42 protein-coding genes, 4 tRNA genes, 1 pseudogene and 1 riboswitch are annotated in these 54,307 nt (G+C 64.4%); of the genes and pseudogenes, 23 read left to right on the top strand and 24 right to left on the bottom strand.

The genetic code is table 11. The features are described 5' to 3' along the window. Positions 1-267 precede the first annotated feature (267 nt). From FJZ36_02900 to FJZ36_02885, 4 genes are read right to left on the bottom strand one after another with little or no spacing between them, the layout of a single operon-like run. The gene (locus tag FJZ36_02900) at positions 268-849 is read right to left on the bottom strand and encodes a nicotinate-nucleotide adenylyltransferase (GenBank protein ID MBM3213846.1); all 582 of its coding nucleotides are present in this window, start codon (positions 847-849) and stop codon (positions 268-270) included. A 40-nt stretch (positions 850-889) separates the two neighbouring features. Next, positions 890-1,930 carry a Gfo/Idh/MocA family oxidoreductase gene (locus tag FJZ36_02895; GenBank protein ID MBM3213845.1) on the bottom strand — a complete coding sequence of 347 codons (1,041 nt, stop codon included), beginning with the start codon at positions 1,928-1,930 and terminating at the stop codon, positions 890-892. Between the two features lie 47 nt (positions 1,931-1,977). After that, a complete protein-coding gene (locus tag FJZ36_02890; GenBank protein ID MBM3213844.1) occupies positions 1,978-3,513 on the bottom strand; it encodes a YifB family Mg chelatase-like AAA ATPase in 1,536 nt (511 codons plus the stop codon). 25 nt (positions 3,514-3,538) lie between these two features. Beyond that, positions 3,539-4,660 carry a hypothetical protein gene (locus FJZ36_02885; GenBank protein ID MBM3213843.1) on the bottom strand — a complete coding sequence of 374 codons (1,122 nt, stop codon included), beginning with the start codon at positions 4,658-4,660 and terminating at the stop codon, positions 3,539-3,541. Positions 4,661-4,944: 284 nt separating this feature from the next. Between FJZ36_02885 and FJZ36_02880 the strand changes: the two genes are divergently transcribed. The 7 genes from FJZ36_02880 to FJZ36_02850 all read left to right on the top strand — a co-directional run bounded on the left by FJZ36_02880 (position 4,945) and on the right by FJZ36_02850 (position 10,443). After that, positions 4,945-5,556 (top strand): superoxide dismutase, encoded by a 612-nt coding sequence (locus FJZ36_02880; GenBank protein ID MBM3213842.1) that lies wholly within the window; start codon positions 4,945-4,947, stop codon positions 5,554-5,556. 39 nt (positions 5,557-5,595) lie between these two features. Further along, positions 5,596-6,618 carry a PorV/PorQ family protein gene (locus FJZ36_02875; protein MBM3213841.1) on the top strand — a complete coding sequence of 341 codons (1,023 nt, stop codon included), beginning with the start codon at positions 5,596-5,598 and terminating at the stop codon, positions 6,616-6,618. A gap of 2 nt (positions 6,619-6,620) precedes the next feature. Next, positions 6,621-7,862 (top strand): glycosyltransferase, encoded by a 1,242-nt coding sequence (locus FJZ36_02870; GenBank protein ID MBM3213840.1) that lies wholly within the window; start codon positions 6,621-6,623, stop codon positions 7,860-7,862. 209 nt (positions 7,863-8,071) lie between these two features. After that, on the top strand, positions 8,072-9,064 hold the full coding sequence (locus FJZ36_02865; protein ID MBM3213839.1) for a calcium/sodium antiporter: 993 nt from the start codon (positions 8,072-8,074) through the stop codon (positions 9,062-9,064). Between the two features lie 102 nt (positions 9,065-9,166). Next, a tRNA-Ala gene (locus FJZ36_02860) sits at positions 9,167-9,242 on the top strand. Positions 9,243-9,463: 221 nt separating this feature from the next. Further along, on the top strand, positions 9,464-10,072 hold the full coding sequence (locus FJZ36_02855; protein ID MBM3213838.1) for a TetR/AcrR family transcriptional regulator: 609 nt from the start codon (positions 9,464-9,466) through the stop codon (positions 10,070-10,072). Between the two features lie 80 nt (positions 10,073-10,152). Beyond that, on the top strand, positions 10,153-10,443 hold the full coding sequence (locus FJZ36_02850) for a hypothetical protein (GenBank protein ID MBM3213837.1): 291 nt from the start codon (positions 10,153-10,155) through the stop codon (positions 10,441-10,443). A gap of 97 nt (positions 10,444-10,540) precedes the next feature. On the opposite strand, the gene FJZ36_02845 is transcribed toward FJZ36_02850, so the two are convergent. From FJZ36_02845 to FJZ36_02825, 5 genes and pseudogenes are all read right to left on the bottom strand, one after another. Further along, positions 10,541-11,485 carry an RNA polymerase sigma factor RpoD/SigA gene (locus tag FJZ36_02845; GenBank protein MBM3213836.1) on the bottom strand — a complete coding sequence of 315 codons (945 nt, stop codon included), beginning with the start codon at positions 11,483-11,485 and terminating at the stop codon, positions 10,541-10,543. Positions 11,486-11,664: 179 nt separating this feature from the next. Continuing rightward, entirely contained in the window at positions 11,665-11,883 is a 219-nt protein-coding gene (locus FJZ36_02840) for a hypothetical protein (GenBank protein MBM3213835.1), read from the bottom strand. A 19-nt stretch (positions 11,884-11,902) separates the two neighbouring features. Next, a complete protein-coding gene (locus FJZ36_02835) occupies positions 11,903-13,162 on the bottom strand; it encodes an adenosylhomocysteinase (GenBank protein MBM3213834.1) in 1,260 nt (419 codons plus the stop codon). 49 nt (positions 13,163-13,211) lie between these two features. Beyond that, positions 13,212-14,345, bottom strand: coding sequence for a methionine adenosyltransferase (locus FJZ36_02830; GenBank protein ID MBM3213833.1), 1,134 nt, complete (start codon positions 14,343-14,345; stop codon positions 13,212-13,214). 103 nt (positions 14,346-14,448) lie between these two features. Continuing rightward, positions 14,449-14,579, bottom strand: a riboswitch (SAM riboswitch). A gap of 223 nt (positions 14,580-14,802) precedes the next feature. Next, positions 14,803-16,572, bottom strand: a pseudogene (locus FJZ36_02825) (30S ribosomal protein S1). Positions 16,573-16,727: 155 nt separating this feature from the next. On the opposite strand from FJZ36_02825, the gene FJZ36_02820 reads away from it, so the two are divergent. From FJZ36_02820 to FJZ36_02810, 3 genes are read left to right on the top strand one after another with little or no spacing between them, the layout of a single operon-like run. Further along, the gene (locus FJZ36_02820; GenBank protein ID MBM3213832.1) at positions 16,728-17,657 is read left to right on the top strand and encodes an ABC transporter ATP-binding protein; all 930 of its coding nucleotides are present in this window, start codon (positions 16,728-16,730) and stop codon (positions 17,655-17,657) included. Between the two features lie 22 nt (positions 17,658-17,679). Further along, on the top strand, positions 17,680-18,687 hold the full coding sequence (locus tag FJZ36_02815) for a Gfo/Idh/MocA family oxidoreductase (GenBank protein ID MBM3213831.1): 1,008 nt from the start codon (positions 17,680-17,682) through the stop codon (positions 18,685-18,687). A 60-nt stretch (positions 18,688-18,747) separates the two neighbouring features. Continuing rightward, a complete protein-coding gene (locus FJZ36_02810; protein ID MBM3213830.1) occupies positions 18,748-20,394 on the top strand; it encodes a PEGA domain-containing protein in 1,647 nt (548 codons plus the stop codon). Positions 20,395-20,404: 10 nt separating this feature from the next. On the opposite strand, the gene FJZ36_02805 is transcribed toward FJZ36_02810, so the two are convergent. Both FJZ36_02805 and FJZ36_02800 read right to left on the bottom strand, forming a co-directional pair. Then, positions 20,405-21,499, bottom strand: a complete 1,095-nt coding sequence (locus tag FJZ36_02805) for a dehydrogenase (GenBank protein MBM3213829.1) — start codon at positions 21,497-21,499, stop codon at positions 20,405-20,407. Between the two features lie 205 nt (positions 21,500-21,704). Next, positions 21,705-21,995 carry a zinc ribbon domain-containing protein gene (locus FJZ36_02800; protein MBM3213828.1) on the bottom strand — a complete coding sequence of 97 codons (291 nt, stop codon included), beginning with the start codon at positions 21,993-21,995 and terminating at the stop codon, positions 21,705-21,707. Positions 21,996-22,255: 260 nt separating this feature from the next. Here FJZ36_02800 and FJZ36_02795 point away from each other — a divergent pair, with 260 nt between their 5' ends. The 7 genes from FJZ36_02795 (at position 22,256) to FJZ36_02765 (ending at position 31,909) form a co-directional block, all read left to right on the top strand. Further along, positions 22,256-23,926 carry an ABC transporter ATP-binding protein gene (locus FJZ36_02795; GenBank protein MBM3213827.1) on the top strand — a complete coding sequence of 557 codons (1,671 nt, stop codon included), beginning with the start codon at positions 22,256-22,258 and terminating at the stop codon, positions 23,924-23,926. Between the two features lie 48 nt (positions 23,927-23,974). Further along, positions 23,975-25,873: an ABC transporter ATP-binding protein gene (locus FJZ36_02790; GenBank protein MBM3213826.1), complete on the top strand. Its 1,899-nt coding sequence runs from the start codon at positions 23,975-23,977 to the stop codon at positions 25,871-25,873. Beyond that, positions 25,870-27,861: a hypothetical protein gene (locus FJZ36_02785; protein ID MBM3213825.1), complete on the top strand. Its 1,992-nt coding sequence runs from the start codon at positions 25,870-25,872 to the stop codon at positions 27,859-27,861. The genes FJZ36_02790 and FJZ36_02785 overlap by 4 nt, the downstream gene beginning before the upstream one ends. A 205-nt stretch (positions 27,862-28,066) precedes the next feature. Then, positions 28,067-28,630, top strand: coding sequence for a dCTP deaminase (locus FJZ36_02780; GenBank protein ID MBM3213824.1), 564 nt, complete (start codon positions 28,067-28,069; stop codon positions 28,628-28,630). A gap of 283 nt (positions 28,631-28,913) precedes the next feature. After that, positions 28,914-30,329, top strand: coding sequence for a type I glutamate--ammonia ligase (glnA, locus tag FJZ36_02775; protein ID MBM3213823.1), 1,416 nt, complete (start codon positions 28,914-28,916; stop codon positions 30,327-30,329). 124 nt (positions 30,330-30,453) lie between these two features. Continuing rightward, positions 30,454-30,792 (top strand): P-II family nitrogen regulator, encoded by a 339-nt coding sequence (locus tag FJZ36_02770; GenBank protein MBM3213822.1) that lies wholly within the window; start codon positions 30,454-30,456, stop codon positions 30,790-30,792. A gap of 49 nt (positions 30,793-30,841) precedes the next feature. Further along, positions 30,842-31,909, top strand: coding sequence for a hypothetical protein (locus tag FJZ36_02765; protein MBM3213821.1), 1,068 nt, complete (start codon positions 30,842-30,844; stop codon positions 31,907-31,909). Between the two features lie 74 nt (positions 31,910-31,983). Here FJZ36_02765 and FJZ36_02760 read toward each other — a convergent pair whose 3' ends face one another. Continuing rightward, positions 31,984-33,924 (bottom strand): hypothetical protein, encoded by a 1,941-nt coding sequence (locus FJZ36_02760; GenBank protein MBM3213820.1) that lies wholly within the window; start codon positions 33,922-33,924, stop codon positions 31,984-31,986. A gap of 158 nt (positions 33,925-34,082) precedes the next feature. Here FJZ36_02760 and FJZ36_02755 point away from each other — a divergent pair, with 158 nt between their 5' ends. Beyond that, on the top strand, positions 34,083-35,327 hold the full coding sequence (locus FJZ36_02755; GenBank protein ID MBM3213819.1) for a hypothetical protein: 1,245 nt from the start codon (positions 34,083-34,085) through the stop codon (positions 35,325-35,327). Between the two features lie 5 nt (positions 35,328-35,332). After that, positions 35,333-36,376 (top strand): D-xylose ABC transporter substrate-binding protein, encoded by a 1,044-nt coding sequence (gene xylF / locus FJZ36_02750; protein ID MBM3213818.1) that lies wholly within the window; start codon positions 35,333-35,335, stop codon positions 36,374-36,376. Positions 36,377-36,545: 169 nt separating this feature from the next. Here the strand turns inward: xylF and FJZ36_02745 are convergent, their stop codons facing one another. From FJZ36_02745 to FJZ36_02690, 12 genes are all read right to left on the bottom strand, one after another. Beyond that, positions 36,546-38,243: a hypothetical protein gene (locus FJZ36_02745; GenBank protein ID MBM3213817.1), complete on the bottom strand. Its 1,698-nt coding sequence runs from the start codon at positions 38,241-38,243 to the stop codon at positions 36,546-36,548. Between the two features lie 4 nt (positions 38,244-38,247). Further along, positions 38,248-39,219, bottom strand: coding sequence for a hypothetical protein (locus FJZ36_02740; GenBank protein ID MBM3213816.1), 972 nt, complete (start codon positions 39,217-39,219; stop codon positions 38,248-38,250). Between the two features lie 25 nt (positions 39,220-39,244). After that, positions 39,245-41,644: a phenylalanine--tRNA ligase subunit beta gene (locus FJZ36_02735; GenBank protein MBM3213815.1), complete on the bottom strand. Its 2,400-nt coding sequence runs from the start codon at positions 41,642-41,644 to the stop codon at positions 39,245-39,247. 35 nt (positions 41,645-41,679) lie between these two features. Beyond that, positions 41,680-42,696 (bottom strand): phenylalanine--tRNA ligase subunit alpha, encoded by a 1,017-nt coding sequence (gene pheS / locus FJZ36_02730; protein MBM3213814.1) that lies wholly within the window; start codon positions 42,694-42,696, stop codon positions 41,680-41,682. A gap of 402 nt (positions 42,697-43,098) precedes the next feature. Beyond that, positions 43,099-43,461, bottom strand: coding sequence for a 50S ribosomal protein L20 (gene rplT, locus FJZ36_02725; GenBank protein MBM3213813.1), 363 nt, complete (start codon positions 43,459-43,461; stop codon positions 43,099-43,101). Between the two features lie 24 nt (positions 43,462-43,485). Continuing rightward, a complete protein-coding gene (gene rpmI, locus FJZ36_02720) occupies positions 43,486-43,683 on the bottom strand; it encodes a 50S ribosomal protein L35 (protein MBM3213812.1) in 198 nt (65 codons plus the stop codon). A gap of 85 nt (positions 43,684-43,768) precedes the next feature. Next, entirely contained in the window at positions 43,769-44,332 is a 564-nt protein-coding gene (locus FJZ36_02715; GenBank protein ID MBM3213811.1) for a translation initiation factor IF-3, read from the bottom strand. Beyond that, the gene (thrS, locus tag FJZ36_02710) at positions 44,329-46,242 is read right to left on the bottom strand and encodes a threonine--tRNA ligase (protein ID MBM3213810.1); all 1,914 of its coding nucleotides are present in this window, start codon (positions 46,240-46,242) and stop codon (positions 44,329-44,331) included. The genes FJZ36_02715 and thrS overlap by 4 nt, the downstream gene beginning before the upstream one ends. 188 nt (positions 46,243-46,430) lie before the next feature. Beyond that, a tRNA-Val gene (locus tag FJZ36_02705) sits at positions 46,431-46,507 on the bottom strand. Positions 46,508-46,518: 11 nt separating this feature from the next. Then, positions 46,519-46,593: transfer RNA gene (locus FJZ36_02700), tRNA-Cys, on the bottom strand. Between the two features lie 29 nt (positions 46,594-46,622). Beyond that, positions 46,623-46,697: transfer RNA gene (locus FJZ36_02695), tRNA-Gly, on the bottom strand. 116 nt (positions 46,698-46,813) lie between these two features. Then, positions 46,814-48,877: a hypothetical protein gene (locus tag FJZ36_02690; protein ID MBM3213809.1), complete on the bottom strand. Its 2,064-nt coding sequence runs from the start codon at positions 48,875-48,877 to the stop codon at positions 46,814-46,816. 93 nt (positions 48,878-48,970) lie between these two features. Between FJZ36_02690 and FJZ36_02685 the strand changes: the two genes are divergently transcribed. The 4 genes from FJZ36_02685 to FJZ36_02670 all read left to right on the top strand — a co-directional run. Beyond that, positions 48,971-51,601: a hypothetical protein gene (locus tag FJZ36_02685; protein MBM3213808.1), complete on the top strand. Its 2,631-nt coding sequence runs from the start codon at positions 48,971-48,973 to the stop codon at positions 51,599-51,601. A 46-nt stretch (positions 51,602-51,647) separates the two neighbouring features. Beyond that, positions 51,648-52,883 (top strand): hypothetical protein, encoded by a 1,236-nt coding sequence (locus FJZ36_02680; protein MBM3213807.1) that lies wholly within the window; start codon positions 51,648-51,650, stop codon positions 52,881-52,883. Continuing rightward, complete coding sequence (locus tag FJZ36_02675; protein ID MBM3213806.1) at positions 52,798-53,394, top strand: DUF4149 domain-containing protein; 597 nt, start codon at positions 52,798-52,800, stop codon at positions 53,392-53,394. The genes FJZ36_02680 and FJZ36_02675 overlap by 86 nt, the downstream gene beginning before the upstream one ends. Next, a partial coding sequence (locus tag FJZ36_02670; protein MBM3213805.1) for a hypothetical protein occupies positions 53,394-54,307 on the top strand: 914 nt, incomplete at its 3' end. The genes FJZ36_02675 and FJZ36_02670, both read left to right, overlap by 1 nt.

The raw sequence follows: 54,307 nt of genomic DNA, 5'->3' as shown, positions 1-54,307 counted from the left end.
CTTCTTCCCCTCGACCTTGAGGGTCCAGTCGCCCCCGCCGGAGAAGATCGCCCCGGGCCGAACACCGGATACCACCGCGCCAAACGCGATGGCGAAGATGAACGCCATCCCGAACATGATCACGGACTTGAACAGCCGTCCGCGCAGTAACTCCATCATGGCAGCGTGCACTCCGTTCTGGACATCGGTTCTTGAACCCGCGCCAATGCTAACGCGGCGGCGATGGGCATTTCAAGCCGCGCGGACTGAGGCGCACACAGAGCAGCGTCAGAGATAGATGCCTTTCTCGCCGATGTAGTCGGCGACCACACGCGGAGTGCGGAACCGAATCGACCTGCCTGCTCCGACGGCGGCTCGGATCGCCGTCGATGACACGCCGACCGGCGTGAACTCGAAGTGGCGCACGCGGCGCATCAGCTCGTCCGGCATGCCCGACAGCGCGTAGCCCGGGCGCGTCACGCAGACGAACTGGCACAGCGAGAGCAGCGTGTCGTAGTCGCGCCAGGTCCGGATTTCGCGGAACTGATCCACTCCGAGGATCCAGTAGAGCTCGGCGCCGGGGTACTCGGCGGCGTAGTGGCGAACCGTGTCGATGGCGTACGAGGGGCCCGCTCGCTCCAGCTCGACGCGGGAGACCCCCATCCCGGCTTCGCCCTCCACGGCGAGCGCCACCATCCGGTAACGGTCCTCCGGCGACGCTCGACGCGGGTCCTCCGACTTGTGCGGCGGCCTTGCGGCTGGGATGAACCACACGTAGTCGAGCCCGAGCCCATCTCTCACCTCGTCCGCGCAGATGAGGTGGCCTATGTGGATCGGATCGAACGTGCCGCCGAACAGACCGATGCGCATCGCACCTCTCTAGCGCAGTCGTAATCCGGCTCGTGGGTTCCTATAGCGGCAGCGACACCTCGCGCCCTTCGCGGGCAGCCTTGTAGATCGCGTTGAAGAGCTCGACCGTACGCCTGCCCTCGGTTCCATCGCAGGCGGGGCGAGTCCCTTCCCGCAGGACTCGGAGACAGTCCTCGGTTGTGTTCGCCGGTCCCGGCTCCAATGCGACGTCGACGCCTTCCTGATTGAACTCCCAAACGTCGGGCCCGGTTCCGACGATGCCTTCGAGTCCATGCACCTGAACCTGAGTCTGCTGGTGCTTGGGGCAAGTCGTCGTCGTCAGGATGGTCCCCAGCGCTCCGCTCTTGAACTTGACGAGCGCGCTGACCAGGTCTTCGGTCTCCACTTCGCGGTGCTCGTCGCCTCCATAGACGCCGAAGTGACCGGTGACCGAATTCACTTCGCCCAGGAACCATTGCAGCAGATCGAGCTGGTGCACGCCCTGGTTGGCGAGCGAGCCGCCGCCGTCGAGCTTCCATGTGCCGTGCCAGCCGTGGTAGTAGCCGGCTCCACGCCACCACTTCAGACGGATCTCGCCGAGGACGACCTTGCCCAACAGCCCGTCATCGATCGCGCGCTTGATCTTGCGGTTGATCGGACGATAGCGCTCCTCGAAGTCCACCATCAGGCCGACCTTCGCATCGGCGCACGCTGCGGTCAGCCGGTCGCACGCTTCGACGGTCACGTCCATCGGCTTGGTCGTGATGACGTGTTTGCCATGCTGGGCTGCCTGGACGCCGAACTGCGCATGGAGGCCGCTCGGGAGCATCACCCACACGACGTCGATGTCGTCTCGCGCGATCATCTCCGCGTAGTCGGTGTGGGTATCGCAGCCGAACTCGCTCTTGGCGCGAGCCAGGCGATCCTCGACGAGATCGCACGCAGCGACGAGCTTCGCGCCATTCGTGCGGTGGATCTGCCCGGCACGGTTCATCCCCATGCCGAGTCCAACGACGCCGAATCGAACGTCCATCGGGTTCCTCCGGGTTGAGTGTGGATCGTGCCGCCCATGGCGGACCACGAGAGCGTTCCGCTCGCCCATTGTATCAGTGCTTGAGCGTTCTCACACAGCGGACGTGGGCGTGAGGGCTAGTATACGCCCGCAAGTCGGTCGAGGTCGCGGTACTGAATCGCTTCGGCGATGTGCTGAGCCTCGATGCGCTCCGACTCCGACAGGTCCGCGATGGAGCGAGCGACTTTCAGCACTCGGTCATGGGCACGCGCGCTCAGATGCAGGCGGCTCAACGCTGCCGCTAGCAGCGCTTCGGCGTCTGCGCCGAGCCGGCAGAACTCCCGCACCATGTGCGGAGCCATCGTGGCGTTCGAGTAGACGCCGGTTCCGTCGAACCGCCTCGACTGAACTTCGCGGGAGCGCTGAACGCGAGCCCGAACCGTCTCGGACGGCTCGCCCTTCGCCTCGGAACGCAGATCGGACAGAGGAACGGCGGGCACTTCGACATGCAGGTCGATCCGGTCGAGCAGCGGGCCCGAGATGCGAGCTCGGTACTTGCGGACCTGCTCGCTCGAGCAGCGGCACGGCTTCACCGGGTCGCCCAGATAGCCGCAAGGACACGGGTTCATCGCGGCGACGAACATGGTGCGCGCAGGGAACGTCAGCGAGCCCCAAGCGCGTGCGATGGTCGCCAAGCCGTTCTCCAACGGCTGGCGAAGGGCTTCGAGGGTGTCGCGGCGGAACTCGGGCAGCTCGTCCAAGAACAGCACGCCGTTGTGCGCGAGGCTCACTTCGCCCGGACCAGGCGTTTTGCCGCCCCCGACCAGCCCGGCTGTCGAAACGGTGTGGTGCGGGGCGCGGAACGGGCGCGTCGTGATCAGTGGCGAATCGGCTTCCAGCACGCCCGCCACGGAGTGAATCTTCGTCGTCTCCAGCGACTCGTCGAGAACCATGTCCGGCAGAACGGACGCCAGACGCTGCGCGAGCATCGTCTTGCCCGATCCCGGCGGACCGAACATCAGCATGTTGTGCCCGCCCGCAGCGGCGATCTCAAGAGCCCGCTTCGCGTGATCCTGACCCTTGACGTCGGCAAGGTCGGGAGTGGCTCCGACCCGACGCGCCGAGAGCTCTCGCAGATCGACCCGCAGCGGCGGCGACAGATTGCGGCTCCCGACCAGACGGACCGCATCCGACAGCGTGGCGACGCCGTATACGTCGATGCCCTCGGCGACGGCTGCTTCTTTCGCGTTCGCGTTCGGAACCACGAGCGCCTTGCAGCCGTAGCTGCGCGCGTCCGCAGCGATGGCGACCGCCCCTTGCACGGCGCGCATCGATCCGTCGAGGGAGAGCTCACCAAGGAACGCCGTCGATGGGTCGATGGCGAATACGGTCTGCTCCGACGCGACCAGGATGGCGACAGCCATCGCCAGGTCGAACGAGGACCCCTCCTTGCGCACGTCGGCAGGACCGAGGTTGACCGTGATGCGCCGAGCCGGGAGCACGAAGCCCGAGTTGCGGATCGCAGCCGAAACGCGGTCTCGCGCCTCTCGGACCGCGCTGTCCGGCAAGCCCACGATGTTCAGAGCCGGCAGCCCGCCCGCGATATCCGTCTCGACGCGCACCGGGTACGCATCGACCCCGATGACGGCGCTGCTCATCACAACCGCGAACATTCCTGCCTCGGTTCGGCTTGCCGCCTCAGGCGGAGGGTCCAAACAGCTTGTAGACCACGAGCGTCGTGTCGCCCGTGTTGCGGATCACGTGCGGAACCGTCGCTGCGCGATAGCCGACGAAAAACTCGTCGCAGCCGTGGTTGGCTCCCACGATGTCATTCCCGGCGGCTTCGCCGCTGCCGCGCCAGATGAACAGGACGTACGCCGCGTCCTCGCGCGATTCCATCGAGCGCCCGGGTTCCACGCGAACCTCTTTGCCGCTGAACTTCGGCGTCCGCGACGGATGGAACACCCAAGACTCGCGACGACCGTCTTCGTCCACCAGATGGACCGGCTTCGTGTGGTGACGCGAATAGAACTCGGGAGCCCGCGACGACGCCCAGTCGATGAGTCGCACGACCGACGCAACATCCGGCAAGCCCCGCAGCATCAGCGAGCGGTCGAGCTTCCCGCTGCACGTCACGGCTTGCAGGAAGTTGTAGACGTCCGACTCCTCCTGGAGTTCGAGCGTCAGCGCGGTTCCCGGAGCATGGGGGATGCCGGGCGGGACATGGAACCCTTGACCGACGTTCAGCCGGTAGGCGGGCGACAGGTCGAGAACCGAGTCGTCGTCCCATCGTTCCAGAATGGGCAGCAGGTCGGATGCTTCCACGTCCGGATGCACGCCCAGATGCGAGAAGGGCACGGGCCCAGGATTCTCAGTTTCCACGAAGTAATAGGCTTCCTCCTTGCCGCGACAACTCCACCACTTCCTGGCGTCGGTCTCGCGCGCGTGGATATGCCACGGGATCGGCGTGCCGATGTCCAGAACCTTCGACAGCAGTCCGAAGCGCGAACCCGTGCGGGCTGCGTGCTTGGGTCCGAGCAGGCGCTCGCCGGCGAGCTGAAGCGCGTCAGCCAAGCGCGCCGGCGAGCCGTCCGCCAGCGTGAACGTGCTCATCCCCTCGCCTTCGACGAACTCCGCGTTGTCCGCCTGCACCGACGAGCCGATCCAGCGCTCGCAGTAGGACCCTCGCGAGCCGGCATCGGAGTCTGAGAGTCCCAGCCGTCCGAGTCCAGGGTAGAAGGTCCGCGCGACAAACGAGGGTTTCAGCGGGATGACGTCCGCACACGCGTCGAGCGTTCGGTCGAGAGCGGTTCGGTCCATTCTGGTCCCTGCCTTCCGAATCGACTCTAGCACGCCGCCGAGCCTCGATCAAACCGTGCCCGTGACCTTCGAAGCGGCGTTCCGGTTTTGCCCTCGACGAGCCTGCGGGGTATCTTCTGAGTGGCTGGCGATTCGAGGCGACCGAGACTCCTGAGGGACATAGCATGGTAAAGACGAGCACTCGTCGGGACTTCCTGCGCGCGTCGGTGACCGGTATGGGAGGGCTCTGGATGTTGAGCCACTCGCCGTTGAGCGTCGCGCTCGACGTAGACGCCGCGTCACGAGTGCCGCTGGAGCTGCCGGCTCTGCCCTATGGCTACGACGCGTTGGAGCCGTACATCGACGCCGAGACGATGCGGATCCACCACGACCTGCACCATGCCGGGTACGTGAAAGGGCTGCGCGCGGCTCTCGACGGTCTCGCAGAGACGCGCGCGGCGGGAAACTACACGGCTGTGCAGTCGTTGTCGCGGGCGCTCGCGTTCCACGGCGGAGGTCACTACAACCACTCCGTCTTCTGGCAGAACATGGCTCCTCCTGCTGGGCGTCAGCCAGCGCCTTCCGCCGCACTCCGTGAAGCGATCGCGCGCGACTTCTCGTCGATCGAGGTGTTTCAAGCCCATTTCGGGGCGGCGGCAAAGGCGGTCGAGGGCAGCGGGTGGGCGGTGCTTGGATGGCATGGCGGTCTGTCGCGCCTTGTGGTCCTGTCGCTGATGAACCAGCAGGACCTGGGCATTCTGGGAACCGAGCCGCTTCTAATGCTCGACGTCTGGGAACACGCCTACTATCTGAAGTATCAGAACCGCCGCGCGGCGTACGTGGACGCCTGGTGGAACGTGGTCAACTGGGCGGATGTGGATCGTCGGTTCGAGGCTGCCCGGTCGCCGCAGGAGTAGTTCCATCGGCGCTCGTCGAGTTGCGCGACAGTTGATGACATGGTAGGATCGTTGCCTGCACTTGCTCCCGATGCGATGGTCGCGTTCGGGTCCGCGTTCCGATGCGGAGGAGAGCTACCGGTGGCACGACGCGTGACGCTGTCAATCGCCCGCATGGCTCTGAGCTTGGCTCTCGCGGCGGCCGCCTCGTCCGTGCATGCCGCTGATATCCACGGAAGCGCGGGCACACGCGCATTCCCGACCCTGAAGATCGGCGTGGGCGCAGAAGCGATTGGGATGGGGGAGACGGGCGTCGCCCTCGCCAAGGACGCCTACGCACCGGCGTGGAACCCAGCCGGTCTCGTCAAGGTGCGCCGATCCCAAGTTGCGCTGACGAACAACGAGTGGGTTCTGGACCTGCGGCAGCACTACGCAGCCTACGCGGCGCCCCTTGGCGAGAAGGCGGGCGGCGCCATCAGCGCGAGCTTCTTCAACTACGGCGAGATTCAGGGCAGGGACGACTCCGGCGCAGCCACGACGACTTTCCGACCCTATGACGTGACAATCGGCGTTGGCGCAGGACTTCAGGTTGCCGAGGGCGTATCGGTCGGCGCCAATGCGAAGTACCTGCGGCAGCAGATCGACGATGCAAGCGCGCAGGGCGGAGCCGTGGACCTAGGTGTCTCGTACGACGTGCCAGAAACCTCACTGTCGCTGGGAGCCGCCATCCAGCACATCGGGACCTCGCTGGCGTTCGATGCCGAGAGCTTTTCGCTGCCGACGACCGTGCGGACGGGACTAGGGTACCGGGTTGCCGACGACCAGGCGACCATCGCGGTCGATGTCAGCAAGCCTGCGGACAACGACGCTCGGATCGGGATCGGAATCGCCTACGATATCGTCAACGCTCTCACCGTTCGCGGCGGCTACAGGTACGAGATCGGCGGCAACGAGCTCGGCAGTTCGACCGGGCTGACCGGCGGCTTCGGCGTCCGGTACGCCGGATTCGTTCTCGACTATGCTTTCGTGTCCTATGGCGACCTGGGTCCCACCAACCGCGTGTCGCTGATCGCCGAGTTCTAGCGATGCGGCTGCTCGTCGTATCGCTCAGTCTGCCGTTTCCGCCGACGGACGGCGGCAAGATCCGCGTTCTGAACCTGCTTCGCCAGGCAGCCGGCTCGTTCGACATCACCCTGGTCGCCCTCGAGACCGAAGTCACCGACCGGGAAGCCGTAGCCGACCTGTCGTCGGACAGTCTGCGCGTCGTGCTCGTTCCCCAGAACCCGGTGCGCGTCCCGTCGTTGACGGCTCGGTCCGTCCTCCGGGCGATGACCGCCCGAACTCCACTCACCGCCGCGAAGTACGACCTGCCGGAGCTGCGGGCAGCCGTGGTGTCCGAGCTCGCTGGCAGCACGTACGACGTCGTCCACTTGGAGATGATCCATTGCGCACACCTGCTGCCGCTCGTCCGCCAGATGAGCCGGGCGGCAGTCGTGCTCTCGACGCAGAATGTCGACTCCGACGTATGGCGTCGGGCGGCTGACCATCAACCGACGGCGTGGCGACGATGGGCGTTCCGCTGGCAGGCGAACGTCTTCCGGGCGGCGGAGGAGCGCATCGGTTCCGCCGTGAATGGAATCTCCGTGGCGTCGAGTCGCGACGCGGAACTGTTCGGGAAACTGGTCGCCTCGACCCCCATCGAGACCATCGACAACGGTGTCGACCTGGACGGCTATACCCCGGACTCATCACAAGAGGAGGCCGCGACCTGCATCTACACCGGCAGCTACGACTGGCTTCCCAACGCCGACGCAGTCGCCTACTTCTGCCAAGCGGTCTGGAGCCGGATACGAACCGGTCTGCCGGAGTCAAGATTCCTCGCCGTCGGAAAGGAGCCGACCGACGCGATGCGCGCGTTCGACGGGATCGATGGAATCGAGATCGTCGGACGCGTCCCAGAGATACATCCGTACCTTCGACGTGGCACGGTCTACGTCGTTCCTCTGCGGATCGGCGGCGGAAGTCGGCTCAAGATCCTCGAGGCGATGGGCATGGGCAAGGCGATTGTTTCCACGTCGATCGGGTGCGAGGGACTTGACGTCGTTCCCGGTAGGGACCTCGTGGTGGCGGATTCTCCCTACGAGTTCGCGGAGCAGGTCATTCGGCTGATCCGCGACCACGACGCCCGGAGAGCCCTGGGAATCGCCGCCAGGGCACGAGTCGAGCAACGGTACGGCTGGGTCGCTATCGGCGCTCGGATGAACGCCTTCTACGAGCGCGTCGCAGGCGCGGCGGCGCTGCACCAGCCCGTACCAGGTTCTCGGTAGCACGCAGCCCTTCCCTCCAGACAACCTATTGACAGCGAGGCGCAGCTGACGGATGATTCCCATTCGTCAAACGGACCGTTTCGGCGCTATCGTCTAGCGGTTCAGGACGGATGGCACCCGCCATCAAACCGGGGTGGCAACCCCCGTAGCGCACAGGTCACAGTCGCTTCTGCGTCTTGCATGTGCGGTACGAGTGGGAGGTTCACCGCATGGCGTCCGTCCTCAGTTTGCTCGACGCATCGTCATTCCTGCACGCCGCCATCCTCCTCGCCATCGGAGTCGTTCTGCTCGAGTACGGCGCGAACTGGCTCGTCGGAGGGGCGTCGTCGCTTGCCCGCCGTCTCGGGATCAGCCCCGTGATCGTCGGTTCCACCATCGTCAGCGCGGGAACTACGCTTCCCGAACTGATGGTCTCGCTCTTCACGATCTTGGGCGGCACGACGACGAACGCCAGCGACATCGCCATCGGCAACGTCGTCGGCAGCAACATCGTCGATATCGGGTTGATCATCGGGCTCGCCGCCCTTATCGCCTCCATGGCAGCCTTGAGTCTCAAAGTCCTCTTGCCGGAGCTCTGGATCATGCTCGGCACGATGGTCCTCCTCGGCGTCCTGACCATCGATGGCAGGTTGAACTTCCCGCTCGATCCGCTGATCCTCTTCCTCGTGTTCCTCGGCTACATCGGCTTCCAAGTCTGGGAGGCGAAGGCTCATCCGGAGCACGTCGAGGAGATGGACGACCCTCATGGACCGCTGCACGTGCCGCTGCTGATCGTCGGCGGGATCGTGTGCCTCGCCTTCGGCGCCCGCAGCCTCGTGAATGGCGCGGTGTTCTGCGCCCAGCAATGGGGGGTCCCGGAGCTCGTCATCGGGTTGACGATTGTCGCGATCGGCACGTCGCTGCCGGAACTGGCAACCAACGTCACCGCCGCGCTCAAGGGCGAGAGCTCACTGGGCGTCGGTGACGTGGTCGGGGCGAACATCCTGAACATAGCGTTCAATCTGGGCATCGTCGGACTGCTCGCGGGGGCTGCGCGGGAGATCACGGTGGCGTCGGAGTTCTTCGCTCGCGACTACTGGTGGATGCTGGGATTCGGCGTCCTTCTGACGGCGTTCCTGTGGGCAGGCAAACGCGTGCCGCGCTGGGGCGGAGCCGTCATGGGGATCCTCTACATCGTCTACGCGATCACACTGTTCGTCTGACCACCTGAAAGCGAACGCGCCCCGTCACCACCTGTTGTGGACGATGGGGCGCGCACCTTTCCCTTGACGCGACGGCAGCGGAAACGCTAGCATCTGTCGCGTGGGGGATTAGCTCAGCTGGGAGAGCGCCTGAATGGCATTCAGGAGGTCATCGGTTCGATCCCGATATCCTCCACCAACCCACGACCGACCCAACCAGGTTCTGCACGCAATCCGCTGCCGATAGTCCCTACCGGTGTGCCCGTCGCCCCTTTCCCGCGTACCTTGCCAGACGCCGCCGTCCGTCCTTGAAAACCGCTCGCCGGATGCTTCGTGGCGAGCGCCTGCCGATTCGTTGCGCGAAGTATTGACTCGTCAGTCAGTTTATGCTATGCTGATTCCTAAGGAAGGGAATCACCCATGGCGGTTCGCGCACAGAAGAAGGAACGCAAACGCCGAGACATCCTCGCAGCGGCGGTGCAGGTCTTCGCGCGCGACGGCTTCCACGCGGCGCGGATCTCGGATATAGCCGATCTGGCAGGCGTGGGACACGGAACCATCTACCTCTACTTCGAGACCAAGGAAGCCCTGCTCCTGACAGTCTTCGACGAGCTCATGTCCGAGGCGATCGCGGACGTGAAGTCGGCAGCAGACTCTGGAACCGATGCGTCCGACCGACTGCGGCGATTCGTCGACGCGCAGGCGACCATGGTCGAGCAGAACCGGGCGCTGACCGCTCTGCTCCTCCTGGAAGCGCCGCACACGAGCCGTTTCCTTCGGAGCGGAGCGCTCGAACGGATCGGGGACTACGTGCGTTTCATCGAGGGAATCGTGCGCGCGGGTGTCGGCGACGGGACGCTCAGATCGGACTTCGACCCTTCGGCGGCGGCAACCGCGATCTACGCCGCCGTGCACGGCACGTTGACGCAGTGGCTGCTGGAGGGAACCTCAGCAACGCCTAGAGACCGACTGCTCAGCGTCATCGATGTCATGATCCACGGAATGGCGCCATCAGCCCAGACGCGTTGACGACCGAGCTGCGGCGCAGACTCGCCGGTTGGTCTGACCAACGCCGCCAACAAGACCGGCAACGGGAAAGGAACGAAACCGTGTCACGGATCCGCAACGTCAGCTTCTCGCCGAATCCGCTCGTCGCAGGCAAGCAGGTACAGGTTACGCTGGAAGTCGACGACCCGGCTGCAATCGCCTCCGCCAAGGTCTACGACCCGCGAGGCTACGAGCTCGCCATGTCTCCGGCAGAGGAGGGCGATACCACCGTGTTCCGGCTGTCCGAGCTGGTACCGTACGACGCGGATGCCGGCACGTACTACGCGACGGTCGTGCTCAAGGACACGCAGGGAACCGTGGAGCGCAAGAGCGTGGAGATCCGCGTCGCCTAGACGCCGACGCCGCACACCTTTGGCAAGCGAAATAGCCCGCGGACATCATGTCCGCGGGCTGTGTTCTTGACTGCTTGGCGTAGCTGGATGCCGGACGTCAGCTAGCCGCGTCGAGTTCAGCCGTCTGCTGAACGCGCTGGCGCAGCTTCCTCATCGCCTGGGCTTCGATCTGGCGCACGCGCTCCTTGGTGACGCCGAAGCGCTGCGCGATGGCGCGGAGCGTCTGCTCCTCGCCGCCGCTTAAACCGAATCGAAGGGCGATGATCTGCCGTTCCCGAGGAGTCAGCGTCTCGAGCAGGCGGTTCACCTCCTCGCGGCGCATCCACTCGTCGAGATGGCGGTGCGTCTCGTTCTGAGCGTCCTCGACCACATCCGAGAGCGTCGTCGTGCTGTCATCGCCGCCCACCGGCGTGCCCAGCGGCACCGGCTCTTCGGGGAGCCGTTCGATCAGGTGGACGTCGGTGCGCGACTTCTCCATGAACTCGGCGAGCTCATCGGTTGTCGGAGGACGTTCGAGGACCTGTTCCAGTTCGTATGCGGCGCGGTTCTGCTGCGACATGTCGGCGATGATGTACGACGGCAGCCGAATGGTGCGCGCCGTCCGGTCGATGTATCGCGAGACTGCCTGACGGATCCAGTGCACCGCGTAGGTGCTGAACTTGAACCCGCGACGCTCGTCGAAGTGCTCGACCGCCTGCATCAGTCCGCCGATGCCCTCTTGCAGCAGATCGACCAGAGGCACATTGGCGCGACGGTACGCGAGCGCGATCTTGAGGACGAGCCGAAGGTTGCAGAGGATCAGCTTCGTCCGCGCCGTCTCGTCGCCTGCCTTGATGCGCTGGCTCAGCTCGATCTCCTCCTGACGAGTGAGAAGACGATGCGACTGAGCCTGCTCCAGCCAGGCATCGAGGGTATCGCGCTTGCTGGCGTCCCGGCTTGAGGTGACGTACTCCCTCACCGGAATGAAAGAAAGTGTCGTGGATCGCATGGCATCCTCCTGCGCCTGAAATGTCAAGAACGGACAAGCGCAAGCAAGACTCATGCCACGCTAGGGTCATCGACGCAGTATTCCCGATACGCATGTAAAACAGGACTTGGCGCGGGATCGCCGCAATGCCGACGATCCGAAGCCCGTCGGTATGGTAGGAGACCAAACGGCGACCCAGCCCGAATCTGCGCAAAGTGCTCAGAAACGGAGCACAGTGATTGCCCAGTATCCCATCAGAACGGCGGAGTCCGTCGCTGCGCGTCGCGGAATGCGGCACGCAGGCGACGGATGCGCCGGACCGTGATCGCCCCGAGCACGAGTGCCACGACAGCCAGCACCGCGCTGTATCCCGATGGCAGCGGCACGTCGGATCGGAAAGACCGCACCACGGGCCATAGGGCTGGGATGCACAAGATCATCACGACGCTCTCGATGAGCTCGGTTCTGCTCATCGCCTCCCATCCCAGGGTGTCACGTGGTACCCATCGTCCAGGAGTCGAGGTACTCCGACTGTTCGTCCGTCAACTGGTCGATCTCGAGGCCCATGCCTGCCAGCTTGAGCCGCGCGATCATCGCGTCGATCTCGGCGGGCACGGAGTGGACCGTCGGCGACAGATCGGTGGCGTGCTGAACCATGTACTCCGCGCACAACGCCTGATTGGCAAAGCTCATATCCATCACGCTCGCCGGATGACCTTCGGCGGCTGCGAGGTTGATGAGTCTGCCCTCGCCAAGGACACACACACGCTGTCCGCCCTGGAGCGTGTACTCGTCGACGAATGGACGCGCCTCGCGCACGCTGACGGACAGCTCCTTGAGCTCCGGCAGGTTGATTTCGACGTTGAAATGCCCAGAGTTCGCGATCGTCGCGCCGTCCTTCATCGCGAGGAAATGCTCGCGCCGCAGGACGTGCAGGTTGCCGGTCAGCGTGACGATCAAGTCCGCTTCGGCGACCGCCTTCGACATCGGCAGAACTCGGAAGCCGTCCATTGCCGCCTCGAGAGCTCGCACCGGGTCCACTTCGGTGACGATCACCTGCGCGCCCAGACCCCGCGCCCGGCTGGCGACGCCGCGCCCACACCAGCCATAGCCAGCGACGACGACAGCCATGCCGGCGATCAGGAAGTTCGTCGCTCGGATGATGCCGTCCAGCGTGCTCTGTCCGGTACCGTACCGATTGTCGAAGAAGTGCTTCGTCTGCGCGTCATTGACGGCGATGATGGGGTAGCGCAGGACGCCTTGCGTCGCCATGCTGCGGAGGCGGATGACCCCGGTCGTCGTCTCCTCGGTCCCGCCGATCACATGCGTCAGCAGGTCCTTGCGCTCCGAGTGCAGAACGCTGACCAGGTCAGCGCCGTCGTCCATCGTGATCTGGGGTTTGCCGTCCAGCACCGCGTTGATATGGCGATAGTAAGTGTCGTTGTCCTCGCCCTTGATGGCGAACGTCGGGATCCCATAGTCGCTCACGAGGCTGGCGGCGACGTCATCCTGAGTGCTCAACGGGTTGGAGGCGCACAGCAAGACCTGGGCTCCGCCCGCTCGAAGCGTGCGCGCCAGGTTCGCCGTCTCGGTCGTGACATGGAGGCACGCCCCGAGCCGAATCCCATCGAGGGGACGCTCGCGTTCGAACCTCTCGCGGATCTGCCGCAACACGGGCATGGAGCGGTCCGCCCATTCGATTCGGCGCTTCCCCTCACCCGCCAGCTCAATGCTCCTGACGTCGCACTGCATCGACAACTCCTCGGAACGGCGACTCGCGCAACGGCACAGACGCGAGTTCCTATAGGTACTTTGCCAACTGCTCGGCGTGGTCGGCGAGCTCCCACGTGAACGTCGGCTCGGTGCGGCCGAAGTGCCCGTATGCGGCGGTTGCCTGATATATGGGCCGACGCAAGTCCAAGCGCTCGATGATCGCCCGCGGGCGGAAATCGAACGTGTCCTGCACGATCTTGGCGATCTCCGCATCGGAGAGCACGCCGGTTCCGAAGCTCTCGACGAGAATCGACACGGGATCCGCCACGCCAATGGCATAGGCGAGCTGGATCTCGCATCGGTCTGCCAAACCCGCTGCGACGACGTTCTTGGCGGCATGTCGAGCCGCGTAGGCAGCGCTCCGGTCCACCTTGGTCGGGTCCTTCCCGGAGAACGCGCCGCCCCCGTGTCGACTCGCCCCGCCGTAGGTATCCACGATGATCTTGCGGCCCGTGAGCCCGCAGTCCGCCTTGGGCCCGCCTTCGACGAATCGACCGGTCGGGTTCACGTGGAACACGGTGTCCGGCGACAGCATCTCGCCGGGAATCACCTTGCGGATGATCTCTTCGATGACGGCCTCGCGGATCTCAGCCTGGGACACGTCCGCGTCGTGCTGTGTCGACACGACGACGGTCGTGACGACAGACGGCACGCCATCCCGGTACTGCACGGTCACTTGGGCTTTGCCGTCCGGACGGAGAAACTGCAGAGCCCCGCTCTTGCGCGCACTCGCCAGGGCTCGTGTCAGCCCGTGTGCCAACTGGATGGGCATGGGCATCAGTTCGTCCGTGTCGCGGCAAGCGTACCCGAACATCATGCCTTGGTCGCCGGCTCCGTCGCGGTCCACGCCCATGGCGATGTCGGGCGACTGCGTGTCGATGGACGTGACCACGGCGCACGTTCTGGCATCGAACCCGTAGTCGGCGTTCGTGTACCCGATCGCTCTCAAGGTCTCCCGGACGATGTCCGGCACGTGCACGTAGCAGGCAGTCGTGATCTCCCCGGCGACCATCGCGATTCCGGTAGTGACCAGCGTCTCGCACGCGACGCGTCCGCGCGGATCCTGGGCGAGGATCGCGTCGAGGACCGAGTCCGAGATCTGGTCGGCGACCTTGTCGGGATGCCCTTCGGTGACGGATTCGGATGTCAGGATGTAGTCCACGGAAGTCTCCACAGCTCCGGCGGTTAGGCCGGTTGACTCACGAAACGAAACCCCCTACCGGCGACCTTTGCGACGCAACAACTCACCAGAGGGGGTCGGTCAGCGCTCATCTTCCGAAGCCGCCTGCGCTCGGGGAGCGTCGCCGACTTCGCGGGAATTGGCACCCTACTGCACGACGGTGCAGCGGTTGCCGATGCTTCACAGGGCCCGTCCCTCAGCACCTCTGGATGAGATCAGCGTGGTTGTCGGTGTCTGTGCGCTATTCGTCTTCCTTCGTCTCGCTCTCGCTGTCGTCATCGTTGCCGCGTCGGGCGTGTTCGCGCTGCGCAGCATCGATGATATCGCCCAGCGTCGTGCGCTCGGGCCGCTCCTGGCGTTCCGGACGGTCTTGCCGTTCTGCGCGCTCCGGCCGCTCCCGGCGCTCGGCACGTTCTGGCGCAGCCTGCTGAGGCGGGGCTTCTTCCGTCGGCGTGCTTCGAGGCTGACCATACTGCTCGACGAGCGAGCGATCCTGATCCATCAGGTAGGCGCGACGGCTCAGGCCGATGCGCCGCTCCTGCCGATCGAGGTGGATCACCTTGACATCCAACATGTCGCCGACACGGACGATGTCCTCCGGACGCTCGACGTGGTCGAGCCCGAGCTCCGAGATGTGAATGAGCCCCTCGACGCCATCCTGGAGCTTGGCGAACGCGCCGAAACTCGTGATGTTCACGATCTCGACCTGCGTCGCCGTGCCGATCTTGAACCGCTCCGGGACGTGGAGCCACGGATCCGGTTCGACCTGCTTGAGTCCCAGCGACACGCGCTCGCGCTCACGGTCGATGCTGAGAACGACGACGTCCACCTCATCGCCTTCCCGGAGAACCTCGCCCGGGTTGACGACACGCTTCGCCCACGACAGGTCGGACACGTGGATCAAGCCGTCGATCCCATCGCCGATCTCGACGAACGCGCCGAAGTCGGTCAGGTTGCGAACACGTCCGTGGACGCGCGAACCAACCGGATGCTCCCGCTCGAGCTCGTCCCAAGGGTTCTCTTGGAGTTGCTTGAGGCCCAGCGAGATCTTCTGACGCGACGGATCGACATGCAGCACGCGCACCCGCACTTCGTCGCCCACGGTAACCACCGTGTGCGGATCGACGTTCCGTCGGGTCCACGACATCTCCGACACGTGGATCAGCCCCTCGACGCCCTCTTCGAGCTCGACGAAAGCACCGTAGTCCACGATGTTGACGACGCGGCCCGCCACGTCGGAATCGACGGGATATCTCTCGGCGATTCCCTGCCACGGGTCCTTCGTCAACTGCTTCAGACCGAGGGAGACCTTGCCCTCCTCGCGGTCGATGTCGAGGACGACGACCTCGATGTCCTGATCGCGCTTGACGACCTCGGAGGGATGTCCCACGCGGCCCCACGACATGTCGGTCTTGTGCAACAAGCCATCCAAGCCGCCCAGATCGATGAACGCCCCGAACTGGGTGATGTTCTTGACCACGCCGCTGCGAACCTGACCGACGTCGAGCGACTGGAGCAGCTCCTTGCGCTTGCTCTCGCGCTCCTCCTCAAGGAGAACACGCCGAGACAGCACGATGTTGCGCCGCCGGCGGCTCAGCTTGATGACCTTCATCTCGAAGGTTCTGCCCAAGCAGGAATCGAGGTCCTGAACCGGGCGGATGTCGATCTGGGACGCCGGCAGGAACGCGTACATGTTCCCGATCTCGACGCGCAAGCCGCCCTTGATCCGCCGAGTCACCTTACCGACCACCGTGCGACCCTGGTCGTACGCCTCGGCGATCTGCTCCCAGATCAGCCGTTGGTCAGCAATCTCCTTGGACAGGACGACTCGCCCCTCGGCGTCTTCGCGACGCACGAGGTAGACGTCGATCTCGTCTCCGGCATGGATGTTCGGCTGACCGCCTTCGTCGAGCTCGAACTCCGTGATAGGGATCAAGCCCTCGGACTTGTACCCGATGTCGACCAACACGCCCTCGGAGTCGACCTGGAGCACCGTGCCCTTGAGGATCTCGCCCTCTTGGATGTTCTTGAGCGACTCGTCATAGAGCTCGCTGAGCTGTTCATCGCTCAGCTTCTCGGGCTCGCTGGCGGTCTCGGGCGCAGACACGGGCGCCTCCGCCTGGGGCGCGGCGGTGTCCGGCGTGGGTTCGGGAGTCGGGGACTCGGACGTGTTGTCGGGATCGGCTGGAAGTTTCGATTCTTCTGTCATTATGGGTAGAGCATGACTGGCGCTCAGACGAACACACTGGTTCCGCGTTACAGCATCGCAACACGAGCCAACAGATTATCCGAGTGCCAGCTTCCTCCTTCGCACATGGGATGGGGTGACGCACACCCAGGCTGAGCCACGGCGCGCGACTCGTAATGAACGTTAGCTCAGGGCTGGTCGGGTTGTCAAGCACAATCGCAGTCTCCATGCGCCCTGGCGACTCCTGGCATCGATGGGGCAACACCCTAGGATTGTGGAGGACTGCTGTCCGGCTCATAATGACCTGTGCAGGAGGAGAGCCATTGGGCGCAGACGCGACAGAGACGCGCGTACCGGCGGTCCTTATCGAATCGCTCGTGCTGAGGGTGAACCGCGCGCCCGTCCTCGACGGCGTCGACCTCCGCGTCGAGGCGGGCGAATGCGTTGGAGTGCTGGGCCCCAACGGCAGCGGCAAGTCAGCGCTCCTTGAAGTGATCGCCGGGCGTCGTCGCCACACTTCGGGCTCCGTGCGCATCCTGGGTCACGACCTGCCGCGCCACGCTCGCCGCGTCCGGCGTGGCGTGGGCTATGTGGGTGTGTTCGGCGTTCCGGCGAACATCGCCGTAGAACGTGCCCTCGTGCTCCATGCGCAGTCCCACGGTATGCAACGCCCGGAAGCCCGCGAAGCGGCGCGACAGGCTCTTGAGCTGCTGGGCCTGTATGACCGGAGGAACGCGGATATCGGGCGTCTGTCCACGGGCGAACGACGGCGGTTCAGCGTCGCGCGTGCCGTATTGCACGACCCTCCTCTGCTCGTCCTCGACGAACCGACGGCAGACATGGATCCCGTCGGGCAGGCAGAAACCGCCGCGATGCTTCACGAGCTGCACGCGATGGGCAAGACGATACTCGTCGCCACGAACGTGCCGGAGCTCTACGACGGGTTGTTCGAACGCGCCCTGTTCCTGAGAGACGGCAAAGCCGTATCCATGGGAACCCTTGAGGAGCTGGAGAACCTCCCGGAGCCGAAAACTTGGCGAACAGCGGCGTTGCTTCACGGAGCTCGTGCAAGCGATAATCACACGACCCGAAGCGGGCCCCAGTGATCTACTTGGTCAAGGAGTCATCATGGCTGCCGACACCGTCCGCGTTGCGATGCTGAGCTTCGCCCACGTCCATGCCGAGGGATACGCGAAGCAGGCGAAGTCGATCGAGAACGTCGAGCTCGTCGCGGTGTGGGATGAGGAAGAATACGGCGGTAAGCAAGGAGCGGAGCGCCACGGCGTCGAGTTCTACACCGACCTCGATGCCCTTCTGGCGCGTGACGACATCGACGGCGTCATCGTCAACGCCATTACATCCGACCACCCCCGCTTCATGGTCAAGGCGGCGGAGGCCGGCAAGCACATCTTCACGGAGAAAGCCCTCGCGATCACCGTCAAGGAGTGCGACCAGATCATCGCCGCCGTCGAGAAGTCCGGTGTGCGATTCATGATTTCGCTCCCATCGCGCTGCAGCCCGGACCTGCTGCTCGCGAAGAAGGTCGTCACGGATGGGCTGCTCGGAGACCTGACGTTCGGCCGCGGTCGGATTGCCCATTCCGCATCCCTCGACCGCTGGTTCGGCGGAACCAGTGCATGGTTCGCCGACAAGGCGCGCGCCGGCGGAGGGGCGCTGTTCGACCTCGGCTGCCACCGCATGGACGTCATCCCGTGGCTCATGGGAACGCCCACCAAGGTGACCGCGATCATCAACAACTACACGAACGCCTACCCGATCGACGACAACAGCGTGACGCTGTTCGAGTTCGGGAACCGCGCCATCGGGATCGTGGACTGCACTTGGATCCACCGGTCGGGCCCGAACCTCCTGGAGCTCTACGGAACCGAGGGTTCCTTCGTCGTCGGACACGGTGGGCTTCACTTCGAGACGCGCAAGCTCGACGCTGACGCGAAGGAGAAGTACCTCGCCGCGCGGCCCGCTGCTACCCCGACCCCCATGGAGCAGTGGGTCAACGCCATCGTGAAAGGCACGCCACAGGCGATCACCATCCGCGACGGTAGGAACCTCACCGAGGTCATGGAAGCCGCCTACCGCTCCGCGGAGACCGGGCAGGCAGTGGCTCTGCCGCTGTAATCGAACACGGAGCCGCCGCGCGCATCCGGCGCGTTCGGCGGCCTGTCCCTGGCGCTCGCCATGTCTCGCACTCCGGCCGGTAGCCTCGCAATCCTGTCGCTGCTGACAGCGCTGCTCTGGGCTTCCCAGTCGCAGAGCCAGGAACCAGCCTGGGGCTTGTTCGTCGATATCGGCTCGCCGCGAGGCGCGCCGTCGATGTCGGCTATCGACGATGACCTCCATGCGCTCCGGGACCGCATCGTGAACCTCACGGGCTCCTCGCCTGATCGGTTCACCCTATCGACTGGCGGGAACCACACTCGCCAGGCCATCGCGTCGCTGATCCGCGACTTCGGAAGTCGAGCGCCCGCCGGAGCCCCGGCATACATCTACCTGCGGGGTTACGTCCATAAGCCTCGCACCGAGAACGCCATCTACGTCATGCCATCCGACGCGTCATTGGACGCTGGCGCTGGCGGCTCCCCTGCCCCCATCCGCGACTCGGAGCTGAGGTCCTGGCTTGCCAGTGTTCGCAGCTCCGAGGTCGTGCTGATGATGGACTTGATGACACGCGACGCCCCCCTCGGGATCTTCCATGGAAACCGCACGACGCTCGGATCGATCGGTCTGACGGTCATCGCCCTGAAGCCGCTGGGAAGCTCAATGGCACGCCTTCTCGCCCAATCGCTGACGCCAACGGCGGACTCCGACGGCGACGGCGTGCTCCGTCCAGACGAGGTCGCGAATACCCTCCAGAGCCGCGTCTACACGCGGGGCATCACGGCTGCCGACGCGATCGTCGGCTTGACCGGAGCCAATGACGTCGCGTTGGCGACACTGCCCGCCGGTCTGACGGTCGAGACCTCGCCCGAAGGGGCGACCGTCCTGGTGGATGGCGTCGAGGTCGGCAAGAGCCCCTATCGACTGTCCCAGCTTCGTCGGAAGGTCTACTCTGTCAGCGCACGGATGCCGGGGTATCGCGACGCAGACCCGGTGCTCGTGAATGTGACGCGTACTCGCGGCAAGAGCTACTCGGCGGCCGTGGCGCTGAGCCCGGTGCGCATCCGGGGCACGGTCTCCGTTCCGGCAGGGGTTCAGGTGACCAACATCGTCGTGACCGTGCGCCCGGACATCGGGTTAACGAGAGTTCTCAGCGCTCCGGGCGCGTTCGAGTTCGACACGACGGGAGCGGCGCTGAAGTCGGGCGAGACGTATCGCATCATCGCGGCAACCGCCGATGACCGCCTATACGGCGAGGCGACGGCCAAGTTCTCAGGCACGACGGACATCGACGTTGCAATCGAGGCGGCTGAGCGCACATCGTGGGAGGTCGCCCAGATTCGGTTCGAGGCGGGCTACCCGGACCAGGCTCTGGCGTCGGCGGCTGAGGCGCGGCGAACCGCATACGAGCTCCCGAGCCTGTCGTCCGAGTTCGCCGACTTCCTTCTCGAAGCGTGGGGAACGCAGACCGGCGCATCGCGGGCGATGATCGCCAGCGCCCAACTCGCCGCGCAGTTGGGTGACCCGAAGGCTTCCCGCGCCTATTGGCGGCTTGCCCTGCGAGCGTCAGCGAAGGGGTCGGACGACCGAGCCTATGCGGCGGACCAGCTCCGCGCAGCCGGGGGTGGCGCAGCCATCCCCATGGCAGCCGCCGCCGCGTTTCTCCTCGCCGTGCTGACGTCGCTAGCCTGGATCGTCTGGCGACGTCGGAGGAACCCCGCCGCGTAGCGGGCTCCACTCAGATGCCGAGCGGGATCGTGACACCGTATTCCGCCGCGGTCATCGCCGCATCGTAGACCTGCATGAGCCGCACCATCTGCTCCGGCGTGACGACGAGCTCAGCGCCGTTGTTCAGCACGTCGGCGATGTTCTGGTAGTAGCTGCGCCACGACCCGCGCACCGTCTCCATGGTGAACTCGCGTCGCTCTCCCCCTTGCATCGTCCATACGCGGGCTTGGTGCTCCGGTTCTTCCACGGCGGCGTCGATATCGCCTCGGATCATGAACGGCTCTTGGGGATCGACGCCGGTCTTGACGAACGTCCCTTGGTCGCCGAACACCTGGAAGCGCGGTCGGGCATAGAGCGAGAGATTCCCGACCTCGACGCGATAGATGACGCCGTTCTCGAAGTTGATGTTCACCTGCACGTAGCTGCCGATGTCCGTGTCCCACCCTCGATGTTGAATCTGGCACGACACTGACTCGACCTTCGAGGGTACGATCTGGAGCGCCTGATCCATCAGGTGTGCGCCCCAGTCGTAGAGTATTCCTCCGCTCTGCGACTTGACGCCTCGCCAGCCTCCGGGCTTCCCGTAACGCATGATGGCGGACTCGAACAGGTACGGTTCCCCAAGGTATCCGTCCTGGATGGCACGCTGAACGGTGAGGAAGTCCCAATCCCAACGCCGGTTGTGGAACACCGAAAAGAGGACGCGGTTCCGCTTCGCGGCTTCCGCCATCTCGATGGTTTCGGCGGCATCCATCGCGACGACCTTGTCCACGACGACGTGCTTTCCGGCATCCATCGCCTGAACGGCTAGGTCTCGATGCGTGTTGTGCGGAGTCGCCAGCACCACGAGATCGACCTTGCTGTCGGCGAGTACCTCGTCCATCGTCGCGACGCACTTGGCGTCGGGATAGTCGCGCTGTGCCGCGGCGCGGCGCTCGGGATCGCGCGTGGCAATCGAGTGCAGCTCTAGTCCGTTCGCGAGCCCGACCAGATACGTGTGGAAACAGCGTCCGGCAAACCCGTACCCGATGACGGCGGCGCGAGTCATCTGATTGCTCCAGTTCGCGTACAGCTTCGGGAAGGCAGAGCCGTAGACATTGCCCATCCGGGCAGTGGCGTGAGGGCTACGCTATCATCGCGGGAGCGGGAGTGTCAACGGCTGAGGAAGGAGCCGGTTCGTCAAGTAGGAGCAGGCAGTGGAGACTGACGCGCGGCTCAAAGCAAGCGGTCGGAGCGCGCAATGCCTGCAGGCTGATGTGCCCCGGGTCGCCGATGTCCGCGTCCGCGCCCGCATCGACCCAGAAGGTCGCCTAGCTGGACGCCTTTGGAGACGACGAGCTGTCCGAGGAGGTTGACGACGCCTTGGCGGAGTCGGACGACGAGCTGTCGCTCTTGGCTGCCTGCCGGTAGGACTCGCTGCGATAGTCGGTGATGTAGAACCCGGACCCTCGGAAGATGAGTCCTGCGCCGCCGCTGATAAGGCGACGCACGCGACCGGCGGTCTGGCAGCTCGGGCAGTCGCGCACGGGCTCTGCCGTGATGCTCTGAAATCGCTCGAATGCTGCACCGCACGCATCGCACCGGTACTCGTACGTCGGCATGGATTCCTCTCCCATCACTGGCTCTGCGGACAGTTGGGTCCGCAGGTTACTGGCGGAACGCAATGCTATCCCTGCGTCTCTTCCAGAGTCAAGAACGAGCGATCCTGACGGCAATCCTCATTGCGTGTTCGTCACATCCCGTGCTAGAGTCCGCCTGCGCAACCGCGATATCGAGGCGATAGAGGGGAACACCCATCGGCAGCCTGCGATCACTCCTCCCCTACGTCAGGCGAAACGCCGCGCTGATCGCATTCAGCTACGTGCTGCTCTTCGCCGCAGAAGGCGTCGCTCTCTACTCGACATACGTTCTGCGGGACGCCGTCGACAGCATCGAGCATCCCGGTCGGTTCACCATTCCGGTCTATGCGATGATCCTGCTCGGGCTGGTCGTCGTTCAGGGAGCCACGCGCTTCGGTTCGCGCTACTACATGGGGTACAGTTCCCGGCATATCGAGTTCGAGCTCCGCAACGACTTCTTCGGGCACCTGATTCGCCTGGAGCCTGCTTACTACGTCGAAAACAGCGTCGGCGACCTCGTCTCGCGAGCGATCAACGATCTCAACGCCGTGCGGCAGACGCTCGGTCAGACGCTGATGTTCTTCTCGTCGTCCGTCGTGCGCGTGCCTGCGGCGGTCGTGCTCATGGCGACCATCGACGCGCGCCTGCTGCTGGTCACGCTCATCCCCTTCGTCGCCATGCCGTTCATCATGCAGAGGCTCTCGACTCAGATCCATTCCATGTTCGAGAGCATCCAAGAGCAGTTCTCGGCGATGAGCGCGAAGGTGCGCGAGAGTTTCATGGGCGTGCGGGTCGTCAAAGCCTACGCGCGCGAGGCAAGCGAGATCGCCTCGTTCGGCGCGATGAACACGGACTACATCGAGCGGAACAAATCGCTGATCCGTCTCGAATCGCTCATCTTCCCGATGTTCATGTTCTTGCCCGGGCTGAGCTTCCTGCTGCTGTTGTGGGTCGGGGGTGTCGCGGTCTCCAGCGGCTCGCTCACCTTCGGTCAGTTCACCCAGTTCAACACGTGCCTGCTGATGCTCATCTTCCCCATGGCGAGTTTCGGGTTCACATGGAGCGGGTTGCAGCGCGGCGCTGCATCCATGGGCAGGCTGAGCGCCATCATGGATCGGACTCCCGCCATCGTCGATCCCGACGGTCTCGCCCTCCCGGAGCCGCCGATTCACGGCGATCTCGAGTTCCGCAACCTCAGCTTCGGATACGGGGACGAGCCGGTTCTGCACGATGTCAGTGTGCGCGTTCCGTCGGGATCGACCCTCGCGATCGTCGGACCCACCGGAGCCGGCAAGAGCACGCTGGTTCACCTGATCGCGCGGCTCTACACCGCGCAACCGGGCATGGTTCTGGTGGACGGCAGGGATGTCGGCGAGTACTCGCTCAAGCACCTGAGAAGCGCCATCGGCTTCGTCCAACAGGAGTCGTTCCTCTTCTCCGATTCCATCGCGGACAACCTGCGCTTCGGCGACCCGGAAGCGACCGACCCGCACTTGGAGGACGCCTCTCGCCTCGCCCATCTCCTGCCGGAGATCGAGGAGTTCCCGATGGGATTCGGTACGGAACTCGGAGAACGCGGGGCGATGATCTCCGGAGGTCAGCGTCAGCGCACGTCACTGGCGCGGGCGCTGCTGAGACGACCTAGCATACTCGTGCTGGACGACGCCTTCGCCTCGGTTGACACCTATACGGAAGAAACGATCCTGAACAATCTGCGGGACTACGGCGAGAAAATGACGCTGGTCATCATCTCCCACCGCGTTTCGACGGTGAAGCACGCCGACGAGATCGTCGTGCTGAACGAAGGCACCATCGCCGAACGCGGCACGCACGAGGCGTTGCTCTCGCAGGGAGGGTTCTACCAGGAGCTCTTCGAGAAGCAGCGTCTTGAGGAGGAGCTCGAGCGGCTCTAGGCGAGCACCAGCGGTAAGCGGACAGCACGCGGCTTATACGGGCGCAAGATGGACGAATTCGGCGATCTCTACGAAGAACACGAGCTGACGAAGGTCTACGACCGCGTCATCTTCCAGCGGCTGCTGCGATACCTCAAGCCGTATGGCAAGGCTGTGGGTATCGGTCTCGTGCTGATCCTCGTCGGCGAAGCAGCGCGGAACGGCACACCCCTGGTCGCGATGAAGGCAATCGACGGGTTCATCCAGGGAGACCGTCTCAAGGGTCTCGACCTGTTCGGAGCGCTGGGCGCCCTGCGCTGGATGGTGGTCGCCTATCTGGGCTTGCTCGTCGTAGACCTCGCGGCGCAGTTCCTCAAATCGTACGTCATGCAGTTGATGGGTCAGGACATCGTCCGCGACCTGCGCGTCGAGCTTTTCAGCCACATCCACCGACTCCACGTCGGCTTCTTCGACAACACGACCGTCGGCAGGCTGATGGTCCGTGTCATGAACGACACGGGAGCGCTTCAGGAGCTCTTCACATCCGGCATCGTCGACTCGCTCGGCAGCGTGATCGGGTTGGCGTTCATCGTCGGCATGATGTTCTACGTGAACTGGCAACTCGCCCTTGTCACGCTGTGTGTCTTGCCGCTGATCGCCGCTTCGACCTTCGCGTTCCAGGTGATCTCCCGACGCGCCTACCGCGAGTGGCGGCGGCAGCTTTCGCGCCTCAACTCCTACATGAACGAGCGCATATCCGGTCTGACGACCGTCCAGCTCTTCTCGCAGGAGCCGAGAACGCTGAGCCGCTTCGTCGGCATCAACACGGACTACGTGAATGCGGCGTTGCGTGGCGTCATCGCCATGGCGTTCTTCGGACCCCTCGTCGAGTTGGCGGGCGGACTGTCGACGGCGGTCATCATCTGGTACGGCGGCGGGCAGGCGCTCCAGCAGCACATTTCGCTCGGCGAGTTGTTCGCGTTCCTGACGTGGGGGAACCGGTTCTTCTGGCCCCTGAGGAACCTCAGCCAGCAGTACAACACGATGCTGATGGCGATGGCTTCATCGGAACGCATCTTCCAGATCCGCGACACCGAGCCCGCCATCCAGGAGAAGCCGGACTCGCGGCATATCGATTCGCTGAAGGAAGGCATCGAGTTCCGCGACGTCTGGTTCGCCTATCGCGACGACGACTACGTCCTGCGCGGCATCAACCTCTCGATCCGCAAAGGCGAGAAGGTGGCGATCGTCGGCGCGACCGGCTCGGGCAAGACGACAATGACGAATCTGCTGTGCCGGTTCTACGATGTGCAGAAGGGCAGCATCACGGTGGATGGGATCGACATCCGAGACTACGGGCTGACCGACCTGCGTCGTCTGATCGCCATCGTCCAGCAGGATGTCGTCCTCTTCGCCGGCACGGTCGCCGAGAACATCTCTCTCAACGCGGAGCACATCGATCTGGACGCTGTGCGCCAAGCAGCAAAGACGGTCCAGGCGGACCGGTTCATCATGTCCCTGCCGGGAGACTATGGTTCCGAGGTGAAGGAGCGCGGCGCCAGCTATTCGGTCGGACAGAAGCAGCTCATCGCGTTCGCCCGCGCATTGGCGTTCAGCCCGGACATCTTGATCCTCGACGAGGCGACATCCTCCGTGGACACCGAAACGGAGGTCTTGATCCAAGAGGCGATCAAGCGCTTGTTGGAGGGACGCACCTCGATTATCATAGCGCATCGTCTGTCGACAATCCGCGATGCAGATAAGATCGTCGTGATGCATAAAGGCGAGATCCGCGAGGTTGGCTCGCACGCAGAGCTGCTCCAACAGCAGGGCATCTACTACCGGCTCTACCGGCTTCAGTACAAGGACTCCGATACCGGGGCTAGCCACCCCCACGCGACCGAAATCGACGCACAGGTTCCCCGACAGGGCGTGCAGATCAACGCCGGGAAGGATCGCAGTTCATGAGAGCGGTGCGGGACATCAGGCGTGCAGCGACATGGGTTCTCGGCATTGCCCTGGCGACTGTGGCAACGTCCGGGCTCGCGCTCAACCTCGTCGAGCTCGACCGCGCCCTGGGCGGTAAGGGCTACGGCAATGGCGGGTTCAGCACGCAGATCCATCTGGGATTCGATCAACAGGGCAACGTCGTCGTCAGCGACGCGGCGACCCGGATCATCCAGAAGCTGGATCCGAATGGGGCCGTCCTCGCTCAGTACCCGTCTGCCGACGCCGAGTCGCTCGACGTCGTCCTCTCTGCGCCCGGGGACGTGGCGGTGGATGCGTCCGGCGGCATCTACGTCGCCGACACTACCGTGTCCGCCGTGGAGCAGCCTGCTGGAAAGACGCCCGTCTACCTCTACACGCCGTGCGTCCACAAGTTCGGACCCGATCTGAAGTTCCGCTCGACGGTCAAGCTCGACGTGCTCCAGTCGCTTCCGTCGGCGCCCGTGACGCCGGTCAAGGAGATCATCGACGCCTCAGGGAACTACGCCCTGGCGATCCAGCCCGTAGGACACGACCGCAAGATCCAGATCGCGGTCGATGCCGCCGGGAACCTGTTCGTGCTCGACGCAGAGCGCGCCTCTCGTCAGAACGTGATCAAGTTCTCGCCCGATGGGAAGCGCGCGGCGACATTCGGGCGTTACGGATCAGGAGACGGCGAGTTCGACTCCCCGGATGACATGGCAGTCGGCGCTGACGGCAACGTGTTCGTCGCCGACACGGGCAACGACCGGATCGTCCAGTTCGATAACGGCGGCGCGTTCGTCCGGGCGTTCGCCTCTCAGGGCTTGGGCAGCAACGAGGTCACTTCGCCGGCGTACATCGCTGCGACGCTCGACAACCGCCTGCTCGTCCGCGATGCGTCAACGTTCGTGCGGAAGGAGCTCCGCTCCGTCCCGCTCGAAACGCTGTCACTCTCGGCGTTCACCAGCGGACAGCGAGCGCTGCGCCCGAATCTGATCACCGACCCTCTGGCGTCGCAGTTGACCGCCGAAGAAGAGCTGGGCTTGCGCCTGCGACGGCTCGAAGAGCTTCGGCTCCTTGACGAGCAGGAGAAGAACGAGCAGAAAGAACTGGAAGACAGCGCGCTCAAGACGGCGATCCGTGTCCAGAACACGCTCTATCACACCGTCATGCAGCGAGTGCTGTCGTTCGATCTCGCGGGCAACTACATCGACACCGCGACGTACCGAATGGATCAGCTCGGGGAATCGCGGCGCGATCTGGTGTTCGTCGCGGCTGACCCGTTGGGCAACCTCTACCTTCAGGACCCGGAGACCTACGAGCTCCTGCGCTATCGGGTCGTGGGCTTCTCGATTCGACCGGCAGACTTCGACATCGTCTCGTCCTCGCGGTTCATGAACCAGAGCACGAACGATCTGCAGGACTATGAGGACATCGACGAGGCGCCAGACTCCATCGATGACATCGACCTGCTGACGGCGCGCGAGAAGGTGCTCCTCAACTACGACCTGTCGGAGCGCTGGAACGTCCTCGTCGAGAACCGGACCTCCTACTCGAACCGACAGGGCACGAACGAGTTCCCGGAGAAAGCCGAGGATAGCCTCGAGTTCACGGATCGGAGCTTCGACAACGACCTCTACGTCGGGCTGAAGCGAGTCCTCAACCCGAATCCGTACCGGTACCGAGAGGCGCTCGTGTACGTCCAGCGTCAAGACGGCACGTCGAAGCTCGACAGCGATGGCTTGTTCCCAGAACTGAACCTCCAAAAGGGTCGCCAAGACGGTACGAGCGGATCGACGCTCCTCGGCTTGGACCTCGATCTGCTGCGCAACGCGAACCTGCAGCTCCAATACTATTCCTACAGCCCGAGCGACACGAGCCGGAACTACACCCGTTCCTTCTGGGATCTGCAGGGGAATCTTTACCAGGTCCTGCGCACCAAGAACACGAGCAAGGTGTTGACCGGCGAGCTGAACCTGAAGTTCTAGGCGAACGAACCGGGCTCGACCACGGCGTGAGGCTCCGGCTGGGCGTCCGTTGCGAACGCCGCCCCGGAGCCTCCGTTGTGCACCAGCGTGAACATGCCTCGCATCATCACACCGCTTCCGTGTGGCAACGAGTGGATGTCGTCCTTCGCTCGGCATGACCTTGTCTCATTGTGGAACCAGTAACACGCAATGTCAGAGGAATGGCATGGCAATCAAGTCCGACCGTTGGATCCACCGGATGGCTCGCAACCACGGGATGATCGAGCCGTTCGAGCCCTCTCAGGTGCGCACCGGCGGGTGCATCAGCTACGGCGTCTCGTCCTACGGGTATGACTTCCGCGTCGCCGACGAGTGGAAGGTCTTCACCAACGTCCACTCGACCGTCATCGATCCCAAGGCGTTCAAGAGCGAGGCATTCGTCGATATCAAGGCGGATTCGTGCATCGTTCCGCCGAACTCGTTCGCCCTGGCGCGCACGGTCGAGTACTGGCGCATTCCGCGCGATGTTCTGGTGATCTGCCTCGGGAAGTCGACCTACGCCCGCTGCGGGATCATCCTCAACGTCACGCCGTTCGAGCCGGAGTGGGAGGGATACGCCACGCTCGAGATCTCCAACACGACGCCCCTCCCGGCGATCATCTACGCCAACGAGGGCGTGGGACAGGCGCTCTTTCTCCAGTCAGACGAGCCGTGCGAAGTGTCCTACCGCGACAAGGGAGGGAAGTACCAACGACAGGTCGGCGTGACGCTGCCCAAAGTAGAGCGCTAGAGGTTCTGCCGACTCGTGCGTACGGATTCAGCACAACATTGCCGAAAAAACAGGCATGACGCGGCACGACGTCCGTGGTCCCGAGTCACAGCCGGCGTGAGCGCTGATCGCCGCTCGTCGAATATCGCGCGGCAGGCGACCACTTCGTGGCACAATCCTTGCTGCCTCGTGGCATAATCCTTGCTGTTGGCTCGGTGTGGCGGCAGAAGCCCTCGGCGGGGCCCGTCGGGTTTCGGCGCGAACGTGACGTTCCCGTGACGTCCACTCAGGAGGATCACTCAGAATGACGGCACAAGAGGTCCTTGCCTTTGCGCGTGACAAGGGCGTGCAGTTCGTGGACCTGAAGTTCACGGACCTGCCCGGGATGATGCAGCATTTCAGCATCCCGGTGAAATACCTCACGGCGGACCTGTTCGAAGACGGTATCGGGTTCGACGGATCCAGCATTCGCGGATTCCAGCAAATCCACGAAAGCGACATGCTCCTCATCCCCGATCCGACGACCGCCCTCGTCGATCCGGCGTGCAAGGTCCCGACGCTCAGCCTGCTTTGCGCCATCAAGGACCCTGTCACTCTGGAGAGCTACACACGCGACGCGCGATGGATTGCCCAGAAGGCTGAGAACTACCTAATCGACTCGGGCATCGGTGACACGATCTACATGGGACCCGAGGCAGAGTTCTTCGTCTTCGACGATCTGCGCTACTCCGGCGGCGTGAACGGCGCATTCTACAAAGTGGACTCCGTCGAAGGGAACTGGAACTCGGGTCGTGACGAGGACCCGAACCTCGCCTACAAGCCCCGTCCGAAAGAAGGGTATTTCCCGGTCCCGCCGTCGGACACGCTCCAGGACCTGCGTTCGGAGATGGTCCTGAAGATGATCGAAGCCGGGCTCGACGTCGAGGTGCACCACCACGAAGTCGCCCAGGGCGGACAGTGCGAGATCGACCTGCGCTTCGATACGATGGTCGCGATCGCCGACGACCTGATGATGTACAAGTACATCATCAAGAACGTCGCCCGCGAAGCCGGCAAGGTGGCGACCTTCATGCCCAAGCCCCTCTTCGGCGACAACGGCTCTGGGATGCACACGCACCAGAGCATCTGGAAGGGCGGCAAGAACATCTTCTACGACGGCAGCGGGTATGGAAACCTGAGCGAGACCGCCCTCCACTACGCGGGCGGGCTGCTCAAGCACCTCCATGCGCTGTGCGCCATCATCGCCCCGACGACGAACTCCTACAAGCGTCTGGTCCCGGGCTACGAAGCGCCGGTGAACATCGCCTACTCGCAGCGGAACCGCAGCGCGTGCGTGCGCATCCCGGCGTACTTCAAGTCGGAGAAGGCGACGCGACTCGAGCTTCGGACGCCCGACCCGTCCTGCAACCCGTATCTCGCCTTCGCGGCGATGCTCATGGCGGGGCTGGACGGCGTCCGCAACAAGATCGATCCGGGCGAGCCGGTCGACCGCAACCTGTACGACCTTGAGCCGGAGGAGAAGGCTCTCATTCCGCAGGTTCCCGACTCCCTCGACAAGGCGCTCGCAGCCTTGGAGGCGGACCACGAGTTCCTGCTCGAAGGCAGCGTCTTCACCGCCGATCTGATCGAGAAGTACATCGAATACAAGCGCGAGAACGAGGTCGACCCCGTGCGCCTGCGCCCGCACCCGCACGAGTTCTTCCTCTATCACGACATCTAGGTCGTCCGTACGAACCGCGCGTCCGAGACGCGCCGTCACCCGGTTGAGCGGGAGGTACGGCTCGAGCACGAGTCGTACCTTCCGCCGCACCGACACCGATGACTCGCACAGGAGGGCTGATACGGTGAAGAAGGTCGAGTGCATCATTCGTCCGTTCAAGCTGGACGACGTCAAGGAGGCGTTGCGCGAGGCCGGTGTCCAGGGGATGACCGTCGGCGAAGTGCGCGGCTTCGGGCGGCAAAAGGGACATACCGAGCTCTACCGTGGCAGCGAGTACACGATCGAGTTCATCCCCAAACTCCGGGTCGAGGTCGTCATCGACGACGCTGACCTGGAGCGCGTCGTCGAAGCGGTGCTCCAAGCTGCATCGACCGGCAAGATCGGCGACGGCAAGATCTTCGTCTACAACGTCGAGGAAGCGATCCGCATCCGAACCGGTGAGCGCGGACCCAGCGCGGTCTAGCACATGGGAGCCTCGCGGCGGAGTCCTGTGGTGACAGAAAGGGTTTCTGATGTTCCGATCGTTCGTACTGATAGGTATTGCGTGTTGTCTTCTGGCATCGACGGCCATCGCAGACGATGCCGAGATGGACGATGGTGCTGCGGATGGGCTGTCCGTGTCCGGCTACGTCGACACAACGTTCGTCGCCAACGTGGCGAACCCGCCGTCCGTTGACGACGGCGCCGGTGGAACGCTCCCAGCGAATACATACTTCCCGTACTACACGGACGCGATGAGCTTCTACCTGGGCGCAGCGCATGTGGTTGCCTCCGGCGCGTCCGGGGCCGCAAGCTACACCGTCGAAATCGACGCCGGCAGAATCGCCGAGGTGAACTCGGGCGGCAGCCTGTTCGACATCCAGGAAGCCTACGCCTCGTACGGTTTCGGCAGTGCCAGCGTGACTGTGGGCAAGTTCGTGACCTTCGAGGGCATCGACCTCATCGAGTCGCCCGACAACCCCGTCATCACGCATGGGCTGCTCTACACGTATGCCGAGCCGATCTACCATGTCGGCGCGTTCGCCGCGATTCCCATCGGCGAGCAGTTCGAGGCTCGTGCAGGCGTCGCCAATGGCTGGGATCGCCTCGTCAGCACCGAGCCGCACAAGACGCTGCTCGCACGGCTCGGCGGCGACTACGGGTATCTGTCGTGGGGCTTGTCCGGCACGTTCGGCAAGGAAGGCGGCGACAGTGAGCGCCTGAGCATCGACTTCACGGGCAGCGCCGACGCCACCGACTCGCTGAGCATCGGCTTCCAGGGCAACTACGGAGCCGAGGACGTCGCCGACGAGTCCGTCACGTGGATGGGCGCCGGGCTCCAGCCGGTCTTCGCTCTGAGCGACAAGGTGACGCTCTCGGCGCGCGGTGAGTGGTTCAAGGACGAGGACGGCTTCCGCACCGGCACGGCTCAGACACTCATCAGCGTTTCAGCCTGCGGCGCGTACAGCCTGTCCGACACGACGCGGCTTCGCGTCGAGGCGCGGCTCGACACGTCCGACGAGGACGTGTTCATCGACGCGGACGGGCTCGCGTCGAGCTCGCAGATGGTGGGAGCCGTGCAGTTCGTGCAGTCGTTCTGACGCACGCCGTTTCTGACAATCGTGATCCTTGATGGGGCGGCTCATGCCGCCCCGTTTTTTGTGCCCCGACGGGATCACGCGAAGTAGAAATCGTACATCCGCCGCTCGAGAATCACCGCCAGCAGGCTCCACCCGGCTCCAACGACGTACTCGCCGAGGATCACGCCGAACGCGAACGGAATGGCGCGGCGGTACGCCTTGATGCCGCCCAGCCTCAGAATGATGAGCTTCGCCGCAGAACTGAAAATGAGGCATGACCAGATGTAGTCGACGCCGAAGTTCATCGACAGCGCGTAGCCGGCGGGATGCAAGGGCCACCAAAGGAACCGTGTTCGCAGAAACATCAGACCGAAGGTGATGGCGACGCCAACACCCATGAACAGCGTCGCGCCGAGATCGCGCTCTGTCGGCGCTGTGAGCCGCAACTCCAGCGTGCGCCAAACGCTGGAATCATGCCCAATCGGGATGTTCCGCAAGCCCGTCTTGAACGACAGATGCATCAGCGCCAAGAACGCCGCCATGGATCCGAGCACGACGGCGGCGACCATCGCAGCGCTGAGCCGCCGGGCGTCGATGCGAGATACCTCGGCGATCTTGAGGCTCTCCAACTGGTAGGGCATCAGGTGGTCACGGTATCCGCGCCCGGCGAACCACCAGAAGAGCGGGAAGACCGCCAGGTTCGAGGCTCCGACGTGCCGCGTGCCGAGCATGTCGACGAGCATGTTGCCGGGGTTCATGCCGACGAGCTCGTGGGTCGGCGGGCCCAGTTCTGCGCGAGCGCGCGTGATCGCCACGGATAGCATCATCCAGATGCCGAAGAACACCGGCACGACCCACGGCTGCATTCCCATCCGAACCGTGAAGACGCCCAGCGCCAGCAGCCCTCCGGCGAGCCCGACGACGGCTGTTCGGTAGCGCATCGGTTCGTCGCTATCGTCGACGGACAGGTCGCCGTGGAACACGCGGCGGATCACGTCGCGGATCTGCCCCCTTCCAAGCCACGTCACGACGAAGAAGACGCCCAGCCATGCGCCGGTCGATTGCTGGTTCAGATAAGGGAACCCCGGGAGGAACCGCAGACCGACTGTAGCCGCCAGCACCTGCTGAGCCTTGCGCACCACATAGAAGAACCACGTCGAGAACGCCAGGTCGAGAGGCAGGAAGAACCCCAAGGCGATGGCGAACGGGTACATCGGGAACGGCACGTTGCCGACGGCATTCCAAGGCTTGCTGATGAAGAGGCGTCCCAGGTCGTGGTCGAGGTAGGTCACCGGCACGCCGGGCACGTAGGGGAAGAGGTAGTGCAGACCGTTCAGCAGGTCGATACCTCCACCGACGGCGACGCCCAGCCACAGGAGCCGGTTCCGGAAGAACCGCGTGCTGCCCCCGTCCTCGATGATCGCCAACGGAAGCTGGATGATGGGATAGCTGAGCCGCTCCCGCTGTGTCCACTGACGTCGGATCAGCACATTGGCGCAGAGAAGCGTCCACGCCAGCAGACCGATGAACAGCGTCCACAAGGCTACGGGCAGCCAAAGCGCCGCCATATGCTCGCGTGTGAAGAGCGTCGACTCGCCGTCGAACAACCCGACAAGCGTCTCAGGATCGCGCACTGTCATCCCGGTGGGCAGGAGCCGATGGATGACGGTCGCCCATTCGTTTTCCGGCGTGGCGTATCGGAACGCCCATCCCATCACCGGCACGAGGATCTGGTACGAGTCGCGCCCGGCAACTGCGCCCGCGAGAGTCAGCATCGCGTAGACGGTCAGCAGTTCCGCATCCGTCAATGCGAAGCGCGGCAGATATCGCTTGAGTGCGAGGTTCCCCACCATGAGAACCAGCAGGTTCACGACGACGTGCCACATCAGCGAAAGGCACGTCGAGTGACCCGTGTTCCAGACGCCTTCGACCTGCATGATCCAGTAGGCGTTGGGGAAGATGAGGACCGCCCCGATGGCTATGGCGCGCCATGTCGTACGGCGTTCGGGTGTCGCCTTGGTGACATGAACCTGCATCGGGTCGCGAGATCCTGGAAGGAGGGATGCCATGTCGCGGCGAAGTCTATCACCGGGGTTCGCGCCCATCAACGGAGCGTCGCCTTGACAGTTCCCGACCCCGCTCCTAGAATCCGCCTGTGTCCGCCGGAACGGATCGAAGCGTGGAAGGCTCCCCCATGCGGCTATCGGTGCGCATCGTCGGCGGGCTCCTGCTGATCGTCTGGTGTCTGTCCGCTCTCCCAGCCTCCGCCCAAGGCAAGCGCGTCGCGATCCTCTACTTCGAGGATGACTCCGGCTTTGACTCGCCAGCCGGATGCGGATTCATACCGCTCGGGCCCCTCGGGCGACTCTTCGGCAAGACGAAGAAGCAGCGCGAAGACTGGAACCTCGAGGTCGGGTTCCGCGACCTGTTCGTGACGACGATCCAGGATTCGCCCGGCTATGAAATCGTGACGCCCGACGAGGTGATGGTCGCGTTCGCCGAGCTCGGCGTCTCCAAGCGAGACCTGCGGCGAAAGGACGTGCGTCTGTCCGTCGCCGACAAGGTGCGAGCCAGCGTGCTGGTCACCGCGACGATCCGCAAGTTCCGGCAGGAGCGCGCCCGAGGGATCATCGAGAGGGACATCTCGGGGTCTGGAGCAGCCGCCGTCATCTCAGGCGGCGGAAGCCTCTCGACTTCAGTCGGCGCAGCGGCGAACTTCTACCGAGCCAGTGTATCGACAGAATTCGTGGTCTACGGCGTCACCGGCGACGAGGCATTCGCGGCGAACGTGGAGAAGTCAGAGAACTACCAGGGCGGGACGTTTCGATCCGGGCCCCTGCAGGCGAGCGTATCCGACGATGGCGCCAGAGCCCTCGTAGGGAGCCAGGAGATCATATCGCCGGGCAAAGTGCCACCGGTAGTGCGTCACGAAGTTCTCGAGCACGTGAAGTTCGGCACGCCAGGGTGGGATGCGCCGCGCGTCGAGGACGGGCCGCCGAACTTCCGCCAGACGCTCCTCGGGCAGGTCACCCAGGAGGTGATGACCGGCTTCGTCGCCCGGATGCGCGATCAGATCGGACCGTCGCTCGAGGAGGTCACGCCGCCTGCCGACGCGGCGGAGAGCATCGGCAAGGTGATCCTCAACCCGGAGAACTCAACCGAGTTCTATGTGAACCTGGGAACCGCTGCCGGACTGCGGCCCGGTGATCGCCTCCGGTTGCTTCGGCCTGGCGAGGAGATCCGAGACATCGACACGGGCGAAGTGCTGGGCACATTCGAGACCGAGATCGGCAGCCTGGACGTCGTCGAGGTGCTTCGCCCGAAGCTCTCAAGAACCCGCGTCGCATCGGGCGAGGCACGTGTCGGCGACATCGTCAAGACGATCCCGCCGCAGCCCGAACCGACGGGCTCACCCGCACCGGAGGAGTCACGCCCGTGAATCGCATGCGCATCACCGCTGCCTTGGCGGCCGCCGTTCTGCTCGTAGGGCTGACAGCGTGCAAGAAGCAAGACACGCCGAAGGCTCAGACGATCAAGATCGGCCTCTCGATGGACTCGTTGCGTGTCGAGCGCTGGAAGCGAGACCGCGACCTCTTCATCGAAAAGGCGACCGAGTTGGGCGCCGAGGTGCTTGTGCAGTCCGCCGACAGCGATCCGGTGAAGCAGAACTCGCAGGCTGAGAACCTCTTGGCGCAAGGCGTCGATGTCCTCGTCGTCATCGCCCAGGACGGGGTCGCCGCCGCGCAGATCGTCGATGCCGCCCATCGGCAAGGCGCGAAGGTACTCGCCTACGACCGACTAATCCGCAACAGCGACCTCGACCTCTACGTGTCGTTCGACAATGAGCGGGTTGGGTTCCTCCAGGCGGACTCCATCGTGACGTCGGTTCCGAAGGGACGATACTTCCTGCTGGGCGGCTCGCCGTCCGACAACAACGCGCAGCTTCTGCGCCAGGGACAGATGGCGGCTCTGCAGCCCGCGATCGACGCGGGAGCCATCGAGATCGTGGGCGACCAGTGGACTGACAACTGGGACACGAACGTCGCGCTCAAGCACGTGGAAAACGCCCTGACCGCGAACAAGAACCGAATCGACGCGATTGTCGCCTCGAACGACGGCACTGCCGGTGGAGCGGTCGAAGCCCTGCGGGCTCAGGGGCTGGCGGGAAAGGTGGCGGTCAGCGGACAGGACGCGGACGAGGCGGCATGTCAGCGCATCGTCGAGGGAACTCAGACGATGACCGTCTACAAGCCACTGAAACCCCTCGCCTACCGAGCCGCCGAGCTGGCGGTCGCCCTTGCCAAGGGCGATACGGTTCCCGCCGATAAGACGATCAACAACGGCAAGATCGACGTGCCATCCATCCTGCTCGACCCCGTGCCGGTCGACGCGAGCAATCTCTACGACGTCGTCATCCGCGACGGGTTCCATGCTGTGGAGGATGTGTACAGGAACATACCCAAGGAGCAATGGCCCGCAACCCAATGAACGACACCGATTCGTCAGACTCGAGAAACAGGGCAGGCAGGCTCGACAACGGCTAGGTTGTTCACGGAATCTTCATAGATCAGTGACGAGCGCTCAAATCGGGTGCACTATCCTGACGGTGACTTTGGTGTCTCGTTGCTAACCTCCTTTCCAGCAAGAGAACAGAAGTCTAAACCTCCTTATCCTGGGCTGCCGGCAACGGCAGCCTTTTCATCCCCTCGCCCAACGAACCCTCGAGGTGGAAGCGGTACGCGCTCGCCGTGTCGGCGTCGGGGCGGAACCAAGTGAACGTGGAACCGTCCGCTACCCACGAATCGACCGTCTCCCATCGACCTGACCCCCACCGATCCAGCGCGCCCGTCCCGGCGAACTCCGCGATGACATCGCCCTGAGACGCACGCTCGATCTGGATCGACACGTGGGCTTCCGTGGCAGCGATGAGTGCCAAACGTCTGCACGGGCGCACACGGTTTCCTGTGTCCGGCTCGTAACACTCGACGACCGGTCCCGTCCGAGCCCTGCGCAGCGCCGCCGCAAAGCGCGCATCGTCCGCTGGGTCACGCAAGTCCACGCGCCGCAGCCACCGACGGGATAGGCATCGCTCCAACTCGCCGGAGCGCTCGCCGTCGCACAGGTAGGGCGCTGGCTCGCAAACCACGACGACGGAACCGCGTTTCCGAGCCGTTTGGAGCGTTCCCAGCGTGTCGCGCGATACGGTTCGGCACGGGCAGACCAGAACCGCGCGAAACCGAGCCCGGTCGAGGAGCGACGCTGCATCGGGTTCGTCTGCGACGATAAACGGGACTCCGAGATCCTCCAAGCGACGGATGGCAGAGCCCACCCACGCCCGGTAGTCGGTACCGGCTCCGTCCTCGGCGTGCGCCCACTCGTTGGATCGCGGCGCGATGACGAGCACGTCAGCGATGGGCTGTGCTTCCAGCGGGGCAACGGCTTCCGTCGCGCCCATCGCGACAGCGGCGAGAGGCGCAGGCGCGAGAGGGCCCGCGCCGTCGCGGTGGAACCGCATGACGCCGCCCACGAGGCGTGCCGTCAGCCCTTCGTAGAGCGCGACGGTGCGCGACGTGGACCTCCCGCCACGGTGCGACGACGCTCGGTCCTGGAGCACCGGGGTCACGCGCTGTGCGGTCAACGACACTGCGGACGGCGTCCACGGCGAGCTACGCCAGATCGCCAACTCAACGCCCAACTGCCTCGGCTCCAACGCTTGGCGCAGTCGATGCAGCGACACGCGAGTCGCCTCACGCACAGCCCGAAGCAACCGCAGCCGCGCCCGCACCGTCGGTTCCCCGGATGCAAACACCCAGGGCAACACCACCTCGGACGCGCTGCCGAGTTCCGCCCAGCAACGTTCGGTCGGGGAACCCCACGGCACAGAGAGCCCGTCGGGATCGTCACGAGGAGCCAAGTCGCTCGCGAGGACCACGCCGTCCGCATCTTCGGGTACAAAGGACAGCACAGCATCGGTCAGATCGGGGCTGAGCCAATCGACACGCGTCGGTACGGACGCCAACCCCACCAACGACCTCCCGCGCAGACGCATCCCCAGTTCGCGGCGCGACGCGGGCGAGTCCGTCGCGTCGCGGAGCATCGGCGAGATGTCGTAGAACGCGTTGGCGTGGTGTTCGTCGCCCCGCAGGTACCAGGTCCGAACAGAACCCACGGATTCGGAGCTCAACAGGACGGAGAGGTATTCGTCGCCGTTTGGGTCGCTGTCTGCGAATGCGAGGATTTCGGCGGCAAGGCGTATCGACCGCAGATGCGGGAACCGATCCGTCAGCATGCGCGACGATACGCGCCCCCATCGGACCCCTGCGGCATCGACGCTGACGGGACAGGTCGAGTTCATGCGGCTAGCCTATCGCTGTGTCCTCCGGGATCGGTTCATCGGCAGGCGTTGTCCCGTCTGCCCGGCGCGACGGACGCCCCAGCCGTTCGTCAGCTTCCTCCAACTGCTGGACGGGGTCCGGCGGAAGGTCGAAGGCGAGCTCGAAGGCGGGGCGATCCGCCCAACGGCTGAGACGCCAGGTGTCCAGCACTATCCATCGCCAGAGGCGATAGGACAGGACACCTTCGTACCGGCAGTAGGCTGTCCATCGCCGTGTCCACTCGATATCTGCGCCGATCATCCGCGCGAACGCTCCGAGGGCGAGCGGCGACCGTATCCGAGCAGACTTGCCCGACCTCGACGCGCCTCGGGATAGCATCAGCGAAGCGGCGTAGCCTGCGCGCGATGTCATCGAGCGACCCACGAGATCGGCGAGCGGGATCGCCGGAACCCGCGACATGACCGGCAGGCAACGAATCATGGCGACTCCCCGGTTCTGCAGCGCCCTGACGCGAGCCCACAGCGGCACTGGCATGGTCCAGTGACGTCGCGTCCACAGGTACTGGCGCAGGAACTCGCGCGGTACTGCCCATAGTCGCGTCGCCCGCAACGCGTCCACGGTGGTGCCCGCAGTGTCGGGTCGGTACAGACGCTGCTCGGCGTGGTTGCCCAGCACATCGCCCGGCTCTGCGAGCGACACTAGATGCATCGAAAGAGCCGCATCGGCGGGCTTCGGCTTACTGGGGTCGGGCAATCCCGCCTTCGGGATGGCGACGCGCATCCGCCCGGTCGCGACGACGTACGCCCACGCCTCGGACTGGTCCGGCAGGACGAGCGGTTGGTTGGGTTCCAGAGCGATCCGATGCGCTCCACGTTCCCACGCTGCCAGGTCGTGGTCCGACATGCGGGCGAGCAGATGCGCACGACCCAGATGCCACCAGTCGGTCTGGTAGGGGGTCTCGATGGGAGCCCGGCGTATCGGGACGTGATCGCGCATGGTTCCGCACGCTCCTCGGTCGTCGTCAGGACCGGAGCCGAGCTCCCAACTGCTCTTCGAGCACATGCGTGATCTGCGACTGGAAGCGATCCACCTCGGCATCCGTCAGCGTGCGGTCGGAGGAGCGATACTCCAGCGAGAACGCCAGGCTTTTCTCCTCTTCGGCGATCTGGTCGCCGGAGTAGACGTCGAACAGCGACACCGAAGCCAGCACGGACGGCGATACGGTATCGCGGATGGTTCGCATGACCGCCTCTGCCGGCACAGACGCGTCGACGACCACCGCAAGGTCCCGGTTCGAGCTCGGGAACAGCGGCAGTGGCTCCATCCAGCGCTCGGTTCGGGCGTTGGCTGCCAGCAAGTCCACGTCCATCTCGATGAGGAGTGTACGTCGGATCAGCTCGTAGTTGCTCAGCACGTCCGGGTGCACTTCGCCGAAGCGCGCCAGGATCTGATCGCCGATCCTGATCTCGGCGGTCCTACCGGGATGAAACGTCGGGTGCACCGACCGCTCCAGGTTCCACGACTGGACGCCGATGGATTCCAGAATCGCCTCCACGACTCCCTTGGCATCGTAGTAGTCCGGCTCGCGCACGTCCGACGACCAGTGCTTTCGCCGCGCTCCGCACAGCGCAGCGCCGAGCATCCAGCGCTCACGCGGCAGTTCGGACCTGGACCCGTCGTGGAAGACCCGCGACACCTCGAACAACGCGATGTGCTCCACCTGACGACGGCGGTTGTGTCGCACGTTCTCCATCAGGCTGGGGAGCAGCGACGTCCGCATGACCGACATCTCGGCGCTGAGCGGATTGGCGATGCGGAGCTCGTCGCGCAGGGGGTCCTCGCCACCGATCCGAATCCGGTCGAGGGACGCGGGCCCGTAGAAGCCATAGTTGCAGACCTCGCGGAACCCCGAAGCCACCATCACGGAGGCGATCCGACGTCGGAGCTGCATGTAGGGGTCCGGAACGCACCCTGGAGATTCGCCGACAGGAAGCGTCGTCGGAACGCTGGCGAATCCAGAGACCCGAACGATCTCTTCCACCAAGTCGATGTCGCGCGTCAGGTCGGGGCGGAACGTGGGCGCGACGACCACCAGCGGATCGCCTTCTTCGACGCCGCATCCCAAGCCCCGGAGGATCCGCACCATCTCGGATCCGGCGATGTCCGTACCGAGAAGGGCGTTAACGCGCTCAGGCTTCAGCTCGATTCGCTTCGCCTCGTGGCGCGCCGGGTACACGTCCACAACGCCGCGGCACGCCTCGCCGCCAGCGACCTGCAGGATGAGCTCCGCCGCGCGGTCGAGCGCGCGCAGGACACCCTCCGGGTCCGCTCCACGCTCGAACCGGAACGACGCCTCCGTCTTGAGCCCCAGCACTTTGGCGGTTCGTCGGATGCTGATCGGGTTGAAGTAGGCGCTCTCGAGAAGCACGTTCCGCGTTTCGGACGTGACCTCGCTGTGCCGACCGCCCATGATGCCCGCCAGCGCGACCGGCTTCTCGGCGTCGGCGATCACCAGCGTTTCGCTGGTCAGGTTGCGTTCTTCGCCGTCCAGGGTCTGGATCGACTCGTCAGCCATCGCTCGTCGAACGACGATTCGGTTCTCGGCGAGCCGGTCGTCGTCGAATGCGTGCAGTGGGTGACCCAGTTCCATCAGCACGTAGTTCGTCACGTCTACGACGTTGTTGATGGAACGCAAGCCCACGGCGTGCAGCCTTCGCACTAGCCACGCCGGAGACGGCGCGATGCGAACGCCTCGGATCACCCGGGCGGCGTACCGTGGACAGAGCTCGGGGTCTCGGACCTCAACCGTCGTGGCTTGCGATGTCGGTTCCTCGCCTTCAGCCACTATCGGTTTCGGCACGCGCAGCGACAGACCCTGGCTCGTGGCGATCTCCCGCGCCACCCCGACTATGCTGAGGCAGTCAGGACGGTTCGCCGCGACTCCCAGCTCGATTGCCGTGTCATCCAGTCCGAGAGCCTCGCGGAGCGGGGTGCCCACCGCTACCTCCGCCGGCAGCTCCATCAGTCCGCTGGCATCGTCGGAGAGCTGGAGCTCGCGAGCCGAACACAGCATGCCGTGCGACTCGACCCCGCGCACCGACGTGACGCGGATCGTCATGCCGCTGGGGAGTCGGGCCCCGTCGAGCGCCAACGGAGCCACCATACCAGGTCGAACGTTCGGCGCGCCACAGACGACGCGCACCGCACCGGAGCCGGTCTCCACGACGCAGACCGAGAGCTTGTCCGCATTGGGATGCGGCGACACGCTGGACACGCGCGCGACGATGACGCGGTCGATTCCTGGGTCCAAAGGCATCACTTCCTCTGCCTCCAGCCCGAGCATGGTCAGCCGCTGCGCCAGATCGTCCGGGGACAGCGCCGTGTCCACATACTCTCTCACCCACTTGGCGCTTATTCGCATGGTCAGCCCCTTGTCAGCACCATCGCAGCGGTCGTCTAGAACTGGGTCAGGAACCGCATGTCGTTCTCGAACAGGACACGAATGTCGTTGATCCCGTACCGCAACATGGCGATCCGATCCGGGCCCATGCCGAACGCGAACCCGGTGTAGACATCCGGGTCGTACCCGACACACCGGAACACCTCCGGGTCGACACATCCCGCGCCGAGGATCTCGATCCATCCGGTCCGCTTGCACACGCGGCAGCCCTCGCCGCCGCAGAAGAAGCACGAGACGTCCACTTCGGCGCTGGGCTCGGTGAACGGGAAGAAGCTGGGGCGGAATCGCACGCGCGTCGACGGTCCGAACATCTGGCGGGCAAACTCAGCCAGGATGCCCTTCAGATCACTGAACCGGATGTTCCGGTCCACCAGCAATCCTTCGACCTGGTGGAACATGGGACTGTGCGATACATCGGCGTCTTTCCGATAAACGCGACCCGGAGCGATGATCCGAATCGGGGGCTGGCGCTGTTCCATCGCGCGGACCTGGACGGGCGACGTGTGCGTCCGAAGCAACACGGTGTCCGTGATGTAGAAGGTGTCGTGCATGTCGCGCGCCGGGTGGTGCGCGGGCGTGTTCAACGCGTCGAAGTTGTAGTACTCCGTCTCGACCTCTGGACCCTCGACCTCCTCGAAACCCATTGCCAAGAATATCTCGCGGATCCGGTCGATAGTCTGCGTGATGGGGTGCAGTCCGCCTAGGTTAGGCTGTCTACCCGGAAGCGAGACATCGATGCCTTCGTCCTCGAGCGCGACGGGGCGCTCTGCCTCCTGCATACTGGTCTGGGCTGCGTCGAGAGCTTCGACGATCTCCCGACTCAGGGCATTGATGGCTTTTCCCCATGTCGGACGTTCCTCGTCCGCCAGCCCTGCGAGCGCTCGTCGCAGTTCGGTCAGGTTCCCTTTCCTACCCAGGAGCCTGATCCGGGCTGACTCAACGTCCTGGAGGGAGCTGACCTGCGCAAGCAGCGCTTGCGCCTCTTCCCGAATCGCGTCGATCTGCTCTTGCATCGAACGGTCTCCTCGGTGCCATGCCCGGGGGCGCGTGGGCAAACAAAAAACCCGACGTCTGTCGTTCACCTCCAGCGTGAGAACCACGCACGGAAGGGACGAAAGCGTCAGGCTCCTGGCGTTTCGGCGAGCCGAGCTCGCCCACGCACCGAAGCAGGGCTTCCGCGGTACCACCCTTCTTGGCGCCCATCGCCAGGGCGCCCGCTCTGTCATCCCGGTCACGGTGGGAACCGTCCCGCCCTACTACCAAGGGATTCAAGCGGGCAGCTCGCGAAGGAATTTCGGCGACTGATCCCGGAGGCAGCTTCCAGCCGGTGGCTGCCTCTCTCTGAGCGGGATGGCTCAGGCGCTTACTGCACTTCGGTCATCGCCTTTGCGCGCAGGTCGATCCAGCGGATCGACTCAGCCGGATACCGAGCTCTTCTTGGCGATCTCGACGAGCTGGGCGAATGCAGCGTCGTCGCTGATTGCCATTTCGGCGAGCACCTTGCGATTCAGGTCGACGCCCGCCTTGTTGAGTCCGTCGATGAGTCGGCTGTACGAGATGTCATGGATCCGGGCGGCGGCGTTGATACGCGCGATCCAGAGGCGGCGGTACTCGCCCTTCTTCTTCCTCCGGTCGCGGTACGCGTAGTTCCAGCCCTTCTCCAATCCTTCACGGGCAGATCGAATCAGATTGTTCCGACCGCCCCGAAAGCCTTTCGTGTGGCGCAGCGTGTTCTTCTTGTGCTTACGGGCAGCGACGCCCCGTTTGATCCGTGCCATCGAGTCGATCTCCGATTGCGGCGTCTAGCCGTAAGGAAGGAGCCTCTTGACGCGCCCCTCGTCGCTCGCGTGGACGTATGCAGGCCGCTCGAGACGGCGCTTGCGGGCAGAGCTCTTCCGCTCGAAGTAGTGGTTGTTGCTGGCATGGACGCGCTTGAACTTGCCCCCACCCGTCTTCTTGAACCGCTTGGCAGCGCCCTTGTGCGTCTTCATCTTCGGCATGGAGAATTCCTTACATGCGCCGTCGCGTCAACGCATCACATCCGCAAGGCAATAGTATATCACACGGGCGAGCGTCTCGTCGCGCCTATGTGTTCGCCGCCGCATCACCGCGCGGAGCCAGCAGCAGCGCCATGGACCGCCCCTCGAGCCTCGGCGCCTGCTCGACGACGCTGAGCTCCTTCAGCTCTTCGGCGAAGCGCCTCAGCAGGTCTTCGCCCAGCTCCGAGTGGACCACCTGCCTGCCGCGGAACCGGATCGTCGCGCGAACCTTGGCGCCCTCCTTGAGGAACTCCTCGGCGTGCCGCAGCCGGTACTCGACATCGTGATCCGCCATCGCAGGATACAGGCGGATCTCCTTGATCTCGATCACCTTCTGGTTCTTGCGCGCGGCTCGGGCACGCTTCGCCTGCTCGTAGCGGAACTTGCTGTAGTTCATCACCCGACAGACCGGGGGGCGCCCATCGGGTGCGACCTCGACCAGGTCTAGCTCGCGCTCCTGCGCGATCCGATAGGCGTCCTCGGACGACATGATACCCAGCTGCTCGCCGTTCTCGTCGATCAGGCGGACCTGCCGAGCGCGTACTTGGTCGTTCACGCGCGTGCGGTCGGCAGCTTGTCCGAAGGTACGTCGCGACTGTCGGGTATTCATCGTTTTGAGCGTATTTCCTCCTGAATCGACTCCAGGAACGATTCGAGGTTCGTGCCGCCCCGGTTCTCGCCTGAGCGTGTCCGCACCGACACCGTGCGTTCCTCGACCTCCCGATTGCCGATCACCAGCATATACGGGATCTTCGCTAGCTGCGCCTCACGCACCTTCAGACCGAGCTTCTCGTTCCTGTAGTCGCCCTCGACACGGATTCCCGCTGCCTTGAGCGCATTCTGCACTTCCGTCGCGTAGGCATCGTGGTCGGCGGTGATCGTCAGAACGACCGCCTGCGTGGGAGCCAGCCAGACCGGGAAGGCTCCTCCATAGTGTTCGACAAAGACGGCGAAGAACCGTTCGACGCTCCCCAGGAGGGCGCGGTGGATCATGTACGGACGGTGCTCTCGCCCATCCTCGCCGACGTAAGTGACGTCGAAGCGTTCCGGCAGGTTGAAGTCGAACTGGATCGTCGAGCACTGCCACGACCTGCCCAGAGCGTCGCGGATCTTCAGATCGATCTTGGGCCCGTAGAAGGCTCCGCCTCCGTCGTCCACTTCGTACGGAAGACCCGCGCGGTCAAGAGCGCCGCGCAGAGCCGCTTCTGCGGATGTCCACTGCGTCGGATCGCCGACCGACTTCTCGGGCCGCGTCGAGAGATAGGTCTCGAACTCCGTGAACCCGAAGGCTCGCAGCAGATCGAGGCAGAAGCCGAGCGTACGGCTGATCTCCTCCGGCATCTGCTCGGGGCGGCAGAAGATGTGGGCGTCGTCCTGCGTGAAGCTCCGAACCCGGTTCAGCCCGTGCAGCGTGCCGGCGCGCTCGTACCGGTAGACGGTGCCCAACTCGGCGAGCCGCATCGGCAGCTCCCGGTAGGAGTGCAGCCGGCTTTTGTAGATCAGAATGTGGAACGGGCAGTTCATGGGCTTCAGGTAGTAATCCTGACCGTCGATGTCCATCGGCGAGTACATGCTGTCGGCATAGAAATCGAGATGCCCGCTCGTTTCCCACAGATGGGCTCGCCCGATGTGCGGCGAGTAGACGAAGTCGTAGCCGCCTTCGAGGTGTCGCGACTTCCAGAACTCCTCGATGAGATGGCGGACGAACGCCCCTTTGGGATGCCACAGGACCAGACCGCCGCCCAGGTCGGGCTGCGTGCTGTAGAGGTCGAGCTGCTTACCGAGCCGCCGATGGTCGCGGCGTTCCGCCTCTTCCAGCCGCTTCAGGTAGTCGTCGAGCTGCGCCTGGGTCTCCCAGGCGGTTCCGTAGATCCGCTGGAGCTGCGTGTTTTCCTCATCGCCGCGCCAGTACGCGCCCGAGGTGTTCAGGAGCTTCACGATGCGAAGTCTGCCTGTGCTGGGCACGTGCGGACCTCGGCACAGATCAGTGAACTCGCCCTGTCGGTAGATCGAGACGGTCGCGTCTTCGATGCCGTCGAGAATCTCGCGCTTGTACGGCTCGTTCATCGCGTCGAACACCGGGTAGGCGCTCTCGCGCGACACGTCTTCCCGCGAGTAGGAGTAGTCCGCTTCGATGATGCGGCGCATCTCCTCTTCGATCTTCACCAGGTCGTCGGGCGTGAAGGGCTCGGTGTCGAAGTCGTAGTAGAACCCGTCGTCGATGGCTGGACCGATGGTCACCTTCGCGCCGGGACGCAGCCGCTGAACAGCTTGCGCCATCACGTGCGCCGCGCTGTGACGGTAGACTTCCTTGCCGTCGGGGCTGTCGAACGTGCAGAATGTCGCCGTCGCGTCTTCCGTGATCGGCGTCGAAAGGTCCCGCAGAACGCCGTTCAGGCGAACCGCGAGGGCGTCCTTCGCGAGCCTCTGACCGATGGACTGCGCCACTGCGAGCGCAGTGGAACCTTGAGCCACCTCTTTCACGGAACCGTCCGGCAACGTGATTTTGACGACAGCCATGGACCCTACCTCGAGCCGAGCGAAGACAGATCGTGCCGATGCGACAGGAACGAAAAAAGAGCCTTCATCAGGCTCTTCCACGTAGAGCGTCGCATCGCTCGGTGATGGAACAACGGTCTGCGCAACGTGCTATAGGGTTGTCCCTCCGATGCGATGCGTGCCGCCGTACGGGAAGGATGATCGGTTCGTGGTGGGTGGTAGTGGACTTGAACCACTGACCTCTTGCATGTCAAGCAAGCACTCTAACCATCTGAGCTAACCACCCGCAGATTTCAGTGGAGGCGACGGTCGGAATCGAACCGACGATCGGGGTTTTGCAGACCCCTGCCTTAGCCACTTGGCTACGTCGCCGTAGGGGCTACGTGAGACGGCGGCGTCCATGGAGCGGGAGACGGGATTTGAACCCGCGACATCAACCTTGGCAAGGTTGCGCTCTACCCCTGAGCTACTCCCGCGCGCCACGACCGTCCGCAGACTCGCTCGATGTCCCTGCGGTGCTGTAAAGTCTAACATCCGCCCATGTAGGTGTCAACGCCAATTCGGTGCGTATGGACACCTGTGAGGGCCCCGACTACCGCCGTGGGCCCACGGACTCCATGTCGATCGGGCGGAACCCAACGTCCCACGCTGGAGAGTCTGACAGCAGCGTGAAGTCGCCATTGGAGGGGTCGCGGAACCCCGGGTCGGCGATCACCGTGCCGGCGTCCATCCCTGACGACGTCCACTCCGCCCACGTCTTGCCAGCCGGAGTGATCGGCTTGCCGCTCGTGTCGAAGTAGAGATTGCCCGCCATGACGACGTTCAGCTCGGACCAATTGCCGCCCAGCAGGTTCCCTTCGCTCCAGTAGACGATGTTCCGCGTGAACACGAAGGGGTCAGGGCGCGTCCGGCAGATCTGAGCCTCGCCGGACAGCGCGAAGATGTTGTTCCGAACCAGATTGTCCTTGCCGTAGTGGAGATGGAACCCACACCGATTCGTCCGGTAGACGATGTTGTCTTCGATGACGAGATGGCTGGAACCTTCGTCGGGGTAAATGCCCCACCCGCCGTACCCGCGCGATGTGATGTCGTGGATGAGGTTGTTGCGGACCGTCGTTCCCGGCGCGACGCCGAGCAGGTAGATGGCTCCCATGTCGCTGAGCCAGCCCTGTCCAATCGTGTAGATGTGGTTCTGCTCGATCCGGTTGTGAGTTGCGAGGCTCCTGCCGTAGCCCCACGACCACCCGACTGAGATGCCGGTGTAATAGAAGTCGTGGATGTCGTTGTGTGCGACGACGTTCCCGCCGCTATGACCGATCCAGACGCCCACCGCGCTATGGAACACACGCCCGCCGGAAGAGATCACGTTGTCGGTCACCGTGTTCCGATGCGTCTGCTCTGCCGCCAGCTCGCGGATCGACGTCTCGCCGATCTTGACGCCGCCGGCTCCCAGGTCGGTGATCGTGTTGCGGACGATCGTGTTGTCCTGACAACCCCGCTCCAGCTCGATGCCGTAGGTGCCGACGTGAGCGACCGTGCAGTCTTCGATGACGCAGTCCCTCGCGCCGCGCATGCGGATGGCTCCAGGCACGCCAAACGCCGCCTGGACCATCCCACCGATGTCCTTGTTGGGCCACTCCGGTTCGTAGCTGTCGGACAACCACCATTCCGCATGGCTGAAGGTCAGCCCCTGAAGCCGGATATGATCGACCGTCTTCCCGCTCTCCGGCTCGCCGGAGAACCTCACGACCTGTGGATGCACCGCGATCACCGCCTCGAACGTCGCGATGTCTTCGCCCGGCATGGGCAGGTAGTAGAGCGTGCCCGACTTGCGATGGATCACCCATTCGCCGGGCTGGTCGAGAGCCGCCAGCACGTTCTCGACGTAGTAGATGCAGCCCTTCTTGCCGTGGTCGCCCGTCATGCGGAAGACGCTCCGCTTGGCGAACGTGGCGATGCGAGACGCCTCATCGACGCTTGCGATGGGCAGATGGGAATCGACCCAGAAGTGGAGGGGAACCACTTCGCCTTCGTCCGCGTCGTCCCACGCCTTCAGGTCGCCGGGAGCGAACTCGAAGCGCGTCTGTCCCTCGTGCCACGGCGTATCGTCTTTCACGTCCGGCAGCGCCGCGACCTCGAACCATCCCGCGTTTGGCATGCGAGCGCGGAGTCGGCGCTCGCCGTTGACGAACAACTGCCGCAGGTCGCGAGCCCCGCGGGCGACCTCGGGAATCTGCGCGGTCCACACGGTCTGACCGTTGACCTTAGCAGGTCGCCATCCGTTCAGCCGACGTCCTGCGCTCAACACGGGCTTCTCACCAGGGTACGCTGCGTAGGTGATGGGAGCCGACGATGTTCCAGAATCCGCCGATGTGAACTCCAACGGCTGTTCGAGGTAGTACGTGCCTTCGCGGACCCATACCGTCACCGGTTCCTTCCCGGCATGGCTGCGCGCCGCCGTCACCGCCGCACAAACGGTCGCGAGAGGCCCGTCTGTGCCAGCCGAGTTGGGCGACGCTGCCTTCCCCGACCATGCGTCGTTGCCGATCGGTGCAACGTAGAGTTCCATGGCGCTCACCTGTCCGTGGATGGAGTGGCTCACAGCGATCCAAATGGCAAGCATGGTGGCGCAGCGGCAGAGGCTGCGGAGTGTCATCGCGTGTCCTCTCGCCAGTGTGGTATTCGAGAATAGCCTACGAGACGATGACCCACAACGCCTGATGGCACTGCTTGTGCCGGATAGCACGATATGGGATACATGCCGCACCGGAGAGAGCGTCAGGTCCTAAAGGAGCATCCGATGAAGGCGCGGAATCCACAGATCCCCTATTCGCACGAGGACTTGTTCGGACGCGGCGCGGCTCGCATCTACACCGGCAGAGAGCTCGACGAGATCGCGTTCCCCTTGGGCGGGATCGGCACCGGCATGATCTCCCTCGGTGGCTGGGGACAACTGCGCGACTTCGAGGTGTTCAACCGACCGCACAAGGGCTTGGCGTTCAACTACACGTTCTTCACGCTCTTCGCCAAGAAGGGCGACGACGCGCCAGTCACCCGGGTCGTCCAGGGTCCGGTCAGCGGCGCCAACTTCACGGCTGGCGGCTCGGGCATCACGCGCCTCGACGGCTCTGGCTTGCCGCACTTCCGAGCAGTCCAGTTCGTCGGGTCCTTTCCCATCGCCCGACTGGACTTCGATGATCCCAAGATGCCCCTGACCGTCTCGATGGAGGCGTTCAATCCTTTCATCCCGCTGAACCCCGACGATTCCGGTCTGCCGGCGGCGATGTTCCTGTTCCACCTGTCCAATCCGTCGGATGAACCGGTCGAAGCCGTCCTTTTCGCCAACCTCGAGAACAAGTCGGGTCACCCGGAGCCCGGCAACGGCGTCATCGAGTACTTCGAGCACGCGGACGTGCGCGGGCTGCGGATGTCCACCACCAAGTACCCGGAGGATTCGCCGCGCTATGGCTCCTTCGCGTTGGCGACGCCGCACCGCGAACTGAACGTCCAGACCCACTGGTTCCGTGGCGGTTGGTTCGACTCGCTCCACCGCTTCTGGGACCAGGCGAGCGAGGGAGAGCTCGAGGAGGACCGCGAGCCCGCCACCGCAGAGCGCGGAACCGATATCGGCTCCATCGGCTTGCGTGTCACGGTCGCTCCCGGCGAGTCCACGACCTTGCCCGTGTGGATCATTTGGCACACGCCCAACTTCGTCAAGTATTGGGGCGGCGCCGATCCGAAACCGGTCTGGCGGAACCATTACGCGACGCGGTTCGCGGATGCGGTCGCCGTCGCGGACTACCTCGGCACCCACCACGAGCGCCTCGAATCCCAGACGCGCGAGTTCTCGGCGGCGCTCTACGAATCGACGCTGCCGGCTCCCGTGCTCGACGCGGTGAGTTCCCAGATTTCCATTCTCAAGTCGCCGACCTGTCTGCGGCTTGAGGACGGGACGTTCTACGGCTGGGAGGGGTGCAGCCCCGAAAGCGGCTGTTGCGAGGGTACCTGCACGCACGTCTGGAACTACGCCCAGGCGCTGCCGTTCCTGTTCCCATCGCTCGAACGCTCGATCCGCGACTCCGACTACGCGTTCAACCTTCACGGCGATGGCCACATGACGTTCCGCATGCCACTCCCGCTGGGCGTGATCCCGGAGGCGTCGTTCCATGCCGCCGCCGATGGGCAGTTGGGCGGCATCATGAAGGTCTATCGCGAGTGGCTCGTCTGCGGCGACGAAGCGTGGCTCCGCAAAGTCTGGCCCCAGGTGAAACAGTCGCTCGGATACGCCTTCACGCATTGGGACAAGGACAAGGACGGCGTAATCGAGGGTGTCCAACACAACACCTACGACATCGAGTTCCACGGTCCGAACACGATGATCGGCAGCTTCTACCTAGGCGCGCTCCGCGCCGCCGAGGAGATGGCGCGCCATCTCGACGAATCCGATGTCGCCGCAGAGCTGAGGCGCGTGTTCGAGAGCGGCAGTCGGAAGATGGACGAAACGCTCTTCAACGGCGAGTTCTACATCCACGACGTCAAAGTCGAAGGTCGAGAGAACGAGACGCTCGATCCCAAGAGCCTCGACTTCCCGAAGTACCAGTATGGCATCGGCTGTCTGTCCGACCAGATGATCGGGCAGTGGTTCGCGCGGCTCCTTCATCTGGGCGATCTGTTCGACGCGGACAAGGTGCGCAAGACGATGGCGTCGATCTTCCGCTACAACTGGAAGTCGGACTTGTCCGACCATCCGAACCCTCAGCGGATCTACGCCGTGAATGACGAGGCGGGTCTGCTCCTGGCGTCATGGCCCCGGGGCGGACGGCCTGCGCTGCCGTTCGTCTACTCGGACGAAGTCTGGTGCGGGATCGAGTACCAGGTCGCCAGCCATCTGATCTACGAAGGGCTCGTCGAGGAGGGCATCGCGGTCGTCAAGGGTGTCCGCGACCGTCACACGGGCGTTCGGCGGAACCCGTGGAATGAGTTCGAGTGCGGGCACCATTACGCCCGTTCGATGGCGTCGTACTCGGTGCTCGTCGCGCTGTCCGACCTGCTCTACACCGCGCACGCCAAGAGGCTCCACTTCGCCCCGCGCGTGTATCAGGACGACTTCGCCTGCTTCCTGTCGGTGGATTCGGGATGGGGCGTTGTCCGCCAGTCGCTCCGACAAGGGGTCAAGCGCGTCGAGGTCGATGTGCGATACGGGGAACTCGCGCTCCGCACCGTGTCCCTGGGATTCGCCATGTCGAATCCGCGCACCATCTCGAACGGCGGCAGGATCGAGTGCTCCGCCTCGACACGCGACGGCAGGACGCAGATTGCGCTGGACCGCGACGTGACGCTCCGCGCTGGGCAGACCCTCTCCATCGTCGATTGGGAGTAGACCTTCTGCGTCGACACCGCGCGATCTATGCAAGGGAGCGGACAGAATGGACAGCAACGATCGGTTCGTTGTCCGAGACCTCGCCAAGCGATGGGTCGAGCTTGCGAACCTGCCGGTCATGGAGGAACGCAAGCGCCTCTGGACGCTCGAGAAGGACCTGCGCGCGGAGCGTCCCATGGTCCTCTTCGAGACGTGGACGCTCGAGCGATACGTCGACACGAGCGAGCTCGTGTGTCAGGACGCGGCCTGTCGCGGACTCGAACGCCACATGCGGCATGTGATCCGTCACGTCGAGGAGGTCGGGGACGATATCGTCGTCGAGCCGGTCTGGAAGATGGGTTGGCACGTGTCGGGCCCCGACTACGGCGTGACGATCCCGCGCACGCACGCGACCGATCACGTCGGCGGTACGACGGGCTACTCCTATGAGCACCCGATCCAGACGCCGGCGGATGTCGACCGGCTCAAGCCACGGTCATGGACGGTGGATCGCGAAGGGAGCCGTGCCGCACACGAGCGAATCGCCGATCTCATCGGCGATATCATGCCGGTCACGCTCCACGGCATCCGTGGGTTCCACAGCCCGTTGACCCAAGACCTGTTCAAGCTCGTCGGCAATGCGAACCTGATGGTCTGGGTCTTCGACGAGCCGGAAGCGATCCACCGGATCATGTCCTACCTGCGCGATGACCGCGTCGCGTACCACGAGTTCCTGGAGCTGGAAGGACTGCTAGGGCTCAACAACGACTCGACGTTGGTCGGCTCCGGCAGTCCCGGGTTCACAACCGTCCTGCCTCAATCCGGCTACAACGGCACGGCGCGGCTCCGCGACCTGTGGATATGGGCGGAATCGCAGGAGACGGCTGGCATCTCTCCCGCGATGTTCGACGAATTCTTCCTGCCCTACATCGCCGATGTCGCCGCGCAGTTCGGGTTGATCTACTACGGTTGCTGCGAGCCCGTCAGCGACCGGTGGGACATGATCATCCGGGCGATCCCGCACGTACGCGCCGTGTCCATCTCGCCCTGGTGCGACATGGAGCTCATCGGACAGAAGCTGGGCAAGACGTGCGTCTTCGCCCGCAAGCCGAAGCCGTGGCTCATCAGCGGCTACACGCCGGACTGGGACGGTCTGCGCAAGGACATTCAGGAGACGCTGTCCGCATCGCGCGACTGCAACACCGAGCTCGTTTTCCGTGATGTCTACCGCATCGAAGGCGACCGTCCACGCCTGGCGCGCTGGGCAGCCATGGTGCGCGAGGAGATCGACCGCAGGCTGTAGAGGTACCGAGGGAACCATGGGCCGCACGCTGCTGGGAGTCGCAGAGCTGCTCGGACTCGGAGTCTGGATCGGCGCGATCACGCTCTTCTCTGCGGTCACCGCCCCGACTGCATTCCGAGCGCTCGATGCCGAGCACGCCGGTATCTACATCCGATCCGCGTTCCCGGCGTACTACACGTTCTGCATGATCGTGGGCGGGCTGGCGCTGATCGCCGGAGCCGCGTATCGCGTTGCCGCACGCGACCTGTCCGGGTTGTCCGTGCTGACGGCAGCGCTGGTGGGCATCATGCTGGGAACCACAGTCTACGCGCGCATCGGGTTGATGCCACGAGTCGAGGCGAGCCGCGTTGCGCGGAATCAGGCTGTCGAAGGCTCTGCCGAATACGCGGATGCGCAGGCGGCGTTCCGCGTCGGGCACACCCTGTCCGTAGTGCTGAACGCCCTCGTCTGGCTGCTGGGGGTTGCAGTGTTCGTCCTCGTCCTGCTCGCGCGCTACGCTTGGCGTGTCTGATGGGCACCGCCGTCCGGCGCGCGGCGATCCGTCACGTATCGACGTGGACCGCCTGGCTCCGCCAACCCGAGAACGCGCTCTTCGTTCTCCTGATCGCCGCCCATCTCGTCCCCATCTGGGCGTTCCGGTACTTCCCGACGCAGGACGGCGGAGAGCACCTCAACAACGCCAACATCCTGCGCCGTTACTTCACGGCTGAGGGAGCCCACTTCCGCGAGTACTTCGTCCTCAACCTGCGCCCGGACCCGAACTGGAGCGGACATCTGGTTCTGGCGGCGCTGCTGACCGTCCTGCCCGCCATCCTCGCCGAGAAGCTCTTCGTGTCGGCGTACATCGTGCTGCTTCCCGTCTCCGCCCGGTACGCCCTGCGCGCGATACGCCCTGACGCCGGCTGGCTCGCGGTACTCGCGTTCCCGTTCATCCTCAACTTCCTGCTTCACATGGGGTTCTACAACTTCGCCTTCAGCCTGCCGGCGTTCTTCCTCGTCGTCGGCTACTGGATGCTCCACAAGGAGTGCATAGGGTTCCGCGAAACGGTCGTGTTCACCGGTCTGTCGCTCGCGCTCTACTTCACGCATCCGGTCACCTACGTGATGGCGTCCGTCCTGGTCGTGGCAGCCGGCTTGGGGTTCACTTTGCAGCACGCCTGCCTCATGGCTGGAACCCGTCAGTGGCACGCCCGAGCTCTCTGGCAGGGCTTTCGTCGACGCGTTTTCACAGCGGCGTACGCAGCCCTTCCGTCGATCTGTCTGCTGGCGGCGTTCGTGGGGTCGAGGTCTCGGCAACCCGGAGCGCGCGCCGTGGGCATGTGGCGCAGGCTCCGCACGCTCGACACGCTCATCTCGTATGCGGAACCCGAAGTCCGATTGACAGCCGCCGTAGCAGGCTTGTTCGCCATCGTCGCCGCGTACCT

It is taken from the genome of Candidatus Poribacteria bacterium, assembly GCA_016866785.1.
In the GTDB taxonomy this organism is placed as follows: Bacteria; Poribacteria; WGA-4E.
This window is presented reverse-complemented; position numbering and strand designations above follow the sequence as displayed.

Excerpts from the sequence above, each read along its gene's own strand:
- rpmI (MBM3213812.1), bottom strand. The coding sequence starts at position 43,683 with ATGCCGAAGATGAAGACGCACAAGGGCGCTGCCAAGCGGTTCAAGAAG.
- FJZ36_02765 (MBM3213821.1), top strand. The coding sequence starts at position 30,842 with ATGTTCCGATCGTTCGTACTGATAGGTATTGCGTGTTGTCTTCTGGCA.
- glnA (MBM3213823.1), top strand. The coding sequence starts at position 28,914 with ATGACGGCACAAGAGGTCCTTGCCTTTGCGCGTGACAAGGGCGTGCAG.
- FJZ36_02840 (MBM3213835.1), bottom strand. The coding sequence starts at position 11,883 with ATGAGCAGAACCGAGCTCATCGAGAGCGTCGTGATGATCTTGTGCATC.
- FJZ36_02715 (MBM3213811.1), bottom strand. The coding sequence starts at position 44,332 with ATGAATACCCGACAGTCGCGACGTACCTTCGGACAAGCTGCCGACCGC.
- FJZ36_02815 (MBM3213831.1), top strand. The coding sequence starts at position 17,680 with ATGGCTGCCGACACCGTCCGCGTTGCGATGCTGAGCTTCGCCCACGTC.
- pheS (MBM3213814.1), bottom strand. The coding sequence starts at position 42,696 with ATGCAAGAGCAGATCGACGCGATTCGGGAAGAGGCGCAAGCGCTGCTT.
- FJZ36_02745 (MBM3213817.1), bottom strand. The coding sequence starts at position 38,243 with ATGAACTCGACCTGTCCCGTCAGCGTCGATGCCGCAGGGGTCCGATGG.
- FJZ36_02800 (MBM3213828.1), bottom strand. The coding sequence starts at position 21,995 with ATGCCGACGTACGAGTACCGGTGCGATGCGTGCGGTGCAGCATTCGAG.
- FJZ36_02865 (MBM3213839.1), top strand. The coding sequence starts at position 8,072 with ATGGCGTCCGTCCTCAGTTTGCTCGACGCATCGTCATTCCTGCACGCC.
- FJZ36_02805 (MBM3213829.1), bottom strand. The coding sequence starts at position 21,499 with ATGGGCAATGTCTACGGCTCTGCCTTCCCGAAGCTGTACGCGAACTGG.
- FJZ36_02845 (MBM3213836.1), bottom strand. The coding sequence starts at position 11,485 with ATGAGTCTTGCTTGCGCTTGTCCGTTCTTGACATTTCAGGCGCAGGAG.
- FJZ36_02835 (MBM3213834.1), bottom strand. The coding sequence starts at position 13,162 with ATGCAGTGCGACGTCAGGAGCATTGAGCTGGCGGGTGAGGGGAAGCGC.
- FJZ36_02875 (MBM3213841.1), top strand. The coding sequence starts at position 5,596 with ATGGTAGGATCGTTGCCTGCACTTGCTCCCGATGCGATGGTCGCGTTC.
- FJZ36_02810 (MBM3213830.1), top strand. The coding sequence starts at position 18,748 with ATGTCTCGCACTCCGGCCGGTAGCCTCGCAATCCTGTCGCTGCTGACA.
- FJZ36_02895 (MBM3213845.1), bottom strand. The coding sequence starts at position 1,930 with ATGGGCGAGCGGAACGCTCTCGTGGTCCGCCATGGGCGGCACGATCCA.
- FJZ36_02690 (MBM3213809.1), bottom strand. The coding sequence starts at position 48,877 with ATGACACTCCGCAGCCTCTGCCGCTGCGCCACCATGCTTGCCATTTGG.
- FJZ36_02870 (MBM3213840.1), top strand. The coding sequence starts at position 6,621 with ATGCGGCTGCTCGTCGTATCGCTCAGTCTGCCGTTTCCGCCGACGGAC.
- FJZ36_02885 (MBM3213843.1), bottom strand. The coding sequence starts at position 4,660 with ATGGACCGAACCGCTCTCGACCGAACGCTCGACGCGTGTGCGGACGTC.
- FJZ36_02890 (MBM3213844.1), bottom strand. The coding sequence starts at position 3,513 with ATGTTCGCGGTTGTGATGAGCAGCGCCGTCATCGGGGTCGATGCGTAC.
- rplT (MBM3213813.1), bottom strand. The coding sequence starts at position 43,461 with ATGGCACGGATCAAACGGGGCGTCGCTGCCCGTAAGCACAAGAAGAAC.
- FJZ36_02900 (MBM3213846.1), bottom strand. The coding sequence starts at position 849 with ATGCGCATCGGTCTGTTCGGCGGCACGTTCGATCCGATCCACATAGGC.
- FJZ36_02820 (MBM3213832.1), top strand. The coding sequence starts at position 16,728 with ATGAACGTTAGCTCAGGGCTGGTCGGGTTGTCAAGCACAATCGCAGTC.
- xylF (MBM3213818.1), top strand. The coding sequence starts at position 35,333 with ATGCGCATCACCGCTGCCTTGGCGGCCGCCGTTCTGCTCGTAGGGCTG.
- FJZ36_02790 (MBM3213826.1), top strand. The coding sequence starts at position 23,975 with ATGGACGAATTCGGCGATCTCTACGAAGAACACGAGCTGACGAAGGTC.
- FJZ36_02685 (MBM3213808.1), top strand. The coding sequence starts at position 48,971 with ATGGGATACATGCCGCACCGGAGAGAGCGTCAGGTCCTAAAGGAGCAT.
- FJZ36_02760 (MBM3213820.1), bottom strand. The coding sequence starts at position 33,924 with ATGCAGGTTCATGTCACCAAGGCGACACCCGAACGCCGTACGACATGG.
- FJZ36_02785 (MBM3213825.1), top strand. The coding sequence starts at position 25,870 with ATGAGAGCGGTGCGGGACATCAGGCGTGCAGCGACATGGGTTCTCGGC.
- FJZ36_02755 (MBM3213819.1), top strand. The coding sequence starts at position 34,083 with ATGCGGCTATCGGTGCGCATCGTCGGCGGGCTCCTGCTGATCGTCTGG.
- thrS (MBM3213810.1), bottom strand. The coding sequence starts at position 46,242 with ATGGCTGTCGTCAAAATCACGTTGCCGGACGGTTCCGTGAAAGAGGTG.
- FJZ36_02740 (MBM3213816.1), bottom strand. The coding sequence starts at position 39,219 with ATGCGCGATCACGTCCCGATACGCCGGGCTCCCATCGAGACCCCCTAC.
- FJZ36_02780 (MBM3213824.1), top strand. The coding sequence starts at position 28,067 with ATGGCAATCAAGTCCGACCGTTGGATCCACCGGATGGCTCGCAACCAC.
- FJZ36_02855 (MBM3213838.1), top strand. The coding sequence starts at position 9,464 with ATGGCGGTTCGCGCACAGAAGAAGGAACGCAAACGCCGAGACATCCTC.
- FJZ36_02680 (MBM3213807.1), top strand. The coding sequence starts at position 51,648 with ATGGACAGCAACGATCGGTTCGTTGTCCGAGACCTCGCCAAGCGATGG.
- FJZ36_02735 (MBM3213815.1), bottom strand. The coding sequence starts at position 41,644 with ATGCGAATAAGCGCCAAGTGGGTGAGAGAGTATGTGGACACGGCGCTG.